The following is a 54995-nucleotide window of genomic DNA, read 5'->3' on the forward strand; positions in this document are numbered from 1 at the left end:
GCTGCGGATACCCGTAGGGCGAGGACGGCGGCTGCCCGTACGGCCCCGGCTGCCCCGGCTGCTGCGGATACCCGTAGGGGGGAGACGGCGGCTGCCCGTACGGCCCCGGCGCGGGCGGCGTCTGCGGCGGAACCGGCGGCACGGGAGGCGTGCCGGGGCCTTGGCCCGGTTCCTGTGGGGCTCCGAAGCCCCCCGGCGGTTGGTTGCTGGGCGGCTGGGTCATCAGCGGTTCCCCCTAGACGTGAACGGGTTTTCTTTCTACCACCCGCTCAGTGGCGCAAAAGCGACCGGTCCGCCCCTTGTTCCCAAGGGAGGACCGGCCCGTGATGGCGTCGTTATGCGTCCCCCGCCGAAGCGTCGGACTAGGCGTCCTCGGCCAACTCCAGCCAGCGCATCTCCAGTTCCTCGCGCTCCTCCACGAGCGCCCGGAGCTCTGCGTCGAGCTTGGCCACCTTCTCGAAGTCGGTGGCGTTGTCGGCGATCTGCGCGTGCAGCTTCGCCTCCTTGTCGGAGACCTTGTCGAGCTGGCGCTCGACCTTCTGCAGCTCCTTCTTCGCGGCTCGGGCGTCGGCGGCGGAGACGCCCGGCTTCTGCTGCGCGGGCGCGGCGGCGGGCGCCGGGGCGGACGCCTCGATCATCGTCCGGCGGCGCTCCAGGTACTCCTCGATGCCGCGCGGCAGCATCCGCAGGGTCTTGTCCCCGAGCAGCGCGAACGTCCGGTCCGTGGTGCGCTCGATGAAGAACCGGTCGTGGGAGATCACGATCATGGAGCCCGGCCAGCCGTCGAGGAGGTCCTCCAGCTGGGTCAGGGTCTCGATGTCGAGGTCGTTGGTGGGCTCGTCGAGGAAGAGGACGTTCGGCTCGTCCATCAGCAGGCGCAGCAGTTGGAGGCGGCGGCGCTCACCGCCGGAGAGGTCACCGACCGGAGTCCACTGCTTCTCCTTGCCGAAGCCGAACTGCTCGCAGAGCTGCCCGGCGGTCATCTCGCGCCCCTTGCCGAGGTCGACCCGGTCGCGGATCTGCTGCACGGCCTCCAGGACGCGCAGCGAGGCGGGCAGTTCGGTGACGTCCTGCGAGAGGTAGGCGAGCCGGACGGTCTTGCCGACGACGACCTTGCCGGCGGCGGGCTGCTGCTCGCCCTGGCTGACGGCCGCGTCGGCGAGCACCCGCAGGAGCGAGGTCTTGCCCGCGCCGTTGACGCCGACCAGGCCGATGCGGTCGCCGGGCCCGAGCTGCCAGGTGAGGTGCTTGAGGAGTTCCTTGGGGCCGGCGGTGACGGTCACGTCCTCCAGGTCGAAGACCGTCTTGCCGAGCCGGGCGTTGGCGAACTTCATCAGCTCGCTGGTGTCGCGCGGCGGCGGGACGTCGGCGATCAGCTCGTTCGCGGCCTCGATGCGGTAGCGCGGCTTGGAGGTGCGGGCGGGCGCTCCGCGCCGCAGCCAGGCCAGCTCCTTGCGCATCAGGTTCTGCCGCTTGGCCTCCTCGGTGGCCGCGATCCGCTCGCGCTCGGCGCGGGCGAAGACGTAGTCGGAGTAGCCGCCCTCGTACTCGTGCACGGCACCGCGCTGGACGTCCCACATCCGGGTGCAGACCTGGTCGAGGAACCACCGGTCGTGGGTGACGCAGACGAGTGCCGAGCGGCGGTTCTGGAGGTGGCCGGCGAGCCAGGCGATGCCCTCGACGTCGAGGTGGTTGGTGGGCTCGTCCAGGACGATCAGGTCCTGGTCGTCGATGAGGAGCTTGGCGAGCGCGATGCGCCGCCGCTCACCGCCGGAGAGCGGGCCGATGACGGTGTCGAGGCCCTTCTCGAAGCCGGGCAGGTCCAGGCCGCCGAAGAGGCCGGTGAGGACGTCGCGGATCTTGGCGCTGCCCGCCCACTCGTGGTCGGCCATCACGCCGATGACCTCGTGCCGGATGGTGGCTTCCGGGTCGAGCGAGTCGTGCTGGGTGAGCACGCCGAGGCGCAGCCCGCCGCTGTGGGTGACGCGACCGCTGTCGGCCTCCTCCAGCTTGGCGAGCATCCGGATGAGGGTGGTCTTGCCGTCGCCGTTGCGGCCGACGACCCCGATCCGGTCCCCTTCGGAGACCCCGAGCGAGACCCCGTCGAGCAGGGCACGGGTGCCGTACACCTTGCTGACGGCCTCGACATTGACCAGGTTGACGGCCACGTTGACTCCTGTACCGGGGATCGATCGACGTACCAGGGTACGTCGCCGTCGGGCGTGGGCCCCCGGGGCACCGGCGGGACCCCGGGTCCGCCGGAGGGGCGCCGCCTGCCGGGACGCACCCGCCGGCCGGCGGCGACGGTCAGCGGTCCGGGCGGCCCCGGCCCGCCCGCTCCACCAGGAGCCAGCCCGCCAGGGCCAGGGCGACGGCCGCGGGGGCGGTGACGGGGACGACGATCAGGGTGGCCGCGTGTCCGTCGAGGAGGCCCGCGAAGCCCGTCAGGGACAGGCCGAGCACGCCCAGCAGGGCCAGGGTGATGCCGAGGGCCGCGAGGGGCCCGCCCCGGCCGGTCGCCGGGACGGCCGGGACCGGGGCTTCGAAACGGCGGAAGGCGGCGACGAGCAGGGCCGTCAGGGCCGCCGCCGCGGCGAACCGGAGCGGGACCCGGGCCCACCAGGCGCCCGAGGCCGGGTCCGGGAGCTCCGTACCGAGCCCGAGCAGCACCCCGTACACCCCGAGCATGGCCGTGAGGTGCCAGAGGAAGGCCGTCATCGCGATCCCGTTGGCGGCGACCACCGCCCGCCACGCCCGGGGGCGGCCCGCGAGCCGGGCGCCCGGGCCCTTCAGCAGCTCGACCGCACCGACCAGCCACAGGCCGTGGCAGAGCAGTGCGAGGGTCGGCGGCGCCATGTTCGACACCCGTTCGCCGGGCATCCCGACCATGGACAGCGGGTACGGGCCGAGGGCGACGAGCGCACCGGCCCCGACCAGCCCCGCTCCGGCGAGCAGGGCCGGGCGGCGGATCATGCCGTCGGCGCGCAGGAAGCCGAGCTGGTGGACCGCCAGCCACACGAACCCGAAGTTCAGGAACTCGACGTGGGGCAGGCCCACCGCGAACCGCAGCAGGTCCACGGCGACCGCTCCGGCCGCCAGTGCGGCGAACGCGCCCCACCCCCAGCGCTCGTGGAGCCGCAGCAGCGGCGGGGTGAAGGCGACCATCGCCAGGTAGATCCCGATGAACCAGAGCGGCTGCGCGACCAGGCGCAGCGCGACGCCGGTGAGCCCCCCGTCCGCGCCGGCCGACCGGAGCAGCAGCGCGGCGGCGCCCCACACCCCGACGAACACCATCGTCGGCCGGAGCAGGCGTTGGAGCCGGGCCCGCAGGAAGGCCGCGTACTGCGGACGCGAGCGGTGGGCGAGGGCGTGCGAGAAGCCGCCGACGAAGAAGAACACCGGCATGACCTGGAAGACCCAGGTCGCCGCCTGGAGCTCCGGCACGACGGCCAGCAGGTTCCCGACCTGCCCGTCGGCGGTGACGGCCGCCATCAGCCAGTGGCCGAGGACGACGACCGCGAGGGAGGCGACCCGGAGCAGGTCGACGTACCGGTCCCGCGTCGCCGGTGTGGCGGCGGCGATGTCACGCGCGCTGGTTCCCATGGGGACAGCGTCCCGACCGCGGTGGGGCGGGCGTCAGCGCTCATGTACTCAGAGGGCGCGTGAGTACGTACGGAGGGCTGCCGTCGGCCGCGCGGGCGACCTCTCGGCCCTGGCTGCCGGACTCCTGGGCTCCCGGGCCGACGATCCGTCATGTTCGTGTTCCGTCATCCCCTTCCGAGGAGACGTCCATGTCCCGCGTCCCACGCCTGTCCGCGGTCGCCCTCGCCGCGGCCCTCGTCCTGCTCGTCGGCGGTCCCGCCTCGGCCGGCGAGCCGACCGTGTCCGACCCCCGGGTCGTCGCCCCCTTCGACTTCGCCGCCGGTCAGACCCCGGAGAACATCGCCCTGGAGCCGGACGGCTCCGCCGACCTGACCTTCGCCTTCGCCCGGCAGGTGGCCCGCGTCACGCGGGAGGGCGCCACCACGGTCCTCGCCACCCTGCCCGAGGTGGCCGACCCGCAGACCCCGGGACTCGGCGCGGCGATCGTCACCGGCATCGCCCGCGCCCATGACGGCACCCTGTACGTCAACTACGCCACCGGCACCGCCGAGAACGGCATCTGGCGCCTCGCGCCCGGCGGCGGAGCGCCCGAGCAGATCGTCGCCCTGCCCTCCGATGCCCTCCCCAACGGTCTCGCCCTCGACGAGGAGTGCGAGACCCTCTACGTCGCCGACTCGGCGCGCGGCCTCGTGTGGAGCGTGCCGCTGGACACCCGCACGCCCGCCGTCTGGGCCTCCGGGGCCGCGCTCGAACCGACTGCCGCGATCGCCTTCGGCGCCAATGGCCTCAAGGTCCACCACGGTGCCGTCTGGGTCTCCAACACCGCCCGCTCGACCCTGCTCCGCATCCCGATCGGAGAGGACCGGGCCGCCGGCCCGATCGAGACCAGGGCCACCGGGCTCACCACGATCGACGACTTCGGCTTCACCGGGCACGGCGACACCGTCCTCGCCGCGCTGGTCATGGAGGGCCGGCTGGAGCTCGTCCGCCCGGACGGCACCCACCGGACCGTGCTCACCGCCGCGGACGGCCTCGACAACCCGACCTCGGTGGCGGTCCGCGCCAAGACCGTGTACGTGCCCAGTGCGGCCTACTTCACCCCGGTGAAGGACCCGAACCTGCTCCTGGCCCGGATCTCGAAGAACAAGCTCTAGCGGGGTCCGTCGAAGGCGGGTCCGTCCGCCCGGAGGGCGGGGCCGCGGTCCGCCCTCCGGGTCAGCCCGCCGTGTGGCGGCGGTCCCGGAGCCAGTGGGCGCACTTGACGGCGTAGCAGACGGCCAGGAGCAGCACACCGGCCGGGACGAGCCAGAACAGGGGCTCCGCCACCGCGAGGCTCAGCATCACGCCGCTGATGAACAGCAGGCTGCCGACGGCGTCCAGCAGGTCGAGGCGGCCCCGGGTGCGGGTGGTGGGGTCGGATCCGCGCATCCGGCGGATGACGGGCACCAGGCCGAGGATCTGGAGGAAGAGCAGGCCGAACGTGAGGGGGAGGAACCAGCCGGGTGTCTCCATGGGCCGGATCGTACCGGCGGTCCGTGGCCGTGGGGAGGCACGGGCCTTGCCGCACGGAAAACGGAGAGCGGCGGAGGGTGCTGCTCCGTGGCGGTGGGGAACGGCCGTTGCCGGTCGCCCGCCGCGCTGCCGGGCGGTGCTGGCCGTGCGGACGGTGCCGGGCGGGGTGCGGAAGTCCCTTCCGCCCCCGCGCGCCCGGCGCCGCCCTTGACCGAGCGGCGTTGACGACGGGTCCTAGAGGACCCTCGCCCCCTGCGCCGGCGAGGTCGCCGGCCGGGCCGTCCGGCAGGTGCCGGACGCGAGGAGCGCGGCGGCGACCGCCTCCGCCGCCTCCGCGTCCTTCACCAGGAACGCCGTCGTCGGGCCCGAGCCCGACACCAGGGCGGCGAGGGCGCCCGCCCGGGTGCCGGCGGCCAGGGTCTCGGCGAGCGAGGGGCGCAGGGAGAGCGCCGGCGCCTGGAGGTCGTTGACGAGGGCGCCCGCGAGGGCGACGGCGTCGCCGGTGCGCAGGGCGTCGAGCAGGGCCGGGGAGGCGGCCGGCTCGGGAACCTCGACGCCTTCGGTGAGGCGGTCGAACTCGCCGTACACCGCCGGGGTGGAGAGCCCGCCGTCGGCGACGGCGAACACCCAGTGGAAGGCGCCCCCGACCGGCAGCCCGGTGAGCTTCTCGCCCCGCCCGGTGCCGAGCGCCGCTCCGCCGACCAGGCTGAAGGGCACGTCGGAGCCGAGTTCGGCGCAGATCTCCAGCAGCACCTCGCGGGGCGTGTCCAGGCCCCACAGGGCGTCGCAGGCCAGCAGCGCGCCCGCACCGTCGGCGCTGCCGCCCGCCATGCCGCCGGCGACCGGGATGTCCTTCCGGATGTGCAGGTGCACGTCCGGGGAGATGCCGTGGCGGGCGGCCAGCAGTTCGGCGGCGCGGGCGGCCAGGTTGCTGCGGTCCAGCGGCACCTTGTCGGCGTCCGGTCCCTCACAGGTGATCGTCAGCCGGTCGGCGGGGGTCGCGGTCACCTCGTCGTGGAGGGAGACGGCGAGGAAGACGTTGGCCAGGTCGTGGAAGCCGTCGGGCCGGGCCGCACCGACCGCGAGCTGGACGTTGACCTTGGCCGGCACCCGTACGGTCACGCTCACCGCTGCTTCGCCTCCGCGATCCGTGCGAACTCCTCCACCGTCAGCGACTCGCCGCGCGCCTGCGGCGAGACGCCCGCCTTGACCAGGGCCTCCTCGGCGGCGGCGGGCGAGCCCGCCCAGCCCGCGAGGGCCGCCCGCAGCGTCTTGCGGCGCTGGGCGAACGCCGCGTCGACGACCGCGAAGACCTCCTGCCGGGTGGCGGTGGTCGGCAGCGGTGCGGTGCGGCGGACCAGGGAGACGAGGCCGGAGTCGACGTTCGGCGCGGGCCAGAAGACGTTGCGGCCGATGGCGCCGGCCCGCTTCACCTCGGCGTACCAGTTGGCCTTCACCGACGGGACGCCGTAGACCTTGTTCCCGGGGCGTGCGGCGAGCCGGTCGGCGACCTCGGCCTGGACCATGACGAGGGTCCGCTCGATGGTCGGGAAGCGTTCCAGCATGTGCAGCAGGACCGGCACGGCCACGTTGTACGGCAGGTTGGCGACGAGCGCGGTCGGCGGCGGGCCCGGGAGTTCCCGCACCAGCATCGCGTCGGAGTGGACGAGCGCGAAGCGGTCGGCGCGGGCCGGCATGCGGGCGGCGATCGTGGCGGGCAGCGCCGCGGCGAGCACGTCGTCGATCTCGACGGCCGTCACGCGGTCGGCGGCCTCCAACAGGGCCAGGGTGAGGGAGCCGAGTCCCGGCCCCACCTCCACGACCACGTCCTCGGGCTGGACCTCCGCCGTGCGGACGATCCGCCGGACGGTGTTGGCGTCGATGACGAAGTTCTGGCCCTTCTGCTTCGTGGGGCGCACGCCGAGGGCGGCGGCCAGCTCACGGATGTCGGCGGGGCCGAGGAGGGCGTCGGGGCTTTCGGGGCCGGTGGTGGTGCTCACCGGTACAGCCTACGGGGCACGGCTGCGGCCCACCTACGGCTCATCGCCGCGGCACGGCCCGGACGCTCACCGGTACAGGCGACGGCCGCAGTGCGGCCACGGGCTCGCCCCGCGCTGCACGTAGAGCTTCTTCGCCCGGAAGGTCTGCTCGGCCGCGGGGGCGTCCTGGGCGACTCCGCGACCGCCCAGGGAGCGCCAGGTGCCGGGGTCGAACTGGTAGAGCCCGCCGTACGTCCCCGAGGGGTCGACCGCGTTCGGCCGGCCGCCGGACTCACAGGCGGCGAGCGCGCCCCAGTCGAGTCCGTCGGCCCCGGCGACGGAGGTGGGCAGCGGCTTGGCGCCGACCCGCACCTTGCGGTTGACGGGTGCGCGGACGATCTCCTCGCCGGTCCGGCGGGGCCGCTCCCGGACGCCGTTGACGGTCCGCAGGCTGTAGGTGACGCGGCGGACGCCCGGAACGCCCTGCCGTTCGACGACCTCGGTGCCCGCGAACAGTTCGGGGTCACGGGTCCGCTCGACGGCGTACGGCACGGACTCCTCGCGCACCTGCCGGGAGCCGGTGATCCGCAGCACGTTCACCGTCTGGCCGTCGCGGGGGAAGGAATCGGGGGCGACGGAGGTGGCGTCCTGTCCGGAGAGCGTGATCCCGGCCTCGGCGAGGGCTTCCCGCACGGTGGCGGCGTTCGTGCGGACGGTCCGCTCGCGCCCGTCGGCGAGGAAGGTCACGGCCCGCTCGGTGCGGACGTCGAGCGCCAGGCCCCGCCGGGAGATCGGGGCGGAACGGGACACCGACAGGTAGGCGCCCTCCGCACGGACTCCGAGCTGGCGCAGCGCCCCCTCGACGTCCTGGGCGGTCGTCCACACCTGTCGGCGCCGTCCGTCGAGGGTGAGGAAGACCGGCCGCCCGTAGCGGACGGCGATCTCGTCCCCGTCGGCCAGGGCCTCGGTGGGGCCGGGGGCGACGATGTCGTGCGGGCCGACGGTCAGGCCCTCGTCGGCGAGGAGCTCCTCGACGTCGTCGGCGAAGGTGTGGAAGGTGCGCGGGACGCCGTCGACGGAGAGCCGGACGGCCTTGTCGTCGGCGACGAAGGCCGTGGTGCCGCCGGCCAGGAAGGCGACGACGAGGGCTTGCGGAACGAGCCTGCGCAGCCCGTCCGCGGCGGCGCCGGCCCTCCCCGGGGCCCGGCGCCGCCGGGCGGTGCGGCGGACGCCGGCACGCGCGTCCTGCCCGGGGACGCCGACGGCGGGGGCGGGCGGCGCGGTGGGCGCCGTCCGGGTCGGCTGCTCGTCCACGGGCAGGGTGGTGCCCGCCCCTCGCCGTCCGGCTCGGCGACTGCCCTGGGAAGTGCTCACGAGGCCGGGACCCTAGGCGCAGCCCACCGTCACCCCTCGTAGCGAACCCGGGACTTTAAGTGATCGTTATGGATCAGTAATCGAAGGCCCGGGCGGTGTTCACGGCGATCGCCTCCGCCAGTTCGTCCTCCCCGATGCCGCGGACCGCGGCCATGGCCCGGACGGTGACCGGGATCAGGTACGGGGCGTTCGGCCGGCCCCGGAAGGGCGCCGGGGTGAGGAAGGGGGCGTCGGTCTCGACGAGGACCAGTTCCAGCGGGGCGACCGCGAGCGCGTCCCGCAGCGGCTGGGCGTTCTTGAAGGTGACGTTGCCGGCGAAGGACATGTAGTAGCCCTTGGCGGCACAGATCTCGGCCATGGCGGCGTCGCCGGAGTAGCAGTGGAAGACGGTCCGCTCGGGGGCGCCCTCCTCCTCCAGGACGCGCAGCACGTCGGCGTGGGCCTCCCGGTCGTGGATGACCAGGGCCTTGCCGTGCCGCTTGGCGATCTCGATGTGGGCGCGGAAGGAACGCTCCTGCGCGGCGATGCCCTCCGGCCCCGTGCGGAAGAAGTCGAGGCCGGTCTCGCCGACCCCGCGCACCTGCGGCAGGGCGGCGAGCCGGTCGATCTCGCCGAGGGCGTCGTCGAGGGCGGCTTCGCCGCCGCCGTCGCGGGCCCCCTGTCGGGACCGGCCGTCGGGGTCGCCCAGGACGATCCTCGGGGCCTCGTTGGGGTGCAGCGCGACGACGGCGTGCACCTTCTCGTGCGCGGCTGCCGTCTCGGCGGCCCACTGCGAGCTCTTCACGTCACAGCCGACCTGGACGACCGTGGTCACGCCGACGGCGGCGGCCTTGACCAGGGCCTCCTCGACGGTCCCGGACTGCAGGTCCAGGTGGGTGTGCGAGTCCGCGACCTCCACGAGGAGGGGTTCGGGCAGCGGCGGCGGGGCGTCCTTGGCAGTCATGCCCCGATCGTACGAGGGCCGCGCGCGCCCGCGCGCAGGGTTGCCGGCGCCTCCGTCCCCCGGAGGCACCGGTGAGGGGGGCGGGCCCCCGGCCCGACTACTGGCGGCGCCGGAAGGGGTGCAGGAGGTCCGACAGGTGCCAGTGGTGCGGCACCGGCGGCTTCTCGGGGGCGTCCGCAGTGAGCTCCTGCCCGATGGGCCCCGCGGGCGAGACGGGCTTCGTCGCCCGCGCTCCGTGGTGGTGCTTCTCGGTCGCGGCGATCAGGTCGAGCACCGACGACACCTGCCCCGCGCGCATGATCCGGACGACGTGACCGCCGCAGTTCATGCAGGTGGGACTGGACAGCGGGGACGGGACCCGCTCCCCGTCGGCCTTGTAGACGACGAATTCGTGGCCGGCGGCGTCGACGTGGTGCTCGATGTCGTACGCCTGCTCCCAGCCGTATCCACACCGCATGCAGGCGAAGGCGTATGCCTCATGGGCGACGGATATGCCGGTGCCGGTGATCTCGCTCATGCCATGCTCCTCTCCACTGATCAGTGGACGCCTTTTCGGGCCGGAGCGCATCAGCGCGGGACGAACCATGGAAGGCTTTTGGCTCTTCCCTTGCCAAGCGCCCTGCGGAGAGTCCCGGCGCCGGGTTCGGCTTTGCCTTTCAGGTTAGTCCTTTACCCTTCGCGGGGCCCGATGCGTCCGCATTCTTTGCCGCCACCACGGCATCGAACACCTCCCGCTTGGGAAGGCCCGCTGCGGCCGCGACCGCGGCGATCGCCTCCTTGCGCCGCTCCCCCGCCTCCTCGCGCACCCGCACCCTGCGCACCAGCTCCTCCGCGTCGAGCTCGGCGGGCCCGGTCTCCGGGGCGCCCTCGACGACCACGGTGATCTCGCCCCTGACCCCCTCGGCCGCCCAGGCGGCGAGCTCGGCCAGCGGCCCCCGCTTGACCTCCTCGTACGTCTTGGTCAGCTCGCGGCAGACCGCGGCCCGACGCTCGCCGCCGAAGACCTCGGCCATCGCGGCGAGGGTGTCGTCCAGCCGGTGCGGGGCCTCGAAGTAGACGAGGGTCCGCCGCTCGTCCGCGACCTCGCGGAGCCGACCGAGGCGCTCGCCGGCCTTGCGCGGCAGGAAGCCCTCGAAGCAGAAGCGGTCCACCGGCAGACCGGAGAGCGCGAGGGCGGTGAGCACGGCCGACGGGCCGGGAACCGCGGTGACCTTGACGTCCTGCTCGACGGCGGCGGCGACGAGCCGGTAGCCGGGGTCCGACACGGACGGCATGCCCGCGTCGGTCACCAGCAGCACCCGGGCGCCGCCGACGAGGGCCTCGACCAGCTCCGGCGTGCGGGCGGACTCGTTGCCCTCGAAGTACGAGACGACCCGTCCCGTGGTGTGGATGCCGAGCGCCCGGGTGAGGCCGCGCAGCCTCCGGGTGTCCTCGGCGGCCACGATGTCCGCGCGCTCCAGCTCCGCGGCCAATCGGGGCGGAGCGTCCGCGATGTCACCGATGGGGGTCCCTGCGAGTACCAACGTTCCAGTCACACGAGACATCCTCCCAGCCCGGACAGGCGACGCGCACAGGCACAGTCCCTACGATGGCGCGGTGACCAGTACCGCACCCGAGGCCCTGGAAGGCCAGCACCCCATGGCGGAGACCGTGGCAGAGCCCTCTTCGTGGCAGCGGAGGCTGCGGCGCTTCGGCTATCCGCCGCCCGGCCCGGACGCCGCACCGCCCATCGGGCTGCGCGAACGGCTCGTCCCCCCGTACACCCGGCCCTCCGCCCGGACGTGGTCGCTCCTGGGCATCGGCCCCGGCCCCGCCGAGCGGCTGTGGCGGCTGATGGCCTGGGGCGGACCGCTGCTGGTCACGGCCGTCGCCGGCCTGCTGCGCTTCTGGAACCTGGGCAAGCCGCGCGCGGTGATATTCGACGAGACGTACTACGCCAAGGACTCCTGGGCCCTGATCAACCAGGGGTACGAGGGCGCCTGGCCGAAGGACATCGACAAGACGATCCTGCAGGACCCCGACTCGGTCCTGGTGCCCACCGACCCCGGCTACGTCGTCCACCCGCCGATGGGCAAGTGGATGATCGGCCTCGGCGAGAAGCTCTTCGGCTTCGAGCCCTTCGGCTGGCGGTTCATGGTGGCGCTGCTCGGCACCCTGTCGGTGCTGATGCTGTGCCGGATCGGCCGCCGCCTCTTCCGCTCGACCTTCCTCGGCTGCCTGGCCGGCCTCCTGCTCGCCGTCGACGGCCTGCACTTCGTGATGAGCCGCACCGCGCTCCTCGACCAGGTGCTGATGTTCTTCGTGCTCGCCGCCTTCGGTTGTCTCGTCCTCGACCGGGACCGGACCAGGAAACGGCTCGCCGCCGCGCTGCCCGAGGACGAAGAGGGGGTGCTGCGGCCCGACGCCGAGGTCGCGGAGTCCCTGCGCCTGGGCTGGCGCCCGTGGCGGATCGCGGCCGGGGTGTCCCTCGGCCTCGCGGCGGCGACCAAGTGGAACGGCCTGTACGTGATGGTCGCCTTCGGCCTGCTCACGGTCCTGTGGGACGTCGGCGGCCGACGCACGGCCGGCGCCGTCCGCCCGTACCTCGCGGTCGTCAAGAAGGACCTGCTGCCGGCGTTCGTCTCGGTCGTGCCGGTGGCCCTGGCCACCTACCTGGCGACCTGGACCGGCTGGCTGGTCAGCGACAAGGGCTACTTCCGCAACTGGGCCGCCGAACAGGACAAGCTGACCGGCGGCGGCACCTGGAGCTGGCTCCCGGACTGGCTGCGCAGCCTCTGGCACTACGAGACCGAGGTGTACACCTTCCACGTGGGCCTCACCTCGCCCCACACGTACCAGTCGAACCCCTGGTCCTGGATCGTCCTCGGTCGCCCCGTCTCGTACTTCTACGAGTCCCCCGCCCCCGGCACCAAGGGCTGCCCGGCCGACGCGGCCGAGAAGTGCGCCCAGGAGGTCCTCGCCCTCGGCACCCCCCTCCTGTGGTGGGCCGCCTGCTTCGCCGTCCTGTACGTCCTGTGGCGCTGGGCCTTCCGCCGCGACTGGCGCGCGGGCGCGATCGCCTGCGGCATCGCGGCCGGCTGGCTCCCCTGGTTCCTCTACCAGGAACGCACCATCTTCCTCTTCTACGCGGTCGTCTTCGTGCCCTTCCTGTGCCTGGCGGTGGCCATGATGCTGGGCGCGATCATCGGCCCCCGCGGCTCCTCGGAAAGGCGCCGGACCTTCGGCACGGTGGCGGCGGGCTGTCTCGTCCTGCTCATCGTCTGGAACTTCATCTACTTCTGGCCCATCTACACCGGGACCCCCATTCCACTGGACCAGTGGAGGAACCGGATGTGGCTCGACACCTGGGTGTAGCAGGGGAAATGCGGCGAGGGGGCGCGACCGGCGGTCGCGCCCCCTCGGCGGCCCGGGCCTCGGCCGAGGGACGGGGACCGGATGTCCGGACGCCCCGCACGGGTACGGCCCGGACCCCGTCTGTCAGAGGGCGTGCCTAGGCTGTTGCCGAAATCGATCAAGCAGCGGGGCCGTGCGAAGAGGGCGCCACCAGGTGGGTGGGGCGGCCGTACCGGCAGCGCGCGAGGACTGCACGAACCGCATCGGGGGCCAGGTGCACTCCGGGGAAAGAGGGCAGGGGACCATGAGTGTGGCCGAGAGTTGGTCGCGCGTGATGCGTCTGCTTCGGGAGCACGCGCCGGCCGATCACGCGGATCTGCCCGGGCCCGCCACGGAGCAGATGCTCGCGGCAGCCGAGGAACGGATGGGGATCTCCCTGCATGGGGACCTGCGGACGTGGCTGTTGCAGAACAACCTGGATCTGTCGGAGGAAGACTTCGACGACAAAGTGCAATGTTGCGGTTTCGATGGGTTCCCCGACGAGGGGAGCTTCTTTCTGGGCATCCGGGCGATGGAGGGGCTCTACGCGAACCATTCCACGCCCTGTGGATTCGACCCTCCGGACCAGCCGGACAACCCGTTCTGGCGCAATGAGTGGATCCCGTTCCTGTCGGACCACGACGGCTGGACGGGCAAGTTCGTCGATGTGCGGGACGGGCGTGTCGGCAGCTGGTTCGTGGGTGACATCACGGTCACCGGCGAATACGAATCGATGGCCCGGTATTTCGACTCCGTCGCGGAGATGCTGACGAAGATCGCCGATGGCAGCTACCCCGTCTGCGGGATCACCGAAGGTCGACTCGTCTGGTCGTGAGACGGTTCCCGACCGCAAGGCGGCCACCGCCGGTCCTTCCCCACGCCCAACGGGCGGAGGAAGTGCGGCGAGGAGGGCGTGCGGAGGAGGGTCAGAACATGGTGTTGTCGTTCTCGGAGGTGGACGGGATCACCTGGAGGACGTCCCAGTGCTCGACGATCCTGCCGCCGGCGTCGAAGCGGAAGATGTCGATGCCCGCGTACTCCTCCTCCGGCCAGGTCTGGTGGCAGTGGAGGACCACGTGGTCGCCTTCGGCCAAGGCCCGCTTGAACGCGACCCGCTTGCCCGGGTACTCGGCGGCCATGCGCGCGAAGTAGTCGATGAACGCCTGCTTGCCGTCACCGACGTGCGGATTGTGCTGGACGTAGGCATCGCCGGCGTACCGGTCGATGGCCTCGGCGGGGCGGCACTGGTTGAACATCAGGTCGTAGAACGCCTGAGCCGTGGCCTTGTTCTTCTCCGGGTCGCTCATGCTGCCACCGTAGGGTCGGGGTCCGGGTGGGGCACGGCGGGTGCGTCGAGCAGGTGGTCGGGCCCGACGGGGGCGAGCGGATCTCGGCCGGCGGAGAAACGACCGGCCCCGGGGTCGGCACGGACCTCGGCTTCCCCCGGTCGCCGCGGTCCGGTGGGGAAGCGGACGCGCCGAAGGCCAGTTGACATATGTGGCGAAAGTTTCTCGACATGCACGAGGGACGCTGCTTCACTGGACGGCCGCCTGGGGGAGGGGAACCACAGTCATGCGCAGTGGCACGAAGGTCGCGATCGTCGGAGGGGTGTTCGCCGTCGTGGCGAGCGGCGTCGGGTACGGGGGCTACAACCTCTGGAACGGCATCACGGGCGGTGACTCGAGCATCGGGACCCGCGCCGGGGACGCGCCGCGGACCGGCCCGGTCACCGCCGACGAGATCACGGCCACCGCGAAGGACTTCCTGGCCGCCTGGGCCGCCGGGGAGCCGGAGCGGGCGGCCCAGCTGACGAACGACCCGGTCACGGCAGGGCCCGCGGTGGCCGCCTACCGGGAGGGCGCGAGCATCTCGAAGGCCGTGATCACCCCGGGCACCCCGGTCGGGGCGAAGGTGCCGTTCACGGTGAAGGCCACCGTCTCGTACGAGGGCGCGTCCAAGGACTGGTCGTACGCCTCGGAGCTGACCGTGGTCCGCGGGCAGACCACCGGCCGGCCGCTCGTGGAGTGGCGGTCGACCGTGCTCCACCCGAAGCTGACGGCCTCCGCGACCCTGCGCACGGGACGTGCCGAGACCGCCGCGGTGAAGGCCGTCGACCGCAACGAGGTGGAACTGACCGCGGAGCAGTACCCCTCCCTGGGGCCGGTCCTGAACGAGCTGCGCAGGCGGTACGGGGCGAAGGTCGACGGCACCGCGGGCATCGAGACCTGGATCGACTCGGGCACCACGGACGTCGCCGACACCCCCCTGCTCGTCCTGCGCGAAGGGAAGCCGGGCGTGCTGAAGACCACCATCGACGCGGACGTCCAGGCGGCGGCGGAGAAGGCGGTCAAGGGGTTCCAGAAGGCCTCGGTGGCCGCGATCGAGCCGTCGACGGGGGCGATACGGGCGGTCGCCAACAACCCGGTCGCCGAGTTCAACGTCGCGCTCCAGGGCCAGCAGGCCCCCGGCTCCACGATGAAGATCGTCACGGCGGCGATGATGATGGAACACGGACTGGCGACTCCCCGCAGTCGGGTCGAGTGTCCGCCCGACGTCCTGTCGAGGGGGAGGACCTTCCAGAACCTCGACAGGTTCTCCATCCCCGACGCCACCCTCACCGACGCCTTCAGCCGCTCCTGCAACACCGCCTTCATCAAGGCGATCACCACGCTCAGCGGCAAGGGCGTCGCGGACACCGCCCTCGGGACGACCGCCCGCCGCTGGTTCGGCATCGGCGAGGAGTGGAACATCGGCGTCGGCGCGTGGGACGGCAGCGTCCCCGAGTCGGTCGGGAACGAGACGTCCGCTTCCTACATCGGCCAGGGCAAGATCACGATGAGTGCCCTGAACGTCGCCTCGCTCTCCGCCACCGCCAAGAACGGCGGCTTCCGCCAGCCGTACCTGGTCGCGAGGGAACTCGACGACCGCCCGTTCGCCCAGGCCGAACGGCTGCCCAGCACCATCGCCTCCGGGCTGCGCGGAATGATGAAGGCGGCGGCCACCGACGCACACGGCACCGCCACCCGGACGATGATCGGGGTGCCCCGGCCCAAGGGCGCCAAGACCGGCTCCGCCGAGGTCGACGGCCAGGTCTCCAACAGCTGGTTCACCGGCTACTCCGGGGACCTCGCCGCGGCGGCCGTCGTCCAGGAGGGCGGCCACGGCGGCGACGCGGCGGGCCCCGTCGTCGCACAGGTCCTCAAGGCGGGGTGGTGACCGCGCGGCGAAACCCCGTCGCATGCCCCGTACACCGACCGCTAGCGTGCGGCCATGACCGCTGAGAACGACGCCCCCTCCCCCGCCCATCCCCGGTTCGCCTCCGCCCTCCGGGAGTTGGGGGTCGACGTCGACGTCCGGCGCTTTCCGGACGAGACCCGCACCGCCCGGCAGGCCGCCGAGGCCATCGGCTGCGAGGTCGCCGAGATCGTGAAGTCCCTGGTCTTCGCGGCGGACGGGGTGCCCGTCCTCGTCCTGGTGGACGGCGCCGCACGGGTGGACGTCAAGCGGGTGCGGCAGGAGTTGGGCGCGGCGGAGGTGACCCGGGCGGACGCGAAGACCGTCCGGGAGACCACCGGGTACGCGATCGGGGGCGTGCCCCCGTTCGGGCACCGCACCCGGACGCGGGTCCTCGCCGACCGGGGGATCCTCGACCACGACGTGGTGTGGGCGGCGGCGGGCACCCCGCACACGGTCTTCGCGATGCCCCCGAAGGAACTGGTCGGGCACTCCGGCGCCACCCTGGTGGACGTCCGCGAGCCCGCCGCGTGACCCCGCTCGTCGCGTTCGCGGTCCTCGTCGCCGCGGTCACCCACGCCGGCTGGAACGCGATCGCCCACGGCATCAAGGACCAGCTGCTCTCCTTCACGCTGATCTCCGGCGGCGGGGCGCTGATCGGTCTGGTCACGGCCTGCTTCGTGCCGCTCCCGGCCGCGGGGGCCTGGCCGTACCTGATCGCCTCGGCGCTCCTCCACATCGGCTACTACGCCCTGCTGATGCGCTCGTTCACGCTCGGCGACTTCGGCCAGATGTATCCGATCGCCCGCGGTACGGCACCACTGGCCGTCACGGCCCTCGCGGCGGCCTTCGTCCACGAGGTGCCGGGCGGCTGGCAGTTGCTGGGCGTGGCGGTGGCCTGCGCGGGCCTGACCGGACTGGCGCTGTGGGGCATCCGGGGCAAGGGGACCCGTCCGCACTGGCCGGCGCTCCTCGCCGCGGGCGCGACGGGCCTGGCGATCGCCCTCTACACCGTCGTCGACGGCGTCGGCGTCCGCGCCTCCGGCACCCCGCTCGGCTACATCGCCTGGCTGATGGTCCTGGAGGGCCTCGTGATCCCGGCGTACGCCCTGTGGACCCGCCGCGCGGCGCTGCTGCCCCAACTCCGCCCGTACGCCGCGCGGGGGCTCCTCGGGGCGGCGCTCTCGGTCGCCGCGTACGCCCTCGTCCTGTGGGCCCAGACGAAGGCTCCCCTCGCCCCGATCGCCGCGCTCCGGGAATCCTCCATCATCGTGGGCGCGGCCATCGGCGCCGTCTTCTTCAAGGAGCGCTTCGGCGCCCCGAGGGTCGCGGCGGCGGGCCTGATGGTGGTGGGCATCGGACTGATGCTGCGGGCGGGATGAGCCCCGTCCCGCCGGAGCGGGGTCGGGGTGCGGAGCGCCTCGCCGTGCTCGAGGCGGAGTGCGCACGGCTGGTCGCGCTCGGCGCGGTGCACCCGAAGATCCTGGTCGCCGACGAGGAAAACGAGTCCTGCGTCCTGATGCAGGACATCGAGGGCAACGAGTTCTGTCTTGACTGACCGCCCGGCCCTCCGGTGCCGCCCGGCGGTTGCCGCCCGGCGGTTGCCGTCCGTTCGGGCCCGAGGGGCGGGCCGCCACGCGGGTTCAGTCGCCCAGCACTTCCGCGAAATGCGTGTTCACCGCCAGGAGGCCGCCGTCCACGCGGAGGGTGGTGCCCGTGATCCAGGACGCGTCCCGGGAGGCGAGGAAGGCGACGGCGGCGGCCACGTCCTCCGGGGTGCCGACGCGGCCCAGGGGGTAGACCCGGGCGGCCAGGGCCGCGAGGTCGGTCTCCCGGCCCGCCCAGGCCGTGGTGGCGATCGTGCCCGGGTTGACCTGGTTGACCCGGACCCCGCGCGGCGCCGCGTCGCCGGCCAGCGTGCGGGTGAGGGAGGCGAGGGCCGCCTTCGCCGCGCTGTACGCGTGGCCGCCGAAGTCCGCCTCCGCGTTGACCGACCCGATGGTGACGATCGCCCCGCGCCCGTCGGCCGCCGCGAGGTGCGGGAGTGCCGCCCGGGAGCAGCGGACGGCGCCCATCAGCGTGACGCCCCACTGGCCGGTCCAGCCCTCGTCGGGCTCGTCCTCGAAGCGGTCCCGGTCGGCGGCGACGGGCGCGAGGGCGTTGTTGACCAGGACGTCGAGGCCGCCGAAGGCCGTGACCGCGTGGGCGACGGCCGCGTCCACCGACTCCTGGTCGCCGACGTCGCAGCGCAGCGCCGCCGCCCCGGGGAGCGGCTCGGCCGTCCTGCGGGCCGCCTCCTCGTCGATGTCCGTGACGAGGACCCGTGCGCCCTCCGCCGCGAGCCGCCGGGCGGTGGCCGCGCCGATGCCGCGGGCCGCGCCCGTCACCAGTGCCGCGTGTCCTTCGAAGCGCCGTCTGAGATCCATGGGGCGATCCCAGCACCGGACACGGTCACCGCGACACCCCTTTCGCCGTACCGGTCCCCCCCGATCCCCCGATCCCCCGGTCCCCCGGTCCTGCCGGCCCCCGGCGGCCCCGCCGTTCGCGCCCGGGGTGCCGGGGGCCGGGGTGCCGGGGTGCCGGGGCAGGATGCCGGGGCAGGATGCCGGGCCCGGACGGCCCCCGACCGCAAGGGCGTGGAAACGTGCTCGCGGATGGCGCCGCGTGGGGGGATGCTCCACGGGGGCTCCGTCGAAGGGGAGAAGGAAAGAATGGGTCAGCTCGTCGCCGTAGCGGTCATCACCGTCCTGGCGGTCATCAGCCCGGGTGCCGATTTCGCCATGACCGTCCGGAACAGCTATCTGTACGGGCGGACCGCCGGCGTTCTCGCGGCCGTCGGCATCTCCCTCGGCGTTCTCGTCCACGTCACCTACACCATGCTGGGCGTGGGGCTCCTGGTGACCCGGACCCCCGCGCTCTTCACGGCGATGAAGCTGGTGGGCGCCGCGTATCTGGTGTACGTCGGCTACAAGACCTTCGTCGCCAGGGCCCGGGTCGACATCGACCTGTCGGAGAGCGGCGGCCCTTCGAAGGCGGGGGCGTTGCGCACCGGGTTCCTGACGAACGCCCTCAACCCGAAGACCATGCTCTTCGTGCTGAGCACGTACACCCAGGTGGTCAGCGTCGACACCCCCGTCTTCCAGCAGGTCGGTTACGGGCTGTTCATGTCGGTGGCGCACCTGGGCTGGTTCGCGCTGGCCGCCGTGCTCTTCTCCAACCCGGCCCTGCGCAACCGGCTGTTGCAGCGGCAGACCGTGCTCAACAAGGTCATCGGGGCCGTGCTCGTCGCGCTCGGCATGGTGCTCGCCCTGACGCCGGCCGTCGCCTGAGTCCCCTCCGTCAGGGCGTGACCGCGCGCACCGCGCGCACCAGGGCCTGTGCGCGCGGGTCGGCCGTGACCGTCTTGCGCATGCCGTTGGTGACGTAGCCGAAGGCGATGCCCGCGTCCGGGTCGGCGAAGCCGAGGGAGCCGCCGCGGCCGGGGTGGCCGAAGGACGCGGGGCCGAGGAGGGGGCAGGCCGGGCCGTGCAGCATGTGGCCGAGGCCGAAGCGCGTGCCGACGAGCAGGACCCGGTCCGGGCCCGCGGACTCCTCGGTGCGGGCGAGGGCGAGGGTGGCGGGGTCGAGGAGCCGCGGGGCGCCGTCGACGGGGCCGAGGGTGGCGGCGTAGAAGCGGGCGAGTGCGCGGGCGGTGGCGACGCCCGCGGAGCCGGGGAGTTCGGCGGCCCGGTAGACCGGGTCGTTCTCGTCGGGCTTGGGGTCGATGACCCCGAAGGCGCGCCGGGTGAGGGACTCCGGGTCCTGGTAGGCCTGGGTGACGGAGCGCTTGGGGCGGAGCTTGAGGGCGCCGCTGCCGGGAGGTTCGACCTCTTCGACGGGGCCGAGCCGGCCGACCCGGTGGGCCTCGGCGTCCGGCAGGCCGATCCACAGGTCGAGGCCGAGGGGGTCGGCCATCTCGTCGGCGACCCAGCGGCCGAGGGTGCGACCGGTGACGCGGTGGACGAGGCCGGAGAGCAGCCAGCTGAAGGTGTGGGCGTGGTAGCCGTGGGCGGTGCCGGGCTCCCAGACGGGTTCCTGGGCGGCCACCGCGGCCGTCGCCGTCGGCAGGTCGACCGCTTCGGCGAGGGTGAGCGGCCGGTCGAGGACGGGGACTCCGGCGCGGTGCGCGAGGAGCTGCCGCACGGTCACCCGGTCCTTGCCGTGGGCCTTGAAGTCGGGCCAGTACAAGGCGACGGGGGCGTCCAGGTCGAGCAGCCCGCGCTGGTGCAGGAGGAGCGGGACGACCGCGGCCACGCCCTTGGTGGCCGAGCGGACGACCTGGGCGGTGTCGGCCGTCCAGGGCTCGGTGCCGTCGACGTCACGGCTGCCGGCCCACAGGTCCACGACCGCGACCCCGTCGTGGTGGACGGCGAGGGCCGCGCCCCGCTCGCCCCGCTGGACGAAGTTGTTCAGGAACGCGTCCCTGACCGGCTCCCAGCCCGCCGCCACCGTGCCCCGGACGTCCACCTGACCCACACATCCTTTCGTACGAACGGCTCCCATCGTCTCAGGTGACGGAACCCGGAACGAAGCCGAAGGGCAGCTCCAGGCGGTGCCGGGCCATCAGCTCCTCGTCGGTGAGGATCGAGGCCGTGGGGCCGTCGGCGGCGATGACGCCCTCGCTGAGGATCACCGAGCGCGGGCAGAGCTCCAGGGCGTACGGCAGGTCGTGGGTGACCATCAGGACGGTGACGTCGAGCGAGCGGAGGATGTCGGCGAGCTCGCGCCGGGAGGCGGGGTCGAGGTTGGAGGAGGGCTCGTCGAGGACGAGGATCTCCGGCTCCATGACGAGGACGGTCGCGACGGCGACCCGACGGCGCTGCCCGAAGGAGAGGTGGTGCGGCGGCCGGTCGGCGAACTCCGCCATCCCGACCCGGGTGAGGGCCTCGTGCACGACGGCGTCGAGTGCGGCGCCCCGGAGGCCGGCCGCTGCCGGGCCGAAGGCCACGTCCTCCCGGACGGTCGGCATGAACAGCTGGTCGTCGGGATCCTGGAAGACGATGCCGACCTTCCGCCGGATCTCCGCCATGTGCTGCGTGCCGACCGGCAGTCCGGCGACGGTGACGGTGCCCACGCCGCCGGTGAGGATGCCGTTGAGGTGGAGGACGAGGGTGGTCTTGCCGGCACCGTTGGGGCCGAGGAGGGCGACCCGCTCGCCGCGCCCGACGGTCAGGTCCACGCCGAAGAGGGCCTGGTGGCCGTCGGGGTAGGCGTACGCGAGGCCGCGGACGTCCAGGGAGGGGTGGGTGGTCATGTGGTCGTCCATCCGAGGAGGCAGATCAGCAGTGCGGTGAGGGGGAGGGCGGCGGCCCTGAGCCATTGGGCCCGGGTGGCGGTCACCTCGTCGATGACCGGCATGGTGCCGGTGTAGCCGCGGCTGACCATGGCGAGGTGGACGCGTTCGCCCCGCTCGTAGGAGCGGATGAAGAGCGCGCCGGCGGACTTGGCGAGGACGCCCCAGTGGCGCACGCCCTTCGCCTCGAAGCCGCGCGAGCGGCGGGCGACGGACATCCGGCGCATCTCGTCGGTGATGACGTCGCCGTACCGGATCATGAAGGCCGCGATCTGGACGAGCATCGGCGGCAGCTTCAGCCGCTGGAGGCCGAGGACCAGGGCGCGCAGTTCGGTGGTGGAGGCGAGGAGCACGGAGGCGGCGACGCCGAGGGTGCCCTTGGCGAGGACGTTCCAGGCGCCCCACAGTCCGGGGACGCTCAGCGAGACCCCGAGGACGGTGGTCGTCTCGCCGGGGACGACGAAGGGCATGAGCAGCGCGAAGGCGACGAAGGGGACCTCGATGAGCAGCCGCTTGAGCAGGAAGCCGGCCGGGACCCGGGCCTTCGCGGCGACGCCCGCGAGGAGCGCGGCGTAGAGGGCGAAGGCCCAGACGGCCTCGCGGGGCGTCGAGACGACGACCACGACGAAGCCGAGGACGGCGGCGAGCTTGGTGTGCGGGGGCAGCTCGTGGACCGGCGACCGCGCGTGCCGGTAGAGCTTGTGGGCGTGCCCCGCTCCCATGTCAGGCCTCCGGGGCGACGGTGGTGCGGCGGCGCACGAGCCAGAAGAGGCCGGAGCCGACCGCGAGGGTCGCGCCGACGCCGATCGCGCCCGCGAGGCCGACGGCGACCCGGGGGAGCTCGATGCCCTTGACGCCGTAGTCGGCGAGCGGGGAGTCCGCGGCGGCGTGCTCCTGGACGTTCTTGTCGATGCCCTGGTCGGCGGCGACCTTCTCCAGCCCGTCGGGGCTGGCAGAGGCGTAGAAGGAGACGAAGCCGGCGAGGACGAGGGCGGTGACCAGCCCGCCGATCCACAGCTTCCTCGGCTTCCCCGGGGAGGCGGCGGGCGCCGGGGCTGCGGGGTGGGCGTCGACGAGTTCGCCGCCGATGCGGAGCTTGAGCGGGGCGGTCAGGCCGCGGGCGGCGTACACCAGGTCGGGGCGGACGGCGAGGACGGCGCCGACGGTCAGCATGGTGATGGCGGCCTCGCCGATGCCGATGAGGACGTGGACGCCGACCATGGCGGTGAGCACCTGGGTGACGGGGACGTCGGTGGTGCCGCCGATCGCGTAGATGAGGGTGAAGGCGGCTGCCGCGGCGGGCACCGAGACGAGTGCGGCGGCGAACGAGGCGACGGCCACCGAGCGGCGGGTCCGCGGCAGCAGGAGGACCAGCCCGCGGAAGAGGGCGTAGGCCGTGACCACGGTGACGACGCCCATCACGGTGATGTTCACGCCGAGGGCGGTGAGGCCGCCGTCGGCGAAGAGGACGCCCTGCATCAGGAGGACGACGGCGATGCACAGGACGCCGGTCCAGGGGCCGACGAGGATGGCGGCGAGCGCACCGCCGAGGAGGTGGCCGCTGGTCCCGGCGGCGACCGGGAAGTTCAGCATCTGGACGGCGAAGATGAAGGCCGCGACCAGGCCGGCCAGTGGTGCGGTCCGGTCTCCTCCGGGGCCTTGCCCGAGCTCGCGGCGGGCTCCGCGCAGGCTGACGGCGACGGCGCCGGCTGCGAGGACTCCGGCGGCGGCCGATACGGGGGCGTTGATGAATCCGTCAGGTACATGCACGTCCGGAATGATAGAGCGCTCCTGCAAAGAGCTTGCAAGAGCGCATGGGTCACATCATGGCCACCCCTCCCCCTCGACGCCGCGCCCCGGCACCCCGGCGCCCCGCCCCCCGCGCCCCCCGCGCCCCCCGACCGCCCCCGATCGAGGCGCTCCTCGCGGCTCCGTCGCCCCTCCCACCGGCCCGTCGTGACCGCGCGCCACCACCCACCGTTCGCCCTCACGGAAAGTAAGGGGGCATGAGCCGGGCGCTTCCCGGGAAGGAGTGGAACGATTAGTCGATAAGAGGACAAATGTGAGGAGTCTCCGATGCCCGCCGTAGACGACCGCGCGGACGACCGCGCCGTCGATGACCGTGCGAAGGGGCGGATCATCAGTGACGCCCCGCTGTCCCGACCCGTGCCCGTGGCACTGCGCTACGCACCGGACTCCTCTCCCCCGACCGTCCACTTCGTCTTCCCCGACGCCGCCGAGTGGTCCTTCCCCCGCAGCCTGCTCGAAACGGGCCTGCGCACTCCGATACGCCGCGGGGACATCGGGGTCTGGCCCTGCGGCCGGGTGCAGACGGTCGTCGAGCTCCACCGGGACGACGGGGTCACGGTCGTCCAGTTCGACACGACCGCCCTGCTCCGCTTCCTCAAGCACACGTACGCCGCCGGCAGGTCGACGACGACCCACTGACGGCGTACGCGGGACATGCGCGGGAAAGCGGTCCCGGGGATGCGCGGGAAAGCGGTCCCGGGGATCAGACCTTCACGAGGTCCGGCTCCGCCGCATCGGCACCGGCGGCGGCCGTGGCGAGGCCCTCGCCCTCCACGTCCACGTTCGGCAGGATCCGGTCCAGCCACTTCGGCAGCCACCAGGCCTTGTGGCCGAGGAGCGCCAGGACGGCCGGGACGATCGCCATGCGGACCACGAAGGCGTCGAAGAGGACCGCCACGGCCAGGCCGAAGCCGATCATCTTGATCATCTGGTCGTCCATGCCGATGAAGCCGGAGAAGACCGCGATCATGATCACTGCGGCGGCGGTGACCACCCGGGCGCTGTGCCGGAAGCCGGTCACGATCGCCTCGCCGGGCCGCTGGCCGTGCACGTACCCCTCGCGCATCCGGGTGACGAGGAAGACCTCGTAGTCCATCGCGAGGCCGAAGACGACGCCCACCATGAAGATCGGCATCATCGACATGATCGGGCCGGTCTGCTCCACCCCGAAGAGGCTGCCGAGCCAGCCCCACTGGAAGACCGCGACGACCGCGCCGAGGGCCGCGACCACCGAGAGCAGGAAGCCGAGGGCCGCCTTCAGCGGGACGAGGACCGAGCGGAAGACCAGGGTCAGGAGCACGAAGGCGAGGCCGACGACGAGGGCCAGGTAGGGCACCAGGGCGTCGTTCATCTTCTGCGAGAAGTCGATGTTCATCGCGGTGGCGCCGGTGACGAGGACCTCGTCCCCGGTGGCGTCCCGGATGTCGTGGACCAGGTCCTCGGTCGCCACCGAGGACGGCCGGTCCTTCGGGACCACGGTGATCATCGCGGCGTCACCGGCCTCGTTCGGGGTGGCCGGGGTGACCGCAGCCCAACCGTCGAGGCGCTTGATCGTGGAGACGGTCCGGTCGGCGGTGGCCTTGTCGCCGTCCACGACGACGAGCAGCGGGCCGTTGAAGCCGGGACCGAAGCCGTCGGACAGGATGTCGTACGCCCGGCGCTCGGAGGTGGAGGTCGGCTTGGCGCCGTCGTCCGGGAGGCCCATCTCCAGGGAGGCCGCGGGCAGGGCGACCGCGCCGAGGCCGAGGACGCCGAGGAGCAGCACCAGGACCGGTCGCCGGATGACGAAGCGGGCCCAGCGGGTGCCGCCGTTGGGCTTGTCGTCCGCCTTGCCCCCGGCGCCCCCGTCCGCGTTCCTGCGCTGCTTGCGGCCGAAGACCTTCTCCCCGGCGAAGCCGAGCAGGGCCGGGATCAGGGTGAGCGCGATCAGTACGGCGATCACGACCGTGGCCGCGGCGGCGAAGCCCATCTTCGTGAGCATCGGGATGTTGACGACGGCCAGGCCGACGAGGGCGATGACCACGGTGAGCCCGGCGAAGACGACGGCGGAGCCGGCCGTGCCGACCGCGCGGCCCGCGGCCTCCTCGTGCGCGCGGCCCTCGGCGAGCTCCGCGCGGTAGCGGGAGACGATGAAGAGGGCGTAGTCGATGCCGACCGCGAGGCCGATCATCATCGCGAGGGTGGACGTGGTGGTGCCCAGGTCGAGGACCTTGGCGAGCGCGGTGATCGAGGAGACCCCGATGCCGACGCCGATGACCGCGGTGAGCAGCGGGAGTCCGGCGGCGACGAGCGAACCGAAGGTGAGGGCGAGCACGATGCCGGCGATGACGACGCCGACGACCTCGCCGGCGCCGGTCTCGGGCATGCTCTGCAGGGCGTCACCACCGACCTCGACGGTGAGTCCCTTGCCCTGTGCGTCCTGCCCGGCCCGGGTCAGGGCCTCGCGGGTCTCGTCGGTCAGCTCCATGGCGTTGACCTCGTAGGAGACCGAGACGTAGGCGGTGGAGCCGTTCTGCGAGACGGCCTGCGCGGTGTAGGGGTCGGTGACCGAGACGATCTGGTCCGAGCCGGACTTGAGCGCCGCGACGGTCTCTTCGACGACGGCCTTGTGCGCCGGGTCGGTCATCTTCTCGCCCTCGGGGGCCTGGAAGACGACGCGGGCGGTGGCCCCGTCGGCTCCGGCGCCCGGGAAGCGCTCTTCGAGCAGGTCGAAGGCGCGCTGTGCCTCGGTGCCGGGGATCGAGAAGGAGCTGGAGGTGGGGGCGGGCGCGGTGGCGGCACCGATTCCGGCGACCGCGAGCAGCGCCACCCAGAGGAGGGCGACGAGCCGTCGGCGCCGGAAGGCGGCGCGGCCCAACTTGTAGAGGAACGTGGCCACGGGGGCGTACTCCCGGTGTTGGGGTGGGACAGGGCATGGGGAGCCGGCCCGACGGCGTGAGCGGTTCGTCGTCAGGTGGAGAGGGGGTGGAGCAGGACCGCCGAAGCGGTCAGACGCCGAGTGAGGGGAGCACCACGGCGTCGACGTACGAGGTGAGGAAGGCGCGGTCGACCGGCTGGTCCTCGATCAGGGGGCGGGCGATGAACGCGCCGATCAGCATGTGCAGGACGAGCTTCAGCGCCGGGTTGTCGGCGTCGACCTCGCCCCTCCGGACCGCGCGTCCGAGCACCTCTTCGAGACCCCTCATTTCGGGTTCGATGAGCAGCTCGCGCAGGGCCTGGAGCAGTTCGGGGTTGTTGTGGACGGCATGGGCCAGGCCCCGCATCAGCGCGGAGTCCTTCTCCATCTGGCAGTCGTCGGTCCGCTCCATCAGGGCGTGGAAGTCTCCGCGCAGCGAGCCGGTGTCGATCTCGGTGATGCTGACCGGCTTGTTGTGGCGGAGCGCCCTGGCGACGAGTTCCGGCTTGCTCCCCCACTGGCGGTAGAGGGTGGCCTTGCTGGAGTGGGTGCGGGCGGCGACGGCGTCCATGGTGAGGGCGTCGTAGCCGACCTCGCGGAGGAGGTCGAGCACGGCCGTGTACAGCTCGGACTCCCGCTCGGGAGTGAGTCTGCTGCGTGCCACGGTCGGCCTCCGATCCGAACGAAACGGTTTCGTACAGTACGAAGGTACCCCCGGGTAGAGCGAAACGAAACCGTTTCGCACGTGTCCTGGGCCACACGGGAGGGACCGCCCGCAAGCACGTACGAGTTGCCGCACCCCCTCCGCGCGGAAAGCATGAACGGGTGAGTGACGACGTCGCGTATCTCCGTTTTCCGCACCTCCACGACGACCTGCTGTGCTTCGCCGCCGAGGACGACCTGTGGGTCGCGCCCCTCGTCCCCGAGGGCTACCGCCCCGGCCGCGCCTGGCGCCTGACCATCGACCGGACGCGGGTCGGCCACCCGCGCTTCTCACCGGACGGCCGGCACATCGCGTACACGAACTGGCGCAGCCTCGACCCCGAGATCCACCTCGTCCCCATCGACGGCGGCTCACCCCGACGGCTCACCTACTGGGGCTCCACCGACACCCGGGTCTGCGGTTGGACGCCCCCCGGCAAGGACGGCCGCTCCGACATCCTGGCGGTCTCCTCGCACGGGCAGCCCTTCTCGTACTACTCCTGGGCCTACACCGTCCCCACCGACGGCTCCCCCGGCGGCCGGCTGCCCTGGGGCCCCGTCTCCGACATCGCCGTCACCGACGACGCCGTCATCAGCGGGGCGACCGCCCCGGCCGAAGGCAGCGGCCCGACCGAGGGCAACGGGCACGGCGGGGAACGCCGCACCCTCCTGCTCACCGGAAAGCCGCCGCACGAACCGGCCGCCTGGAAGCGGTACCTGGGCGGCGCCACCGGCCGCCTCTGGCTCCACGGCAAGCGACTGCTGCCCGACATCGGCGGCCACCTCGCCGCCCCCATGGCCGTCGCCGGGCGGATCGCCTTCCTCTCCGACCACGAGGGCATCGGCAACCTCTACTCCTGTCTGCCCGACGGCACCGACCTGCGCCGCCACACCGACCACGACGACTTCTACGCCCGGCACGCCTCCACCGACGGCCGCCGCGTCGTCTACCAGTGCGCGGGCGAACTGTGGATCGTCGACACCCTCACCGCCGACTCCCGCCCCCGCCGACTGGAGGTGCGGCTCGGCGGCCAGCGCGTCGGCCGGCGCCCCTACCAAGTGCCCGCCGCCCACCACGTCGACGCGCTCTCGGTCGACGAAACCGGCCGGGCCAGCGCCGTCTCGGTGCGCGGCAGCCTGTACTGGCTCACCCACCGCGACGGACCCGCCCGCACGATCATCGACTCCCCCGGCGTCCGGGTCAGACTCCCCGAGATGCTCGGCAGCGGCGGCCAGGTCGCCTACGTCACCGACGCCGAGGGCGAGGACGCCGTCGAGATCGCCTACCTGCCGCGGGCCAGCGGCGACCGGCCGCCCCGCAGGCTCGCCTCCGGCGACCTCGGCCGGGTGGAGGAACTGGTCGCCGACCCGGACGGAGAGCGGCTCGCCCTCGCCTCCCACGACGGACGGCTGCTCCTCCTCGACGTCACCGAGGACTCCAACGGCGAGGTGACGGAGCTGATCAGCTCCGTCAACGGCCCCGTCCGCGACCTCGCCTTCTCCCCCGACGGCGCCTGGCTCACCTGGTCCCACCCCGGCATCGGCCGCTCCCTGCGGTCCATCAAGATGGCCCGGATCTCCGGCCCCGGCGCCCGCACCGTCATCGACGTCACCAACGGGCGCTTCGAGGACGAGAACCCCGTCTTCACCCGGGACGGCCGCTACCTCGCCTTCCTCTCCTGGCGGGGCTTCGACCCGGTGTACGACGTGCACACCGGCGACCTGTCCTTCCCGCTCGGCTGCCGCCCCTACCTCGTGCCGCTCTCCTCCGCCACGCCCTCCCCCTTCGCCCTGCTCCCCGACGGGCGGCCGGCCGCCGGCGGCCTCGACCCCACCGACGACGCCGAGTCCGCCGACGGCACCGTCACCGTCGAGATCGAGGGCCTCGCCGAACGGGTCACCCCCTTCCCCGTCACCGCCTCCAAGTACTCGGCGCTGCACCCGGTCAACGGCGGCGGCCTGGTCTGGCTGCGCTGGCCCATCTCGGGAGCGCTCGGCGAGACCTTCGCCAACCCGGCCGACACCTCGGGCCGCCCCACCCTGGAACACTTCTCCATCGTCAAGGCGCGCAAGGGCGAACTCGCCAAGGACCTGGACTGGTTCGCGGTCAGCGGCGACGGCACCCGACTCGTGGTCGCCGACGAGGGCGACCTGCGGGCCGTGCCCGCCACCGAGCCCGGGGACGGCGACTCCACCGTCTACCTGGACCTGCGACGCATCCTGCACGAGATCGACCCGGGCGCCGAATGGCGCCAGGCCTTCGACGAGGCCGGCCGGATCGTGCGCGACTACTTCTGGGAGCCCGACATGGGCGGGGTCGACTGGACGGCCGTCCTCGACCAGTACCGTCCGCTGGTCGAACGGGTCTCCTCCCCCGACGAGTTCGCCGACCTGCTGCGCGAGGTGCTGGGCGAACTCGGCACCTCGCACGCGTACGTCACCCCCGGACGCCGCAACGAGGGCCCGCCGCACTACCAACGACCGATGGGCCTGCTCGGGGCCAACCTGGTGCCCCGGGAGTCCGGGTGGACGGTGAAGCGGATCCTGCCCGGCGAGTCCTCCGACTCCAAGGCCCGCTCCCCGCTCGCCGGCACCGGCATCCGCGAGGGCGCCGTCCTCACCCACGTCGACGGCCGGCCCGTGGACCCCGTCACCGGCCCCTACCCGCTGCTCTCCGGCACCGGCGGCACCACCGTCGAACTCACCTTCACCCCCGCCGAAGGCGAGGGGCGGGCCCGACGCGTCGCCGTCGTCCCGCTGGTCGACGAACGCCCACTGCGCTACCAGGACTGGGTCGCCAAACGGCGGGCCGTGGTCCGCGAACTCAGCGGCGGGCGCTGCGGCTACCTCCACATCCCCGACATGGGCGGCTCCGGCTGGGCCCAGTTCAACCGCGACCTGCGCATGGAGGTCTCCCGCCCCGCCCTCATCGTCGACGTGCGCGGCAACGCCGGCGGCAACATCAGCGAACTCGTCATCGAGAAGTTGACCCGCCGGATCCTCGGCTGGGACCTCACCCGGAACGCCCAACCCGTCTCGTACGCCTCCAACGCCCCGCGCGGCCCCGTCGTCGCCCTCGCCGACGAGGCCACCTCCTCCGACGGCGACATGATCACCGCCGCCTTCAAACTCCTCGGACTCGGCCCGATCGTGGGACAGCGCACCTGGGGCGGGGTCGTCGGGATGACCGGCCGACACCGGCTCGGCGACGGGACCCAGATCACCGTGCCGATGAACGCGGCCTGGTTCCCCGAGTACGGCTGGTCCCTGGAGAACCACGGCGTGGAACCCGACATCGCAGCGCTGCGCACCCCCCTCGACTGGGCCGAGGGCCGGTACGCCCAACTCGACGACGCGGTCCACCTCGCCCTCTCGCTCCTCGCCGAGACCCCGGCGGCGAGCCCCCCGGGCTACGAGTCCCTCCCGGACCGCTCCCGCCCGAAGCTGCCCCCGCGCCCCGCGACCTGAGCGGACCGTCCCGGTCCCGCGCCCCGGGACGGGGACCGGGACGGTCGGGCCCCGTCACCAAGCCGGCACCCTCACCAAGCCGGCGTCCACGGCGCCGGGCCCAGTTCCAGCTCGTAGGCGGTGCCCGGTGCTCCGTCGTCGAGCGTCACGGCCCCCACGGCCCCGAACCCGGCCCGGGCGAGCACGGCGCTGGACGCGCCGTTGCCCAGGGCCACCAGGGCGGTCAGCCGAGCGAGCCCGTACTGCTCGACGGCCAGCCGGCACACCTCCCGCACCCCCCAGGTGGCCAAGCCGCGTCCGGTCGCCTTCTCGGCGAGCCGGAAACCGAGCTCGGCACTGCCCGCGGTGGCGTCCACGTCCACCAGGTTCACCCGCCCCAGGATCTCCCCGCCCCCGCCGACCAGCACGTGGAAGTGGATCTCGCCCGCCTCCTGCGCCTCGATCAACTCCCGGTGCCGGTCGTCGAACCCTTCGAAATAGGCGTCCCCCCGGTCGGGCACCCGCGCGGCGAAGAAGGCCCGGTTCTCCCGCTCGAACGCGAGCAGGGCCGGGGCGTGGTCGAATCGCAGTCGCTCAAGTAGGTCCATGGCGGCCACCGTACGAAGATCCGCCGCCCCGCGTGTACAACCTTTCGAATCGCCGGCGGTCAATTCCCGCGCGGCGCACGGCGTGCCGGCGCACCGGGAGAACCGAGCGGCTCCCGCGACCGGCCACCCGCCCGCCCCGACGGCTCCTCGTCACCCGCCGGCAGCGATCCGACCGGCGACGGCCGGCCCGGGCGGAACCGCCCCACGCACGACGGCGCACCCGGGGTTCCGGGTGCGCCGTCGTCACGGACGGGTCGACGTCAGGCGTCGTAGTCCTGGTTCAGGCGGTCCTGGGCCTCCTGCTCGGCCCGCCGGTTCTCCTCGGGGCGCCCCCGCCCCTGGGAGGCGCGCTCGGAAGCCTCGTCCTTCGCCCTGCCCGCGGCCTGCTTGGCCTGCTGCTTGAGCTGCTCCGCCTTGTCCTTGAACTGGTCTGCCATGCCCATGAAGGTTCCCTCCTAGAAGGGTGTCGAGGGGGGCCGGGGCGATGTGCCCCGCCGGCCTCGACCAGCCTTGCACGAGCGAACATTCCACGCATTTCGATCAGTTCCGGTCGGTGTGCCCCCGCCGTCAGACGTGCCCCTTCCGCGCCTGCTCGTCCGCCGCCCCGCCCGCACCCACCAGGCCCTTGGAGACCGACCCCAGGCGCGGCTCGAAGCGCTCCACCTCCCGACGGCCGACCGTGGCGATCAGGCCGGGCAGGTAGCCGCGGATCGACTGCATCCCGCGCAGCCACCACTGGGCGTACACGTGCGCCGAGCGCCGCTCGATGCCCGCCACAATCCGGTCGACGGCCGGACCCAGCGGGTACGTGCGGTTCGAGGGCCACGGCAGCCGCTGCCGCAGCTCCTTCATCACGTCGTCCTGGTCCGCCCCCCGCACCATGTCCGTGTCGGTCCAGGAGAGGTAACCGACGCCGACCTTCACGCCCTTGTACGCCACCTCGGCGCGCAGGCTGTGGGCGAAGGCCTCGACGCCCGACTTGGAGGCGCAGTAGGCCGTCATCATCGGGGCCGGGGTGATGGCCGCGAGCGAGGCGATCTGGAGGAAGTAGCCCCGGGACTCCATGAGGACGGGCAGGAACGCCCGCCCCGTCACCGCGCCGCCGATCAGGTTGACCTCGATGACCCGCCGCCAGGCGACCGGATCGGATTCGACGAAGGGCCCGCCCGCCGCGACCCCCGCATTGGCGACGACGACGTCGACCTTCCCGAACCGCTCCTTCACCTCGGCCGCGACCCGGGCCATCGCCTCGTGGTCGGTGACGTCGGCGTGCCACCAGTCGGCCTCCGTGTGCAACTGCCCGGCGACCTCCTTGAGCAGCTCCGGCTCCAGGCCGACCAGCGCGATCTTCGCACCGCGCGCGGAGAGCTTGCGGGCGAGGAGCTCCCCGACGCCGCGCGCGCCTCCGGTGATGACCGCGACCTGCCCTTCCAGGCTCGTCCTGCTCATGCCTCTGCCTCCTCGTTCTCCTTCACGCCCAGGTACGTGAGGGTCAGTTCGCGGATCTGCGCGGTGACGGCCTCCGGGGCCTCCACCGGGGTCATGTGGCCCATGCCGGCCAGCTGGACGAGCCCCGTGCAGTGGGGCAGGGCGTCCGCCATCGCCCGGGAGTGGACGGGCGGGGTGAGCCGGTCGGCGCTGCCGACGAGCACGGCCACCGGGAGCCGCAGCGCCCGCAGCCCCCGCTCCAGGTCGAGTCCGGCCAGGACCTGCGACCAGCCGTACCGGGCCCGGCGCGGACAGGCGTGCACGATCCGGGCGCAGGCCTCGACCTTCTCCGGCGCCGAACCCGGTCCCATCGTCGCGTACTTGAGGACCTTCTTCGAGACGGCGTTGACCGGGCCGAGCGGCGCCTTCGCCCCGAGGACGGCGCCGGTCAGCCGGGTCCGCAGACCGCCCGGCCGCAGCGGAACGACGGTGGCCTCGGCGGTCAGCCGCGAGGGTCCGGTGGAACAGAGCAGGACCGCGGCGGCGTGCTGCTTCAGGGCGGGCCGCTCGGCAGCCGCCATGATCGTCATGCCGCCCATCGAGTGACCGGCCAGGACGGCCCGCTCCCCGGGGCCGAGGGTCGCCGCGAGCACCGCCTCCAGGTCGTCGGCGAGCGCCGTGGTCGAGTACCCGCCGGAGCCGGGCTCGGGGGACCGTCCGTGACCGCGCTGGTCGTAGGCGATGACCCGGTGATCGGCGGCGAGGGCGCGTATCTGTGCGGACCAGAAGGCGATCGAGCAGGTCCAGCCGTGGGCGAGGACCACGGCGGGCGCGCCCTCGGGGCCGTACACCTCGACGTGGATCGGCGAGCCGTCGGCGGAGAGGGCCGTCAGGGAGCGGGACGCGGGGAGCGGGGTCAGGTGCCGGTTCACTGGGCCGCCTCCGTCTTCTGCGGGGTCTCGTGCGAGGTCTTCCGGGGGTTCTTCGGCGGGGCCTTCGGGGTGCCGGCGGCCTCCTGGGGCGCCTTCCGGGCCTTCTCCCCGGTGCCGTTCCGGGTGGCGAGGGCCGGGGCGGGGCGGGGGGCGCGGATCACCTCGTACTCGGAGAGGTCGACCCGTCGGGTCTCGCGCCGGAACTCCCCGGTCGTCCCCGGCCAGAGCGTGGTGTTGCGGCCGTTGGCGTCGAGGTACCAGCTCTCGCAGCCGCCGGACTTCCAGACGGTCCGCTCCATCCGGTTCTGCACCTTGCGGTTCCAGGCGCCGACGGCGGAGGGCCGGACGGCCAGGGCGGCGCGCCCCCCGAGCATGGTGAGCTGGCGCAGGTAGTCGGCCATGTAGCTGAGCTGGGACTCGATCATGAGGATCATCGAGGAGTTCCCGAGGCCCGTGTTGGGGCCGATGATCGTCATGAAGTTGGGGAAGCCGGCCGCGGTGGCACCGCGCAGTGCGGCCATGCCGTCCTTCCAGACCTCGGCGAGCGAGCGGCCGTCGGCACCGATGACGCGGGAGGCGATCGGCATGTCGGTGACGTGGAAGCCGGTGCCGAAGACGATCGCGTCGACCTCGGTCTCGGTCCCGTCCGCGCCGACGAGGGTCGAGCCGCGGACCTCGCGGAGCCCGGAGGCGACGACGTCGACGTTGGGTTGGGCCACCGCCGGGTAGTAGGTGTTGGACAGCAGGATGCGCTTGCAGCCGATGCGGTACGAGGGGGTCAGCTTCTCCCTCAGCACCGGGTCCTTGACGGACTTGGCGATGTTGGCCTTGGCGAGCCGCTCGACCAGGCCCAGCTCGCCCGGGTGCTTGGTGAAGGCGCCGACCTGGAGCTCGCGGATGCCCCAGAGCAGGCCGCGGCGGAGGGTGCCGGTGGCGGGCAGGGCGCGGTGGAGCCAGCGTTCGGGTCCGGTGATGGCCCGGTCCATGCGGCGCATCACCCACGGGGGCGTGCGCTGGAAGAGGGTCAGCCGGCCCACCTTCGGCTGGATCGCGGGCACGATCTGAATGGCGGAGGCGCCGGTGCCGATCATGGCGACGCGCTTGCCGGTGAGGTCGTAGTCGTGGTCCCAGCGGGCCGAGTGGAAGACCTTGCCGGGGAAGTCAGCGAGGCCCGGGACGTCGGGGATCTTGGGGTCGGAGAGCGGGCCGGTCGCGGAGACGACGACCTCGGCGCTGAAGGATCCGGAGCTCGTCTCGATCTCCCAGCACAGCGCCTCGGCGTCCCACTCCATGCGCAGCACCTCGTGGTTCAGGCGCAGGTGGGGACGGATCCCGAAGGTGTCGGTGACGTGTTCCAGATAGGCGCGGATGTGCCGCTGGCCGGAGAAGGTCCGGGGCCAGTCGGGGTTGGGCGCGAAGGAGAAGGAGTACAGGTGGGAGGGGACGTCGCAGGCGCAGCCGGGGTAGCTGTTGTCGCGCCAGGTGCCGCCCACGGAGTCGGCCCGTTCCAGGACCACGAAGTCGGTGATCCCCTCGCGGCGGAGCCGGACGGCGGCGCCGAGGCCACCGAATCCCGATCCGATCACCGCCACCCGTACGTGCTCGTGCTTCGCCATGCCGCCTCCCGCACACCAACCAATTACGCCAGCAATCACTGGCACAGTCGGGACTGTAGAGCAGCTCCATACCGAGCGGTAGGGGTCCGGCGAGGGAAAGTTACCGGCGGTACAACATAGGCTGGCGACCGTGGCAGAAGGATCACGTCCCGAGACGGGCGCACAGGACGGCCCGCGCGACACGGCGGACGGGGGCGCGGGCGACGCCCCGACGGTCGGCCCCGCGCGCGAGTACCGCATGGAAGAGCTGGCCTCCGCCGCCGGCATCACCGTGCGCACCCTTCGCTTCTACCGCGAACGCGGCCTGATCCCGCCACCCCGCCGCGAAGGCAGGATCGCCTGGTACGACGACAACCACCTCGCCCGACTCCGCACCATCGCCGCCCTCCTGGAACGCGGCCACACCCTCAACGGCATCGCCGACCTCACCGCCGCCTTCGAGAGCGGGCGCAACGTCCGCGAGGTCCTCGCCCTGCCCGCCCCCTCGGAGGAGGAGCCGGTCCGCCTGACCCCCGAGGAACTCGCCGACCACTTCGCCGGAGAGGTCACCGCCGAGAACCTCGCCACCGCACTCGACCTCGGCTACCTGGTCACCGACGGCGAGGAGATCGTCCACATCAGCCGACGCCTCCTCGACGTCTCCGCCGCCCTCGTCCGGGAGGGCGTCCCGCTCGCCGAGGTCCTCAAGGCGGGCGCCCGCGTCCGCGAACACGCCGAGGCGCTCGCCGAGCTCTTCACCGAACTCCTCCGCACCCACGCCGCCGAGAACGACCCGTGGCGCATGCGCCCGCTCGCCAAGAGCGTGGTGGAGGCGGAACTGTCACTGGCCCTGGACAGGCGCCTGCGCGAAGCCCCCTGACGGGACGGGGACGGGCCGGTCTCCCGCCCCCGGCACGCACGGCGACCGACGGCGGGAGACCGCCCCGTCCCGCCCCGCCCCGCCGCTACAGGTCGTACACGGCCGTCACGGGAGAGTGGTCGCTCCACCGCTCCCCGTGCGTGGCGGCCCGCTCCACGTGCGCCTTGACGGCCTTCGCGGCGAGCCCGGGCGTGGCGATCTGGTAGTCGATCCGCCACCGGTGCGGGTAAGCGGCTGGGTTGCTGACGCCCCCGCGACCTGTATCCCCTATCCCAGGTACGGGAAGGCGCGGTGTTCCAGGAAGTGCCGGATGCGCAGTCGTTGCGTGTGGTGCATGGAGAGCGAGTCGATTTCTTCGGGTGCCACGAAGCGGAGTTCCGTGCTCTCGTCGGAGATGGCCAGGGTGCCGCCGACAACCCGGGCGGTGAAGCAGACGTTGAACTGTCGGCGCACTTCTCCGTCGCTGTACGCGATGACATGGCGGGGGTCGGTGTACGTGCCGACGAGGCCCGTGATCTCGACGTCCAGACCGGTCTCTTCCTTGACCTCTCGCACGGCCGCACCGGGCAGGGAGTCGTCCATGTCCACGGCTCCGCCCGGTAGCGCCCACAAGTTGTTGTCCCGGCGCCGCTGGAGGAGTACGCGGCCCTCCCCGTCGGTGACGACGGCAGAGGCTGCCACGACCAGGCTGTTCGGCCGGGGGGCGTTCGGATCGTCGTAGTACTCGGTTCGTGCCACGACGCTCAGCCTTCCACGGGGTGGGCCGTTTCCCATACGGCGTCGAAGCTCCCCGCGTAGGTGTCGAACATGCCCCCGTCGCCGTGGCGCCGGAGGTGCCACACGGGCGCGCCGTAGGCGTTGACGCCCCACACGTGTGCGTTGACCAGCACCTGATCGTCGGCGAGGTACAGGCTGTTGTAGAGGGTCGTTCCGTGGGTGCGCAGCTCGATTCCCGGTACGTCCGCCAGGGGCCGGTAATGCAGGAGCGCGAGTCGGCAGCGGGATTCGATGCCGTGGCCGAACTTCTCTTCCCGTCCGCGCTGCTGGACGTTGGGGTCGTCGGCGTCACCCACTGCGATGCGGATCGTGCATCCGTCGTCGGCCCGTTCGCGCAGGAGGTCGTTGAGGCGGGGGTACGCCTCGTGCAGGAAGACGGCCGCGTACACCAGCACGTCGATTCGCTGCCGCGCCTGGGAGAGGAGATCAACGAAGACCGACACGGGAAGATCCGCCCGCTGCCCGTACAAGGCGACGAGTTCGGGGCTGACAGCGCGTGCGGCACGCGCCTGCCGGAGTGCCGGCCACAGGACATGCACGTCTTCCCCGAGCGCTGCCGCTGCCGCCAGTGCAGTTGCCCGGCGCGGAGTGCGCCCGAGGTTGACCCACCGTTCCACGGACTTGGGGTCGACGCCCGTGACGTCGGCCAGAGCGGCGTACGTCCAACCGCCGGCCTCCATGACGGCTCGAAGTCGCTCGTTCTGCATACGTGCGCCCCCTCGACTCCCGGACATCCCAAGGGACGTTCTACACGCGACGGGACGTCCCGAACTGGGAAACGTACGAGGTTCCCCCGTCCTGATGACCGGCGCGACGATCGGGCCATGAGTGAGCCCACGCGCTACAGCACCCCGCCGATCGAACTGCCGCTGGACCTGGAGCGGGAACCGGACCCCGCCGAGGGGTGTGCGGGTTGCGCTGAGCTCGCCGCAGTACGGGGCCGTGCTCGCGTCGTGGGCGACTGGGCGACCGTGAGTGACTGCAACATCTTCATGCGGCGCCACCCCGAGGGGCACTGATGGTCACCTCGGCGGACATCGGGCAGCGCGCGGAAGACCGAACGGGACGGGTCGGCATCCTGCGGGACGTGATCCTGGACTACGAAGACCCCGCCCAGTTCCCGAGCGAGCGACAGAAGCGCCCTACGGCGTTCTTACGCCCCGAGGGCGGGGGCCGTGAGTGGCTGGCCCCGCCAGAAAGCGTGAACCGCGCTTAGGTGCCCCCACGCGGCCCCGTCCGACGGCGGCGAGCAAGCCAGCCGGGCGGGGCTTTCCGCTGCCGGTCCCTACACACGGGAGCGTGGTCGCTCCACCGCTCCCCGTGCGTGGCGGCCCGCTCCACGTGCGCCTTGACGGCCTTCGCGGCGAGCCCGGGCGTGGCCATTTGGTAGTCGATCCGCCATCCCATTGAAATGAAGATACAGTTTGCTCCGGGAGGGGGACTCACATGACCCTTACGGATAACGATCACCCACGCCTGCGGGCACTCGTCGCGGTACGGCTGAGCGTCAGGACCGACGAATCGACATCGCCCAAGCGCCAGCGGGAAGCCGGCGAGGCGGAGGCCAGACGTCTTGGCGCCGAGGTCGTCGGCTACGCGGAGGATCTGGACGTCTCCGCCACCAGGACGACTCCATTCGAACGACCGGAACTGGGCGACTGGTTGGCCAGGCCCGACGACTTCGACGTGATCATCTGGTGGCGGCTGGACCGCGCCGTCCGCTCCATGGGGGACATGGCCGAGCTGACGCGCTGGGCGAAGCGCCATGGCAAGCGGCTGGTCTTCGCGGAGGGCCCGGGAGGCAGCTCACTGGAGCTGGACATGACCTCGATCATGTCCGAATTGATCATCATGTTGCTGGCCTTTGCCGCACAGATGGAGAGCCAGGCCATCAAGGAGCGCGTCACGAGCGCCAATGCGGCGCTTCGGGCCATGGGGCGGTACTCCGGAGGGCTCCCTCCGTATGGATACATGCCCGTGCAGCGTCCAGCCGGCGAGGGGTGGACCTTGGCCCAGGACCCGCAGCGCGTCGAAGCCATCGAGACGGTGATCCGGATGCTGCTGGACGGCAGCGCCCCGAACGCCATCGCGTTCCATCTGAACAGCGAAGGCATCCTGACGCCTCGCGACTGGAACGACGTCCGGCAGGGGCGGACCCCGAAGGGACGCAAGTGGGTCGGCCAGACCGTCAAGCGTGTACTTCTTTCCCCGTCGCTCCTCGGCCACCAGACCTACGCGGGCTCCATCGTCCGGGACCGCAACGGCCTGCCGGTGAGCATCACCGCCGACCCGATTCTGACGCGAGACCGGTTCGAGGAGATCAAAACCGCTCTCGGTGAGCGCCCCAAGGGGGCAGCCGGGACCCGAAAGGACACCGGCGCGCTCCTGCTCGGTGTTCTGCACTGCGCCTCCTGCAAGGGCCGCATGTACCGGGTCCCCGCACACGGCTACTCGGTGTACGTATGCCGGGCCCGAACCAAGGGACTCCCCTGCGAGGCTCCGGCAGCCATCAAGACCGACTGGGTGGAGGAGTACGCGGAACGGGAGTTCCTGCAGGAGTGGGGAGGCTTCCCCGTACTGGAGCAGGTGACGTACCCCGGCTACGACCCCCGCCCCGAACTGGAGGAGATCACCACCGAACTCCGTGAGCTGTACGCCGTTCGCGATTCCAGGCGATCACGTGTCGGCCTCGCCATCTGGCAGGAGCAGGTGGACGCACTGGAGGGCCGCGCCGAGGTCCTGGAAGCGACTCCCGTACAGAAGGAACGCACGGAGTTGGTCCCCACAGGGAAGACCTACGCTGATTACTGGAGGATCAGCGACGCCCGGGATCGACGGTTCATGCTGCTCGACACCGGAACCCGTCTGGAGTGTGCGAAGGGTCAGCGAGGGGGACGCCCGGCGGACATGAAGCGCCGCGCAATGGAACGCCTGTCGATCGGCTTGCGGGGCGCGAGGGTCCAGCAGCAGGGAGATACGGCCCCCTGAGTCGGCCTGAGCGCGGTTCACGGCCCGTTGCCGGGAAGAACCTGGCAGCGGGTCGCGATCGCCCCCTGGGGGCGCCGCCGGCTTGGCGCTCTCTCGGCGGCAGAGCAATGGCGAAGTGACGGTTCTCCCTACTTTTTTGATTGCACGTAGAAAAATAAGAGAAAAACAGAACAAGGGCCTCATCCGTCATCACGTCATCGTGGGCGCCAGCTTTCGCTGCCGCGCTGCCGGACGTGGGCCCACGGAGGTGCCCCCTCCTCGCTTCCCGTCAGAGCGGCAGGGAGGGAAAACTCCCACATGACTGATTGGTCTGTTTGCGCGGGGAGTTGCTGTGCGTGACGGTTAACGAGGCGTCTATCAAACGATGGTTATCGAGACGGTCCCGCCGCCATCTCCCGACCTCCGGAAGCGTGTAGCAAAACCCGTCTCACAACTTGCCCAAACCCATTGAGGTTCTGAGACTAGTTATGAGACGGTCTCGCCATGGACACGAACACGGGACACCTCATCGGCTACGCCCGAGTCTCGACCGACGACCAGGAAGCGCACTTGCAGCATGACGCGCTGACTGACGCGGGGTGCGCCCGGATCTTCACGGACAAGGCGAGCGGGAAGAACACGGACCGCCCCGAACTCGCCGCCGTGCTCGACTACGTCCGTCCCGGAGACACCCTCTGTGTGTGGAAGCTGGACCGGTTCGCCCGCTCGCTGATCGACCTGGTGAACATGGTGGACGCGCTTGCCGCGCGGGGAGTCGGGTTCCGGGTGCTGACGGGAGCGCTGGCGAGCATCGACCCGAACACCCCAGACGGGCGGCTCATGCTGCAAGTGGTCGGCGCAATGGCGGAGTTCGAGCGCAGCCTGATCAAGGACCGGACCCGCGCCGGTCTGGACGCTGCCCGCGCTCAAGGGCGTACGGGTGGACGGCCGGCCGTGATGAACGCTGACAAGCTCGCTGCGGCCAAGGCGCGCCGCGCCAAGGGGGAGAGCGTCACGGTCGTCGCCAAGGCGCTTGGAGTGTCCCGCGCGACGCTGTACCGGGCGCTCGCCGACGCCGAGTAGCGCGCGGGCGTTCTGTCTGTCCCGCAGCTTGTCAGTGCGTGGCGGACAGGCAGGCGGGCGGGAGCCGTCTTCGCTGGGGTGTGAGGATGCCTTCGTGGATTGTGATGTGTGTGGCGGTGCGATGTGGCGATGGCCGGTGCCGCCGACCCGATGGGTGGAAGAGATCTGGTCCTGCCCGTGGTGCTACGCCAGCACGCATGTGGGTGGCGAGTGGTCTGGGATAGCCCGGCCGTCGTACCTGCCGATGGGGACACGCTGGGAGGGGGCCGTTGCGGACGGCCTCGACGCTGACCTCTCCCATGCCTTCGGCATCTTTGACAAGACTCTGTGCGGCGTCCAGGTAGCCGGCATGTCGCCGTCCGACTTTCTATGGCTGCCGGAGCGGGAGGGCGCCTGTGGTGCCTGCCGCGCAGCGGCGGTGGTCATTGATGAGCGCTGGCCGCAAGCCATGAGGGGTGAGGGCGCCCGGGTGAGCGTGGCGCGTCAGCCTGCCGCCGGACAAGACGCTTCTTGAAGCGCCGTCCGCTTGGGGCGCGCGCTCAGGCGCGAGCAGAGAGGCCCTGGGGCACGGCCCGCTCCCATAGCTCCTCAACGTGCTCCGCGAATCGGTCGAACATGCCCCCACCGCTATGGCGACGCAGGTGCAGGAGCGGCGAGTCATGGCCTACGAGTCGGGCGAGGTGCGGTGTCACCAGGGCTTCGTCATCAAAGCGGAACACGGATAGGCTCACGTGGTTGATGGCGTCCAGCGGGGCGGAGACGCGCGCCTCGACCCCTTCGAGCGGGCCGAGTCGATCCAGGTGCTCCAGGGTGATCCTGATGCGTGTGGACACCGACAGGGCCACATCCTCGATCGTCTCCCGCTGGCGGGTCACCTCTCCGTCCGGGTCTCCCACCAGGAACCGGACCCGGCAGCCTGCCTCAGCCTTGCGCCGGATCGTGTCCGCGAAGTGGGGTACCTGGGTCCAGAAAAAGTAGTTCGTGTAGCCGGCGAGAAAGAGTTCCGTGCGTGCTGACTCGACAAGTTCCGTCCAGACCGTTGACGGGCACGCGGACCGGTACGGGTAGCTGTGGACCAGCTCTCGATCGGTGCCGGTCTTCACTCGTTCCTGCACAGCCTTCGGCCACAACATCTCTTCGTCCACTCCCAGCGCCCGACAGGCGTCCGCTCGGTTCCTTGCGTGTGGTGTCAGATCAGCATTGCCCAGCCATCGTTCCACCTGCTTCGCAGATACCCCCACCCGGTACGCTAACTGCCGCGTGGACATGCCTGCGCCTTCCATGGCGGACTGAAGAGCGGCGTTCAAGTCAACCCCCTCGCCGTTGCCTTTTGGGCTTTCTTCGACCCTAGCGCCAGACATCTCAACTGTCCGCCGTGCAGGGGAGATACATCCGCAGGGGTGGGCCACGCTCCCGCCATGACCGAACCCACGCGATACAGCACTCCACCGATCGAACTGCCGCTGAACCTGGACAGGGAGCCGGACCCCATCGACGGGTGCGCGGGTTGCGTCGAACTCTCCGCCGTACGGGACCACGCTCGCATCGTGGGCGACTGGACGACCGTGAGCGACTGCAACGTCTACTTGCGGCGCCACCCCGAGGGGCACTGATGGTCACCCGCGCGGACATCGGCAGGCCGGTCAGGGACCACGCCGGAAGGGTCGGCATCCTGCGTGACGTGATCCCTGACCACGAAGACCCCGCCGAGTCGCCCGGAGAGCGCCGCAAGCGCCCCACGGCGTTCTTGTGGCCCGAGGGTGGGGGTCGGGAGTGGCTGGTCCCGCCCAGCGGCGTACGGCGCGCGTGACGCCCACCAGGCGGCCCCGTCCGGCGACGGCGAGCAACACAGCCGGGCGGGGCTTTCCGCTGCCTCTCCCTACAGGTCGAAGACGGCCGTGACGGGCGCGTGGTCGCTCCACCGCTCCGCGTGGCTCGCCGCCCGCTCCACGTACGCCTTCACGCAGCGCTCGGCCAAGCAAGGCGAACTGACGATCAGGTCAATCCGCCAACCGCTGTCGTTGTCGAAGGCCCGCCCCCGGTAGGACCACCAGGAGTAGGGCCCCTCCTGCTCGGGGTGGAGGGCGCGCAGGACGTCGACGTACCCCCCGTCGCCCTCGTCGAGGACCCGGGAGAGCCACTCCCGCTCCTCGGGGAGGAAGCCGGCGTTCTTCCTGTTGGCCTTCCAGTTCTTGAGGTCGGCCTCCTGGTGGGCGATGTTCCAGTCACCGCAGACGACGACCTCGCGCCCCTCGGCGGCGGCGCGGGCCCTGAGCTCCTTGAGGTACGGCAGGAACTCGTCCATGAACCGGTACTTCTCGTCCTGCCGCTCGGTGCCGACCTCGCCGGACGGCAGGTAGAGGCTGGCGACGGTCACCCCGGGCAGGTCCGCCTCGACGTACCGGCCGCTGACGTCGAACTCGGTGGACCCGAAGCCGACCCGCACGGCATCGGGCTCGCGGCGCGTGTAGAGGGAGACGCCGGCGCGCCCCTTGGCGGCGGCGGGCGCGTGGACGGCGGACCAGCCCTCGGGCGCGCGCACCTCGGCCGGCAGTTGCGCCTCCTCGGCGCGGACCTCCTGGAGGCAGACGGCATCGGCGGAGGTGCCGGCCAGCCACTCGACGAAGCCCTTCTTGGCGGCGGCACGGAGGCCATTGACATTCGCAGTCGTGACAGTGAGCATCCCGGGAGAATACCGACACACCGATACTGCACACATATACAATGGTCCGCATGAACATCCAGCCCACGCCCTACGACCACCCCGACGCCGTCACGCTCGACGACGCCGTCCAGGCGGAGTACGCCGTCCGCTACGGCGACGAGGGCGACGCCACACCGCTGGACGCCGACATGTTCGTCCCGCCCCGCGGCCTCTACCTCCTCGCGTACGACCCCGAGGGCCGCCCCGTCGCCACGGGCGGCTGGCGCAGCCAGGAGGAGAACGAGCAGGGCTACGCGAACGGCGACGCCGAACTGAAGCGGATGTACGTGGTCCCCGAGGCCCGCGGGCTGGGCCTGGCCCGCCGCATCCTCGCCGCCCTCGAAGTCGACGCCCGTGCCGCCGGCCGCACCCGCATGGTCCTGGAGACGGGCACCGCCCAGCCGGAGGCCATCGCCCTCTACGCCTCCAGCGGCTACGCCCCCTGCTCCCGGTTCGGCTACTACCGCGACCACCCCCAGAGCCGCTACTTCGCCAAGTCGCTGGCCTGAGGCCCGACACGGCCGAAGGCCGGCGGGACGGCTCCGACCGCCCCTCCGGCACGCCCGGGCGTGTGTAGCCTGCCGGGAAGGGGGTGTGGCCGGTGGAGGAGGTGCTGCGCGGAATCGACGGCGAGTTCCGGTTCGACGGCGAACTCGTCACCGTGATCCGTCCCGGCGAAACGGTGACCCTACCGCTGGCGGACCTCCTGCGCGTCTCGCTGCTGTCCGCCGCCGACCGGACGGCCGTCCGCCTGGACGCCGAGGAACGGACGCACGGCTTCGTGGACACCGTCTCGTACACGGTGACCAGCCAGGACGACGCCGCCGCGCGCTCCTTCCACGACGCCCTGGACGGGGTGGTGCCGCCGCGCCCGAGCACGACCGCCCCCACCACCGCCCCTCGGGTCTCCGTGCCCCTCGTCCCCGTCCTCCCCTCGCGCATCGGCCGGCCCCGGCCGGGGGTCGCCCTGGCCGGGGGCCTGGTCGGGTACGCGGCCCTCCTGCTGCTGGGCTTCCTCCTGGCCGATCCGAGGCCGACGGCGAGCCGCATCGGCTTCCTCCACCTGGCACTCCTCGTCGGCACCCTCCTCACCGCCGCGGGCTGGCACCTCGCGTCCGTGCCGATCGTCCTGTTCCGGCGCGGCGTCCGCACACCGGCCACCGTGGTGGGGGAGCGGGTCAACCCCCGCAGCGTGACCCCCCGGTACCGGTTCACGACCGCCGGGGGCGTCGTCCACGTCGAGGACTCCTCCCTCCTCCGGGCGAGCAGCCACCGCACCGACACGGTCACGGTCCGGTACGACCCGAAGAAGCCGAGCCGGGTCCTCCACGGATGGGGGCTGCTCGAACTGATCGCCGGCCTGTTCTTCTTGGCGCTGGGCTTCGGGATCGCGCTCGGCACGCTCGGTGAACTCGCCGCGGTCCTCTTGGCCCGGGGCAGGCCGTGAAGGTCCCGCCCCCGTGACGCGTCCCGGGGGCGGGCAGCTCCCGCGCCGACGCCACGGCGCTCGCGGCGGCGCCGCTCCACGACGGACCGGCTGACCCGGCGTCACGGATCCGGACCGGCCGCTCCGCTCCTCCGCGGAGCGCTCTCGACGAACACCCGGGCGGAGTCGATCCGGGGCATGCGCACGACCGACCGGAGCCGGTGTCCATACCCGCCGCACCGTCGTTGTGCAGCGCAGGAGACAGCGGTCCGGGTCGCGCTCCCCGGACGCCCCGGTGCGGGTGACGAAGGTGCGCCGATGGCCGCGTCCTCCCCTCGGGGTGCCGTCGAGCGCCTTGCTGACGGTGCGTCGGAAGGCCGACCCGGCGGCCCCGTCGCCCCCGGCCCGATGGAAACGGAGCCCATCGCCGTGCCCCTCGCGAAGGAGCACCCCGCACGCATGCCGACCCGGGGTCGACGGCCGCGAAGTGCCACCACGGGGCGAAGACGGGCTCGACGAGGCTCGGTGAACAATATTGAAAAGCTATGTGACATGTGCCATTTTACTGCGCAGCCCGTCACGGACGGGTCCCCCTCCTCCCCTTCCCCAGGAGCGAACCTTGCGCGTCTTGGCCCTCGCCACCGCCCTGTTCATCGCTGCCGCCGCAGCCGCCCCCGCCCACGCCGCCCCCGTCGAATCCGTCGCGGACCACGTCTTCACCGACCCGGCCCAACGCCCGGCCCACGGCAAGGCGGCCAAGGGCACTCCCGGCGGACCCGGCGGTGGCGGACTGGAATCACGGATCCTGTCGATCGTCCACGACTGCAGCCCGTCGCTGCGGATCCGGGCACAGGAGATGACCACCGCCCAACTCGAAGCCACCTGCGCGAGCCTGGCCAACCAGGACGCCTACTTCCACGGCGTGGTGAAGGACTCGGGTCCGGTCGCGGACGACCACAACACCACCCTGGAGGTCGACGTCTTCAACTCGAGCGCCGACTACAAGAACTACGCGCGGAAGATCTACGGCATCGACACCGACAACGGCGGCATGTACCTGGAGGGAGACCCCTCCAGGGCCGGCAACCAGCCGCGGTTCATATGCTACGAGCGCACCGACGTGAGCCCCGGTTGGCAGATCTGGAACCTCAACCACGAGTACACCCACTACCTCGACGGCCGCTTCGACCTGTACGGCGACTTCAACGCCAGCCAGACCACGCCGACCGTGTGGTGGGGCGAGGGCATCGCGGAGTACGTCTCCTACTCGTACCGCGGCGTCACCTACGCCAACGCGGTGGCCGAGGCGGGCAAGCACACCTACTCCCTGCGCACCCTGTTCGACACCACCTACGCCAACAGCGACGTCAACCGCACCTACAACTGGGGCTACCTCGCCGCCCGTTACATGGTCGAGGAGCACCCCGCCGACGTGGCCACCGTACTCGGCCACTACCGCACCGGAGACTGGGCCGCCGCGCGCTCCTTCCTCACCTCGCTGGACTACGAGAGCGACTGGAACGCCTGGCTGACGGCGGTGGCCGCGGGCGCCTGACCCGCATCCGAGGGGACGCAGACCTCCGGGCCGCAGACGTCCGGACCCGCACCGGGTCGGTGGGGTCGCACCTGCCGGCCGGGAACACGCCCCGTGGACGACCGCCACCACAGCAATCTGGAGGTTGTTCCACCACCCCCGGGCTGAGGACGATGAGCCCGTCCCACCCTCCGCCCCGTCGCACCAGCAGACACCGGTGCCCCACATGGCGATCCCCCGTGGGGCACCGGCCGCGACCCGGGCACCGGCCGCGCCCGCGTGCCGGAAGGCCGTGAACACGCCCCTCGGGGCCCTCACGGAGCACCGAACCCGGCGTGACCCACCTCCTTGGCGTCCCCCTTCGGGAAAGGCGGCACGACATGGCTCAGACGGTACGGCGGTCGCCCAGCAACCGCTCCCGGCCCGCACCGGCGACGGAACCGACCCTCCCCGCCCCCTCCTTCTTCTTCAACGGCCACGTGCCGCGCCGGCGCGCGCTGGTCATCGCGGTCAGCGCCCTGTTCGGGTTCGCCCTCACGGTGGTGTGGTCGGCGAGCTTCGTCGACCGGACCATCGGCGACACCGTCGCGGACTCCCTCCTCGGCCACGCCGCCAAGGAGACCCCGATCACGGGTGTCCTGGCCGGCATCGTCTTCGCCCTGGCCACCGGTGTCGCGGGCACGTTCACCGCCTGCAACGTCGCCGTCTTCAGCGCGCTGGCACCCCTGAGCGGCGCCGGATCCACCACCCGTCGGGGCCGCATGGCCGCCGCCCTCCGCCCGCTGGGCCGGATCGCGCTCGGCGCGGTCGTGGTGTCGGCCTCCTACGGCGTGGTGGTCGCCCTGTTCGGCACCGGCATGCCGCAGTTCGAGCAGAGCCAGGGCGGCGGAGGAGCCTTCTCCGGGCGGCTGATCCAGGCGATGGTGGTCTACGGGCTGATCGGCCTGATCATGACGTACCTCGGGCTGGCCGCGCTGGGGCTGCTGCGCGACCCGCTGGCGAAGCTGACGCACCGGTTCCCGAACGCCCCGCTCTACTTCATGGGCGGCCTCATCGGGGCCTTCCTCATCGGGCGGCCGTTCGCACTGTTCCGCCAGTTGTTCCGGGACACCGCCGAGAGCGGCAACGCCCTGTACGCGGCACTCGGGTTCTCCCTGCAGAGCATCGGCAACATCCTGGTGATGTCCCTGCTGTTCCTGCTCGTCACCGGCCTCCTCGGGAACCGGCTGCACCGCTGGATGACCGCCCGCCCGAGCCGCGCCTCGGCCCTGATGGCGGCGGCCTTCATCGCGGCCGGCGTGTTCCTGGTCCTCTACTGGGACGTACGGATCCTCGCCCGGCGCGACCTGATCTGGTACCCGATGGCCCCCTGGGCCTGAGCACCCCCGCCCCGCTCCCCCGCACGCCCCGCACGCCCCGCACGCCCCGGCCGGGAACCACTCCGGCGGTCAGTCGTCCCAGTGGTGGACCCAGGTGCGCCGCCCGAGGAGTTCACGGGCGGCGTACTCCTCCAACGTGCGGTGCGGACTGCGGTCGAGGTCGTCCGGGCAGAAGGCGGCGTGCTCGGCCGCCACGGCCACCGCCTGGTCCAGCGTGGTGGGCGGTGCGGCGACCGAGAGGACGAGCCGGTTCGCGGTGAGCGCCACGACCCGGGTGCCGAAGCGCTCGTCCCAACTGCGCAGGACGGCGCTGAGGACACCGGCGTCGTCCTCGTGTTGCAGCGCGCCGGCCCAGCCGATGGCCGCGGGTACGTCGGCGTTGCACTCGGCGGACACCAGGGCGAGACGGGGCTCCTCCAACCAGGAGTCGTCACCCGAGAGGGCATCGGCCAGTTGGGCGGCCCGTACATCGGGATCCACCTCGGACGGCACCGCCGCCGCGAGTCCCGGCCACGGCGCGTCGAAGGGGGCCACCACTCCCCCGGCCCGCTTCTCCCGGAGTTCGTTCCAGTGGTAGGACAACATCTCGTCGGCGCCCAAGTCCTCCGGATAGGACAGGTTTCCGCACAGCAGGTCCCACCCCTCCGGGTCGCCCGACGGGCCGCCGACGTCCACCAGCACCGGCGCGAGCTCCGCCGCCCGGCGCGCGGCCCCCTCCGCCGACCACTGCCCGGGCACGGCGCGCGCATCGGCCAGCCACAACAGCGGATACGACCAGGGCCCCTGGTACGTCTCGTTCAGCAGCCTCCCCGGGGGGAGGTCGAGTCCGAGCGTCCGTCCGCTCGGATCGTCCGCGAGCCGGGGCAGGTTGTTCGTCTCCGTCAGCATGCGACGACCTTAGGGGAAGGCTCGGACAACAGCACTCGCGGTGGGGCCCGTTGGCACGGCAGGAGGTCGCCCCGCCGTCCGCCACCCCGAACAGGCCCCGCGCCAGCCCCGGAACCACGGAGGTCCCGCCCGGTCTTGCCACCGGACGGGACCTCCTGACGTCCACGAGGGCTACCCGCGAACCGTCGCCTGCGGGGTGTTCACGAGCTCGCCCGAGCAAGCACCCCGGCGGCACACGGAGATCGCTCCCCGAACCGGTGGAGATCCTTTCCCGCTCCGCCCGACGGGCCTGGCTCCTTTCGACCAGTACGGCGAGACAGGCGCCGGGGGCACTCGGTCAACGGGGGCTCACGTCGACCAGTGCGGCCAACTGCTCGGCGGCTTCCCTACGGGCCGCCGCAGCGGCCTCCGACAGCCATTCGCCGGCATCGAGCACCTCCTGCACCAGGCGGGTCCGGGTCTCCTCCGCCTCGGTCAGGCCACCGGACACGGCATGCACGGCGTCGACCGACATGGAACCCGTCGCCTGCGCGATCAGGTCGACGAAGGCTTCGTTGTGCGAGGTGATCTCCTGGACCTCCCTCCGTTCGCGCTCCACGGCGACCACCCGATCCAGCCTGGCCTGGTACTCGACGAGGGCATCGGCCTGGCGTCGCACCACGTCGAAGACCGCGGCAAGGGCTTCCCGCTGGGGCTCAAGAGCGGCCAAAGCGCTCGGGGACCCGGCTGAGGCAGCACGGCTCTCCAGGCCCTCCCGCAACCGCTGGCGCATCAAGAGGGTCCGCACGATGTGCCACTGATGCTCGGCAACGAGTTGCCGGGCCGTGGAGACGTCCGCGTCGGCGCCGAGCGATTCGGCGGCTACCGCCACGGAACGCAGCACCCGCACCGTCGGCATGGCGATGCCCCGCCCCTCCTCGTCAAGATCGTCGGACCGAATGTACTGGTCGCGGTAGTGCCGCTTCAGACTGCTGCCGGCTCGGCCTCGGTAGAAGGCCAGCAGTGCCCCGAGCCAGGCGAGGTAGGCGGCGGCAACAGCCCCCATGGCCCGCGCCGGGAAGAACGGAAGGGCGATCAGTACGCCCGTGCCGAGGACGCACGCCCATGCTGCTGCGGTCTCCCACCGCTCGGCCCTGAGCGTGACGAAGACCAGCCCGAAGACCAGGACGAATCCGGCGATCGTCCACTTCCCCCCGCTCGCCCCGGCCCAGGTCACGGACGCGAGCACGCTGAGGGTGCACAGGCTCCACAGGACCGGCGCCCACCGGGTGTCGCCCCTCTTCTTCCCCTCCTCTCGCGCGAGATCGCTCTTCTGGGCCTCCGTGAGGAGCAGTCGACGGTCGGAGACCAGTCTGTTCCGCACCGCCTCGGGCACCAGCGGATCCACGAAAACCAGATCCACATCGTCTGTCGCATCGTTCTTCCGCGCGTCATCCATGCTGAACCCCCGCCTCGTGATGTCGCCCGCACCCGTGCTCATGATTCAAAAGGCCTCGGCGACGGTCAAGGCTCGAACCCCGGCGGTAGGCCGGTCTCCTCGCGGCCGGGACATCCACCGCCTCGTGCTGCCCTGTCGGTGCCCCCTCGCCCTCGTCGTCCCGCTTTTCGCTCCGACGCGGAGATCCCACCCGGTCTTTCAATCGGACGGGAGCTCCTGACGCTGACGAGGGCTACCCGCGAACCGTCCCCTGTGGGGTGCTCGCAAGTACCGCTGGCCAGGCGTTCCAGAGGCACGCGAAGACCGCTTCCCCCACCGACGGAGGTCGTTTCCCGCCCCATGACGGCCGGGTCCGCCGCTGTCAGACGCAGGGACAAGGATGGACGGCATGACGAAGACCGGAGCGGACTACGCGTGGTTCGAGGACGACTTTCCGGACATCGCCGAGGCGTACTGCTTCACCCTGGTGCGGGGGCTGTCGCCCGCCGAGCTGACGTCCCGGCTCGAAGGCCGACCGGAGGCGCCCCTGCAGGGCATCGACGCGGTCGTCGACGCTGCCTTCGCCCCGTACGACCTGGCGGAGAGCGACCGTCAACTGGTCGCCCTGACGGCCCTGGGCGCCTGGACCCTCCTGATCGAGCCCAACGGCTACCTCGGTGTCACCGAAGATCGGGTCCTGTCGGCCTCCGCCGGGGCGAGCTGGGTCTCACACTTCGTCAACATCAACGGTGTCGGCACCTTCCTCTGGGCAGAGGACCGTGTGCTGCGGCTGTGCTTCGATCCCATGTTTCCGGAGGACCGCTGGGGCACGGCGCCCGACGAACTCCTCGACGTCATGCAGCGGATCGGCTTCCACTTCGACGATGACGCCCCGGAGACGGATCTGTCCTCACCCGCGGCGTTCGCTCTGGCCGAGCACCTGACCGGCGTCGCCATCACCCCCGCGCTGCTCCAGGACACGACGTTCGCCTGCGCCACCCTCCAGATCCGGTGACGTCCGCGTGAAGGTCCGTTTCCGGATGGACGGGAACACGGCGGGGGCCCTCGTTCTCGCCGGGGGCCGGAAGGGCTGGGCGGGCGCCCGTGTTCTCTACGTGACGGCCGAAGCGGAGGTGGCGGAGCGTGGGGTGCCTGCCGGACTCAAGCCGTCGGGCCCAGGAACGACGAAGATCCCGCCCGATCTTTCGATCGGACGGGATCTCCTGACGTCCACGAGGGCTACTCGCGAACTGTCGTCTGTGGACCTGTGGGGATTTGAACCCCAGACCCCCTCGATGCGAACGAGGTGCGCTACCAGACTGCGCCACAGGCCCTTGCGACGTGTGAAACATTAGCATCCCGATCGGGGAGAACAAAAATCGCTCCCGCCGCAGGTCAGCCGGGGGGCCATCGGGAACCCTGCGCAGGGGGTGCCGCGCGCATGCGCGGGGGGCGGCCCGGGGCCCGGTGCCCGACCGGCCGGGGTCATTCGTTGGCCGCTCGGGGGCGGTCGTCGTCCGCGTACTGGTCGAAGAGCGGGGTGCGTCCGTGGTCGCGGCCGGGGTGGGGCCGGGCGGTGCGCTGACGGGGGGCCGGGCCGGGGGTCGGGTCGGCCGCCGTAGAGGAGCGGGCCGAGCTCCAGGTCTCCGGGTCGGTGATGTCGACGCCGCTCGTGGCGCGCGGGGCGACCGGGGCGGTGACATAGGTGGGCAGCGGCACCGGTACGGGCTCCCAGCTGTCGCCGCGGGCCGGGCCCCGCTCGCGCTGTTGGTCCACCCACTCCGCGTGGTCGGTCTGCTCGACCAGGGCGCGCCGGTCGGCCTCCTGCGGGGAGACGGAGGGGACCGCGGGCGTCTGTTCGGCCTCCGGTTCGGGGATGGGGGCCGGGCGGCGGCTCTCGCGCAGTCGGGCTGCTGCCGCTTCGGCACGGCGCCGGTCCATCACGTACACGAACCGACGGCGTTCCTGGGCCCGCAGGTGGACGATGTACCCGCTGAGCAGCAGTGCGGGGACGGCCGGGGCCCACAGGAAGGCGACGCCGCCGATGGCCGCGACGACCGCCCCGAGGGTGAAGACGACGAAGAGGAGCGTCGTGGTCCGTCGGCGTCGGGCGAGGACCTTGCCGCGTCGGGCCCGCTCGGCGGCCCCCGGGGCGGGGCGGGGCGCCGGGTGCGGCTCCGGTTCCGACGGGGGGACGGGGGGGCTGATGCGGGCTTCCGTCCTGGCCGCGGGCGCGGAGAAGGCCCGGACGTCGACCGAGCTCAGGTGCTCGGTCTCCGCGTCCGGGTCCACGTCGGGCGTCGGTCCCTCGGCCGCAAGGTCCCGTTCCTTGAGCTCCTTGGCGTATCGGCGCTCCATGCCCGCCCGTCCGGAAAGCAGCCGGATGGCGGTGCTGAAGCGTTCCGTCGGACGGGCTTCGTTCAGCTCGTCCTGCCTGCGGAGCCACATCGGCACCAAGTAGGCGGCCCAGGCCCCGACGATGACTGCGTAGATGAGGCCGCTGCTGCTCACGCTCACACGGTAGAGGGGTTCCGTAACACGCATCGGCCAATTGGCTCGGTGTGTCGCACGATCTGGCTGATATCACTGAACTTTTTTGTGATTGTTCAGATCGATTGACCGCCAACTGGCGATTAAATTCGAACACTTATTGCATTCTTGCGTGGTGCCAGCGTCGGAGGAGCCCTTCCGGCACCTCCTCCGCCGTCAACGCGAACACCAGGTGGTCCCGCCAGGCACCGTCGATGTGGAGGTAGCGGGGTCGCACCCCCTCCTCGCGGAAGCCGAGCTTCTCCACCACGCGGCGGGACGGCCCGTTCTCCGGGCGGATGCACACCTCCATGCGGTGGAGCCCGAGCACCCGGAAGCAGTGGTCGACGGCGAGCGCGACCGCCGTCGGCATCACCCCGCGCCCGGCCACCTCCCGGTCCACCCAGTACCCCACGTGCCCCGAGCACATCGAGCCCCAGGTGATCCCCGCGACGGTCAACTGGCCGACGAGCCGGCCCTGGTACTCGATGACGAACGGCAGCATCCGACCGGCGTTCGCCTCCGACCTCAGGTGCCGCACCATCTGGCGGTACGTCGGCCGCTGGGCGAGCGGGCCGCCGGGAGCCGGCGGCGGAACCGTCGCCTCCCAGGGGCGCAACCACTCGCGGTTGCGACGGTTCACCTCGCGCCAGGCGGCCTGGTCACGCATCTTTATCGGGCGGAGCAGCACGTCGCCGTCGACGAGGACCACCGGCCAGGACGGAATCACGACGCTCTCGGATGGTCGCCGCCGCGGATCTGGTCGACCGCGTGGCGCAGCAGCGGCTCCAGGACGGCGAGCCCGTCGCGCACCCCGCCCGGAGAGCCCGGCAGGTTCACGATGAGCGTGCTGCCGGCGACCCCGGCCAGACCGCGCGAGAGCGCCGCCGTCGGCACCTTCTCCCGGCCGTGGGCGCGGATCGCCTCGGGGATGCCCGGGATCTCCCGCTCCAGGACCCGTCGGGTCGCCTCGGGGGTCTCGTCGGTGGGCGAGATGCCCGTGCCGCCGGTGGTGACGATCACGTCGTACCCGGCGGCGACCCCGGCGCGCAGGGCCGCCTCGACGGGCGCACCGTCGGGGACGACCTGGGGGCCCTCCACGGCGAAGCGCATCCGGCTGAGGCCCTCGGCGATCAGCGGACCGCCCCTGTCCTCGTACACCCCGGCGGACGCCCGGTTGGAAGCAGTGACGACGAGCGCGCGATAGGCCTCCGCCGGGACCTCCGCGGGACGGTCGGGGGCCGCCTCGTGCTCGTGTGCTCCCGCGACCCGGCCGGCGCGCGTCACGCCTCGGCCCTCGTCCAGCGGCCCGACTTGCCGCCCGTCTTCTCCTCCACCCGCACGTCGGAGATGACCGCGCCCTTGTCGACCGCCTTGACCATGTCGACGACGGTCAGGGCGGCCACCGAGACCGCCGTCAGGGCCTCCATCTCGACGCCGGTGCGGTCGGTGGTCTTCACCGTCGCCAGGATCTCGACCGCGTCGTCCGCGACCGCCAGGTCCAGGGTGACGCCCGAAACGGCCAGCGGGTGGCAGAGGGGGATGAGGTCGGGGGTCTTCTTGGCCCCCATGATCCCGGCGATGCGGGCGGTCGCGAGGGCGTCTCCCTTCGGGACGCCCTCGCCGCGGAGCAGCTCGATCACGCGCGGCGAGACGAGGACCCGCCCGCTGGCGCGGGCGGTGCGGGACGTGACGTCCTTCGCCGATACGTCGACCATGCGGGCCGCGCCCGCCTCGTCGATGTGGGTGAGACCTTGCTGCGTGCTCATGGCCGTGACACTCCCGGTCGCTGTGTGGGACGACACCGTACCCCCACCCTCGCTCCCTCAGCCGAGGAGGACCACTTCCAGCTCGGTGCCGGGCTCCGCGCTCTCCGTCTCCTCCGGGACCACCAGCAGGCAGTCTGCGTGCGCGAGGGCCGCGATCAGATGGGAACCGGCACCGCCCACCGGAGTGACGGTGCCCGCCTCCCGGTCGTACCGGCCGCGCAGGAACTGGCGGCGGCCGGCCGGGGACGACAGGGCCCCGTCGGCGGCGAGGGTCGCCCGCACCCGGGGCCGGTGGAGGTCCTCGACGCCCATCAGCGCGCGGATCGCGGGGCGCACGAACAGCTCGAAGGAGACGTACGAGGAGACCGGGTTGCCCGGGAGGGCGAGCAGGGGGATCTGCTCGGCGCCGATCGCGCCGAAGCCCTGCGGCTTGCCCGGCTGCATCGCCAGCTTGCGGAAGTCGACCTGCCCGTCGGCGGTCAGCGCCTCCTTCACCACGTCGTACGCGCCGACGCTCACCCCGCCGGTGGTCACGATCAGGTCGGCCCGGATGAGCTGGTCCTCGATGGTGGCGCGCAGCGACTCGGCGTCGTCGGCGACGGCGCCCACCCGGTAGGCGAGGGCACCGGCGTCCCGGGCGGCCGCGGCGAGCGCGAAGCTGTTGGAGTCGTGGATCTGGCCCTTGCCCAGCGGTTCGCCGGGCTGGACGAGTTCGCTGCCGGTCGAGAGGACCACCACCCGGGGCCTCGGGCGGACCCGGACCGTGCCGCGGCCGATCGCGGCGAGCAGACCGATCTGCGGCGGCCCCAGGACCGTGCCCTCCGCGAGGGCGAGTTCGCCGGCCCGCACGTCGCTGCCCGCGGTCCGGACGTGTGC

At 72.2% G+C, this 54995-nt stretch carries 52 protein-coding genes, 1 tRNA gene and 4 pseudogenes (1 of these 57 running past the window's edge); 21 read left to right on the plus strand and 36 right to left on the minus strand.

Translation table 11 applies throughout. The features are described from left to right. Positions 1-362: 362 nt before the first annotated feature. Both ACFW22_RS24345 and ACFW22_RS24350 read right to left on the minus strand, forming a co-directional pair. Complete coding sequence (locus ACFW22_RS24345; protein ID WP_386408285.1) at positions 363-2168, minus strand: ABC-F family ATP-binding cassette domain-containing protein; 1806 nt, start codon at positions 2166-2168, stop codon at positions 363-365. Positions 2169-2307: 139 nt separating this feature from the next. Then, entirely contained in the window at positions 2308-3603 is a 1296-nt protein-coding gene (locus tag ACFW22_RS24350) for an acyltransferase (RefSeq protein WP_386408287.1), read from the minus strand. A gap of 188 nt (positions 3604-3791) precedes the next feature. Here ACFW22_RS24350 and ACFW22_RS24355 point away from each other — a divergent pair, with 188 nt between their 5' ends. Next, a complete protein-coding gene (locus tag ACFW22_RS24355) occupies positions 3792-4757 on the plus strand; it encodes a hypothetical protein (protein ID WP_386408289.1) in 966 nt (321 codons plus the stop codon). A gap of 61 nt (positions 4758-4818) precedes the next feature. On the opposite strand, the gene ACFW22_RS24360 is transcribed toward ACFW22_RS24355, so the two are convergent. The 7 genes from ACFW22_RS24360 to rsmI all read right to left on the minus strand — a co-directional run bounded on the left by ACFW22_RS24360 (position 4819) and on the right by rsmI (position 10955). Then, on the minus strand, positions 4819-5115 hold the full coding sequence (locus ACFW22_RS24360; RefSeq protein ID WP_386408291.1) for a hypothetical protein: 297 nt from the start codon (positions 5113-5115) through the stop codon (positions 4819-4821). 234 nt (positions 5116-5349) lie between these two features. Then, positions 5350-6243 carry a 4-(cytidine 5'-diphospho)-2-C-methyl-D-erythritol kinase gene (locus ACFW22_RS24365; protein WP_386408293.1) on the minus strand — a complete coding sequence of 298 codons (894 nt, stop codon included), beginning with the start codon at positions 6241-6243 and terminating at the stop codon, positions 5350-5352. After that, positions 6240-7115, minus strand: coding sequence for a 16S rRNA (adenine(1518)-N(6)/adenine(1519)-N(6))-dimethyltransferase RsmA (gene rsmA, locus ACFW22_RS24370; RefSeq protein WP_386408295.1), 876 nt, complete (start codon positions 7113-7115; stop codon positions 6240-6242). Before rsmA ends, ACFW22_RS24365 begins: the two co-directional genes overlap by 4 nt. Positions 7116-7181: 66 nt before the next feature. After that, on the minus strand, positions 7182-8468 hold the full coding sequence (locus tag ACFW22_RS24375) for a ubiquitin-like domain-containing protein (RefSeq protein WP_386408297.1): 1287 nt from the start codon (positions 8466-8468) through the stop codon (positions 7182-7184). A gap of 73 nt (positions 8469-8541) precedes the next feature. After that, positions 8542-9411 carry a TatD family hydrolase gene (locus tag ACFW22_RS24380; protein ID WP_386408299.1) on the minus strand — a complete coding sequence of 290 codons (870 nt, stop codon included), beginning with the start codon at positions 9409-9411 and terminating at the stop codon, positions 8542-8544. 97 nt (positions 9412-9508) lie between these two features. Then, on the minus strand, positions 9509-9928 hold the full coding sequence (locus ACFW22_RS24385; protein ID WP_384885869.1) for a hypothetical protein: 420 nt from the start codon (positions 9926-9928) through the stop codon (positions 9509-9511). A gap of 139 nt (positions 9929-10067) precedes the next feature. Continuing rightward, the gene (rsmI, locus tag ACFW22_RS24390; RefSeq protein WP_386408302.1) at positions 10068-10955 is read right to left on the minus strand and encodes a 16S rRNA (cytidine(1402)-2'-O)-methyltransferase; all 888 of its coding nucleotides are present in this window, start codon (positions 10953-10955) and stop codon (positions 10068-10070) included. 52 nt (positions 10956-11007) lie between these two features. Between rsmI and ACFW22_RS24395 the strand changes: the two genes are divergently transcribed. Together ACFW22_RS24395 and ACFW22_RS24400 are read left to right on the plus strand one after the other, a co-directional pair. Next, positions 11008-12765 (plus strand): dolichyl-phosphate-mannose--protein mannosyltransferase, encoded by a 1758-nt coding sequence (locus tag ACFW22_RS24395; RefSeq protein WP_386408304.1) that lies wholly within the window; start codon positions 11008-11010, stop codon positions 12763-12765. Positions 12766-13048: 283 nt separating this feature from the next. Continuing rightward, positions 13049-13618 (plus strand): SMI1/KNR4 family protein, encoded by a 570-nt coding sequence (locus tag ACFW22_RS24400; RefSeq protein WP_386408306.1) that lies wholly within the window; start codon positions 13049-13051, stop codon positions 13616-13618. Between the two features lie 91 nt (positions 13619-13709). Here the strand turns inward: ACFW22_RS24400 and ACFW22_RS24405 are convergent, their stop codons facing one another. Further along, positions 13710-14090 carry a nuclear transport factor 2 family protein gene (locus tag ACFW22_RS24405; RefSeq protein WP_386408308.1) on the minus strand — a complete coding sequence of 127 codons (381 nt, stop codon included), beginning with the start codon at positions 14088-14090 and terminating at the stop codon, positions 13710-13712. A 265-nt stretch (positions 14091-14355) separates the two neighbouring features. Here ACFW22_RS24405 and ACFW22_RS24410 point away from each other — a divergent pair, with 265 nt between their 5' ends. The 4 genes and pseudogenes from ACFW22_RS24410 to ACFW22_RS24425 all read left to right on the plus strand — a co-directional run. Further along, on the plus strand, positions 14356-15999 hold the full coding sequence (locus tag ACFW22_RS24410) for a penicillin-binding transpeptidase domain-containing protein (protein WP_386408310.1): 1644 nt from the start codon (positions 14356-14358) through the stop codon (positions 15997-15999). 54 nt (positions 16000-16053) lie between these two features. After that, complete coding sequence (locus ACFW22_RS24415) at positions 16054-16551, plus strand: YbaK/EbsC family protein (protein WP_386408312.1); 498 nt, start codon at positions 16054-16056, stop codon at positions 16549-16551. Beyond that, positions 16548-17399, plus strand: coding sequence for an EamA family transporter (locus ACFW22_RS24420; RefSeq protein ID WP_386408314.1), 852 nt, complete (start codon positions 16548-16550; stop codon positions 17397-17399). The genes ACFW22_RS24415 and ACFW22_RS24420 overlap by 4 nt, the downstream gene beginning before the upstream one ends. A gap of 26 nt (positions 17400-17425) precedes the next feature. Continuing rightward, a pseudogene (locus tag ACFW22_RS24425) lies at positions 17426-17575 on the plus strand (VOC family protein); the annotation flags it as partial. Between the two features lie 85 nt (positions 17576-17660). On the opposite strand, the gene ACFW22_RS24430 reads toward ACFW22_RS24425, so the two are convergent. Continuing rightward, positions 17661-18443, minus strand: coding sequence for an SDR family NAD(P)-dependent oxidoreductase (locus ACFW22_RS24430; RefSeq protein ID WP_386408316.1), 783 nt, complete (start codon positions 18441-18443; stop codon positions 17661-17663). Between the two features lie 285 nt (positions 18444-18728). Between ACFW22_RS24430 and ACFW22_RS24435 the strand changes: the two genes are divergently transcribed. Continuing rightward, positions 18729-19346 carry a LysE family translocator gene (locus ACFW22_RS24435; RefSeq protein WP_386408318.1) on the plus strand — a complete coding sequence of 206 codons (618 nt, stop codon included), beginning with the start codon at positions 18729-18731 and terminating at the stop codon, positions 19344-19346. A 10-nt stretch (positions 19347-19356) separates the two neighbouring features. Here ACFW22_RS24435 and ACFW22_RS24440 read toward each other — a convergent pair whose 3' ends face one another. From ACFW22_RS24440 to ACFW22_RS24455, 4 genes are read right to left on the minus strand one after another with little or no spacing between them, the layout of a single operon-like run. After that, complete coding sequence (locus ACFW22_RS24440; RefSeq protein ID WP_386408320.1) at positions 19357-20559, minus strand: serine hydrolase domain-containing protein; 1203 nt, start codon at positions 20557-20559, stop codon at positions 19357-19359. 4 nt (positions 20560-20563) lie between these two features. Then, the gene (locus ACFW22_RS24445; RefSeq protein ID WP_386408322.1) at positions 20564-21310 is read right to left on the minus strand and encodes an energy-coupling factor ABC transporter ATP-binding protein; all 747 of its coding nucleotides are present in this window, start codon (positions 21308-21310) and stop codon (positions 20564-20566) included. Beyond that, positions 21307-22071: a cobalt ECF transporter T component CbiQ gene (gene cbiQ / locus ACFW22_RS24450; protein WP_386408324.1), complete on the minus strand. Its 765-nt coding sequence runs from the start codon at positions 22069-22071 to the stop codon at positions 21307-21309. Before cbiQ ends, ACFW22_RS24445 begins: the two co-directional genes overlap by 4 nt. A 1-nt stretch (position 22072) precedes the next feature. Beyond that, entirely contained in the window at positions 22073-23119 is a 1047-nt protein-coding gene (locus ACFW22_RS24455; protein ID WP_386408326.1) for an energy-coupling factor ABC transporter permease, read from the minus strand. 306 nt (positions 23120-23425) lie between these two features. Between ACFW22_RS24455 and ACFW22_RS24460 the strand changes: the two genes are divergently transcribed. Next, positions 23426-23797, plus strand: coding sequence for an SsgA family sporulation/cell division regulator (locus tag ACFW22_RS24460; RefSeq protein WP_386408328.1), 372 nt, complete (start codon positions 23426-23428; stop codon positions 23795-23797). A 64-nt stretch (positions 23798-23861) separates the two neighbouring features. Here the strand turns inward: ACFW22_RS24460 and ACFW22_RS24465 are convergent, their stop codons facing one another. Both ACFW22_RS24465 and ACFW22_RS24470 read right to left on the minus strand, forming a co-directional pair. Beyond that, positions 23862-26036, minus strand: coding sequence for an MMPL family transporter (locus tag ACFW22_RS24465; protein ID WP_386408329.1), 2175 nt, complete (start codon positions 26034-26036; stop codon positions 23862-23864). Positions 26037-26145: 109 nt separating this feature from the next. Continuing rightward, on the minus strand, positions 26146-26718 hold the full coding sequence (locus ACFW22_RS24470) for a TetR/AcrR family transcriptional regulator (RefSeq protein ID WP_386408330.1): 573 nt from the start codon (positions 26716-26718) through the stop codon (positions 26146-26148). A 161-nt stretch (positions 26719-26879) separates the two neighbouring features. Here ACFW22_RS24470 and ACFW22_RS24475 point away from each other — a divergent pair, with 161 nt between their 5' ends. Further along, positions 26880-30224, plus strand: a complete 3345-nt coding sequence (locus ACFW22_RS24475) for a S41 family peptidase (RefSeq protein ID WP_386408331.1) — start codon at positions 26880-26882, stop codon at positions 30222-30224. Positions 30225-30295: 71 nt separating this feature from the next. Here ACFW22_RS24475 and ACFW22_RS24480 read toward each other — a convergent pair whose 3' ends face one another. The 5 genes from ACFW22_RS24480 to ACFW22_RS24500 all read right to left on the minus strand — a co-directional run bounded on the left by ACFW22_RS24480 (position 30296) and on the right by ACFW22_RS24500 (position 34787). Next, positions 30296-30811, minus strand: a complete 516-nt coding sequence (locus ACFW22_RS24480; RefSeq protein WP_386408333.1) for a GNAT family N-acetyltransferase — start codon at positions 30809-30811, stop codon at positions 30296-30298. Positions 30812-31071: 260 nt separating this feature from the next. Continuing rightward, on the minus strand, positions 31072-31254 hold the full coding sequence (locus ACFW22_RS24485) for a hypothetical protein (protein ID WP_386408335.1): 183 nt from the start codon (positions 31252-31254) through the stop codon (positions 31072-31074). Between the two features lie 124 nt (positions 31255-31378). Beyond that, on the minus strand, positions 31379-32260 hold the full coding sequence (locus ACFW22_RS24490; RefSeq protein ID WP_386408337.1) for an SDR family oxidoreductase: 882 nt from the start codon (positions 32258-32260) through the stop codon (positions 31379-31381). Continuing rightward, positions 32257-33171: an alpha/beta fold hydrolase gene (locus tag ACFW22_RS24495; RefSeq protein ID WP_386408339.1), complete on the minus strand. Its 915-nt coding sequence runs from the start codon at positions 33169-33171 to the stop codon at positions 32257-32259. Before ACFW22_RS24495 ends, ACFW22_RS24490 begins: the two co-directional genes overlap by 4 nt. Beyond that, a complete protein-coding gene (locus ACFW22_RS24500) occupies positions 33168-34787 on the minus strand; it encodes a flavin-containing monooxygenase (protein ID WP_386408341.1) in 1620 nt (539 codons plus the stop codon). The genes ACFW22_RS24495 and ACFW22_RS24500 overlap by 4 nt, the downstream gene beginning before the upstream one ends. 238 nt (positions 34788-35025) lie before the next feature. On the opposite strand from ACFW22_RS24500, the gene ACFW22_RS24505 reads away from it, so the two are divergent. Next, a complete protein-coding gene (locus ACFW22_RS24505) occupies positions 35026-35646 on the plus strand; it encodes a MerR family transcriptional regulator (protein ID WP_386408394.1) in 621 nt (206 codons plus the stop codon). Positions 35647-35731: 85 nt separating this feature from the next. On the opposite strand, the pseudogene ACFW22_RS24510 reads toward ACFW22_RS24505, so the two are convergent. From ACFW22_RS24510 to ACFW22_RS24520, 3 genes and pseudogenes are all read right to left on the minus strand, one after another. Further along, a pseudogene (locus tag ACFW22_RS24510) lies at positions 35732-35863 on the minus strand (exodeoxyribonuclease III); the annotation flags it as partial. A 50-nt stretch (positions 35864-35913) separates the two neighbouring features. Beyond that, positions 35914-36384 (minus strand): NUDIX hydrolase, encoded by a 471-nt coding sequence (locus tag ACFW22_RS24515; protein WP_386408343.1) that lies wholly within the window; start codon positions 36382-36384, stop codon positions 35914-35916. A 5-nt stretch (positions 36385-36389) separates the two neighbouring features. Continuing rightward, entirely contained in the window at positions 36390-37130 is a 741-nt protein-coding gene (locus ACFW22_RS24520) for a helix-turn-helix domain-containing protein (RefSeq protein ID WP_386408345.1), read from the minus strand. A gap of 117 nt (positions 37131-37247) precedes the next feature. Here ACFW22_RS24520 and ACFW22_RS24525 point away from each other — a divergent pair, with 117 nt between their 5' ends. Continuing rightward, the gene (locus ACFW22_RS24525) at positions 37248-37442 is read left to right on the plus strand and encodes a hypothetical protein (protein WP_364292619.1); all 195 of its coding nucleotides are present in this window, start codon (positions 37248-37250) and stop codon (positions 37440-37442) included. A 193-nt stretch (positions 37443-37635) separates the two neighbouring features. On the opposite strand, the pseudogene ACFW22_RS24530 reads toward ACFW22_RS24525, so the two are convergent. After that, a pseudogene (locus tag ACFW22_RS24530) lies at positions 37636-37827 on the minus strand (hypothetical protein); the annotation flags it as partial. Between the two features lie 42 nt (positions 37828-37869). Between ACFW22_RS24530 and ACFW22_RS24535 the strand changes: the two are divergent. Together ACFW22_RS24535 and ACFW22_RS24540 are read left to right on the plus strand one after the other, a co-directional pair. Then, positions 37870-39411, plus strand: a complete 1542-nt coding sequence (locus ACFW22_RS24535) for a recombinase family protein (protein ID WP_386408347.1) — start codon at positions 37870-37872, stop codon at positions 39409-39411. Positions 39412-39894: 483 nt separating this feature from the next. After that, on the plus strand, positions 39895-40473 hold the full coding sequence (locus tag ACFW22_RS24540) for a recombinase family protein (RefSeq protein WP_386408349.1): 579 nt from the start codon (positions 39895-39897) through the stop codon (positions 40471-40473). A gap of 539 nt (positions 40474-41012) precedes the next feature. On the opposite strand, the gene ACFW22_RS24545 is transcribed toward ACFW22_RS24540, so the two are convergent. Then, the gene (locus ACFW22_RS24545; protein WP_386408396.1) at positions 41013-41606 is read right to left on the minus strand and encodes an XRE family transcriptional regulator; all 594 of its coding nucleotides are present in this window, start codon (positions 41604-41606) and stop codon (positions 41013-41015) included. Positions 41607-41891: 285 nt separating this feature from the next. Between ACFW22_RS24545 and ACFW22_RS24550 the strand changes: the two genes are divergently transcribed. Then, positions 41892-42086 (plus strand): hypothetical protein, encoded by a 195-nt coding sequence (locus ACFW22_RS24550; RefSeq protein ID WP_386408351.1) that lies wholly within the window; start codon positions 41892-41894, stop codon positions 42084-42086. Then, a complete protein-coding gene (locus tag ACFW22_RS24555; protein ID WP_386408353.1) occupies positions 42086-42283 on the plus strand; it encodes a hypothetical protein in 198 nt (65 codons plus the stop codon). Before ACFW22_RS24550 ends, ACFW22_RS24555 begins: the two co-directional genes overlap by 1 nt. A 69-nt stretch (positions 42284-42352) precedes the next feature. Here ACFW22_RS24555 and ACFW22_RS24560 read toward each other — a convergent pair whose 3' ends face one another. Beyond that, on the minus strand, positions 42353-43156 hold the full coding sequence (locus ACFW22_RS24560; protein WP_386408355.1) for an exodeoxyribonuclease III: 804 nt from the start codon (positions 43154-43156) through the stop codon (positions 42353-42355). Positions 43157-43206: 50 nt separating this feature from the next. Here ACFW22_RS24560 and ACFW22_RS24565 point away from each other — a divergent pair, with 50 nt between their 5' ends. From ACFW22_RS24565 to ACFW22_RS24580, 4 genes and pseudogenes are all read left to right on the plus strand, one after another. Then, on the plus strand, positions 43207-43686 hold the full coding sequence (locus tag ACFW22_RS24565; protein ID WP_386408357.1) for a GNAT family N-acetyltransferase: 480 nt from the start codon (positions 43207-43209) through the stop codon (positions 43684-43686). Positions 43687-43778: 92 nt separating this feature from the next. After that, entirely contained in the window at positions 43779-44624 is an 846-nt protein-coding gene (locus ACFW22_RS24570; protein WP_386408359.1) for a DUF3592 domain-containing protein, read from the plus strand. 769 nt (positions 44625-45393) lie between these two features. Next, positions 45394-46152, plus strand: a pseudogene (locus ACFW22_RS24575) (collagenase); the annotation flags it as partial. Positions 46153-46517: 365 nt separating this feature from the next. Continuing rightward, the gene (locus ACFW22_RS24580) at positions 46518-47516 is read left to right on the plus strand and encodes a hypothetical protein (protein WP_386408361.1); all 999 of its coding nucleotides are present in this window, start codon (positions 46518-46520) and stop codon (positions 47514-47516) included. Between the two features lie 69 nt (positions 47517-47585). On the opposite strand, the gene ACFW22_RS24585 is transcribed toward ACFW22_RS24580, so the two are convergent. Continuing rightward, positions 47586-48404 carry a DUF4253 domain-containing protein gene (locus ACFW22_RS24585; protein ID WP_386408363.1) on the minus strand — a complete coding sequence of 273 codons (819 nt, stop codon included), beginning with the start codon at positions 48402-48404 and terminating at the stop codon, positions 47586-47588. Positions 48405-48741: 337 nt separating this feature from the next. After that, positions 48742-49842 (minus strand): hypothetical protein, encoded by a 1101-nt coding sequence (locus ACFW22_RS24590; protein ID WP_386408365.1) that lies wholly within the window; start codon positions 49840-49842, stop codon positions 48742-48744. Positions 49843-50230: 388 nt separating this feature from the next. Here ACFW22_RS24590 and ACFW22_RS24595 point away from each other — a divergent pair, with 388 nt between their 5' ends. Continuing rightward, complete coding sequence (locus ACFW22_RS24595; RefSeq protein WP_386408367.1) at positions 50231-50836, plus strand: DUF6461 domain-containing protein; 606 nt, start codon at positions 50231-50233, stop codon at positions 50834-50836. A 245-nt stretch (positions 50837-51081) separates the two neighbouring features. On the opposite strand, the gene ACFW22_RS24600 is transcribed toward ACFW22_RS24595, so the two are convergent. The 6 genes from ACFW22_RS24600 to glp form a co-directional block, all read right to left on the minus strand. Then, positions 51082-51155 (minus strand) — tRNA-Ala (locus ACFW22_RS24600). A gap of 151 nt (positions 51156-51306) precedes the next feature. Further along, a complete protein-coding gene (gene glpR, locus ACFW22_RS24605; protein WP_386408369.1) occupies positions 51307-52332 on the minus strand; it encodes a gephyrin-like molybdotransferase receptor GlpR in 1026 nt (341 codons plus the stop codon). 136 nt (positions 52333-52468) lie between these two features. Next, positions 52469-53062, minus strand: a complete 594-nt coding sequence (locus tag ACFW22_RS24610) for a GNAT family N-acetyltransferase (protein WP_386408398.1) — start codon at positions 53060-53062, stop codon at positions 52469-52471. A gap of 14 nt (positions 53063-53076) precedes the next feature. Continuing rightward, positions 53077-53511 (minus strand): molybdenum cofactor biosynthesis protein B, encoded by a 435-nt coding sequence (locus ACFW22_RS24615; RefSeq protein ID WP_386408400.1) that lies wholly within the window; start codon positions 53509-53511, stop codon positions 53077-53079. Positions 53512-53633: 122 nt separating this feature from the next. Next, entirely contained in the window at positions 53634-54119 is a 486-nt protein-coding gene (moaC, locus tag ACFW22_RS24620) for a cyclic pyranopterin monophosphate synthase MoaC (protein WP_386408371.1), read from the minus strand. Between the two features lie 57 nt (positions 54120-54176). Continuing rightward, on the minus strand, positions 54177-54995 hold the 3' portion of the coding sequence (gene glp / locus ACFW22_RS24625) for a gephyrin-like molybdotransferase Glp (RefSeq protein ID WP_386408373.1). 549 nt of this gene lie beyond the right edge of the window; the window shows 819 of its 1368 coding nt (coding positions 550-1368); its start codon lies off the right edge, out of view; it ends in the stop codon at positions 54177-54179.

Source organism: Streptomyces sp. NPDC058872 (assembly GCF_042743065.1).
GTDB lineage: Bacteria > Actinomycetota > Actinomycetes > Streptomycetales > Streptomycetaceae > Streptomyces.

Bases quoted from the DNA above. Each gene is read 5' to 3' on its own strand.
- ACFW22_RS24355 (WP_386408289.1), top strand. From the start codon at position 3,792: ATGTCCCGCGTCCCACGCCTGTCCGCGGTCGCCCTCGCCGCGGCCCTC.
- ACFW22_RS24405 (WP_386408308.1), bottom strand. From the start codon at position 14,090: ATGAGCGACCCGGAGAAGAACAAGGCCACGGCTCAGGCGTTCTACGAC.
- ACFW22_RS24385 (WP_384885869.1), bottom strand. From the start codon at position 9,928: ATGAGCGAGATCACCGGCACCGGCATATCCGTCGCCCATGAGGCATAC.
- ACFW22_RS24485 (WP_386408335.1), bottom strand. From the start codon at position 31,254: ATGGGCATGGCAGACCAGTTCAAGGACAAGGCGGAGCAGCTCAAGCAG.
- ACFW22_RS24555 (WP_386408353.1), top strand. From the start codon at position 42,086: ATGGTCACCCGCGCGGACATCGGCAGGCCGGTCAGGGACCACGCCGGA.
- ACFW22_RS24430 (WP_386408316.1), bottom strand. From the start codon at position 18,443: ATGGATCTCAGACGGCGCTTCGAAGGACACGCGGCACTGGTGACGGGC.
- ACFW22_RS24440 (WP_386408320.1), bottom strand. From the start codon at position 20,559: ATGGGAGCCGTTCGTACGAAAGGATGTGTGGGTCAGGTGGACGTCCGG.
- ACFW22_RS24490 (WP_386408337.1), bottom strand. From the start codon at position 32,260: ATGAGCAGGACGAGCCTGGAAGGGCAGGTCGCGGTCATCACCGGAGGC.
- ACFW22_RS24415 (WP_386408312.1), top strand. From the start codon at position 16,054: ATGACCGCTGAGAACGACGCCCCCTCCCCCGCCCATCCCCGGTTCGCC.
- ACFW22_RS24435 (WP_386408318.1), top strand. From the start codon at position 18,729: ATGGGTCAGCTCGTCGCCGTAGCGGTCATCACCGTCCTGGCGGTCATC.
- ACFW22_RS24550 (WP_386408351.1), top strand. From the start codon at position 41,892: ATGACCGAACCCACGCGATACAGCACTCCACCGATCGAACTGCCGCTG.
- cbiQ (WP_386408324.1), bottom strand. From the start codon at position 22,071: ATGGGAGCGGGGCACGCCCACAAGCTCTACCGGCACGCGCGGTCGCCG.
- ACFW22_RS24460 (WP_386408328.1), top strand. From the start codon at position 23,426: ATGCCCGCCGTAGACGACCGCGCGGACGACCGCGCCGTCGATGACCGT.
- ACFW22_RS24565 (WP_386408357.1), top strand. From the start codon at position 43,207: ATGAACATCCAGCCCACGCCCTACGACCACCCCGACGCCGTCACGCTC.
- ACFW22_RS24380 (WP_386408299.1), bottom strand. From the start codon at position 9,411: ATGACTGCCAAGGACGCCCCGCCGCCGCTGCCCGAACCCCTCCTCGTG.
- ACFW22_RS24480 (WP_386408333.1), bottom strand. From the start codon at position 30,811: ATGGACCTACTTGAGCGACTGCGATTCGACCACGCCCCGGCCCTGCTC.
- ACFW22_RS24410 (WP_386408310.1), top strand. From the start codon at position 14,356: ATGCGCAGTGGCACGAAGGTCGCGATCGTCGGAGGGGTGTTCGCCGTC.
- ACFW22_RS24580 (WP_386408361.1), top strand. From the start codon at position 46,518: ATGGCTCAGACGGTACGGCGGTCGCCCAGCAACCGCTCCCGGCCCGCA.
- ACFW22_RS24505 (WP_386408394.1), top strand. From the start codon at position 35,026: ATGGAAGAGCTGGCCTCCGCCGCCGGCATCACCGTGCGCACCCTTCGC.
- ACFW22_RS24545 (WP_386408396.1), bottom strand. From the start codon at position 41,606: ATGTTGTGGCCGAAGGCTGTGCAGGAACGAGTGAAGACCGGCACCGAT.
- ACFW22_RS24500 (WP_386408341.1), bottom strand. From the start codon at position 34,787: ATGGCGAAGCACGAGCACGTACGGGTGGCGGTGATCGGATCGGGATTC.
- ACFW22_RS24360 (WP_386408291.1), bottom strand. From the start codon at position 5,115: ATGGAGACACCCGGCTGGTTCCTCCCCCTCACGTTCGGCCTGCTCTTC.
- ACFW22_RS24560 (WP_386408355.1), bottom strand. From the start codon at position 43,156: ATGCTCACTGTCACGACTGCGAATGTCAATGGCCTCCGTGCCGCCGCC.
- ACFW22_RS24540 (WP_386408349.1), top strand. From the start codon at position 39,895: ATGGACACGAACACGGGACACCTCATCGGCTACGCCCGAGTCTCGACC.
- ACFW22_RS24400 (WP_386408306.1), top strand. From the start codon at position 13,049: ATGAGTGTGGCCGAGAGTTGGTCGCGCGTGATGCGTCTGCTTCGGGAG.
- ACFW22_RS24525 (WP_364292619.1), top strand. From the start codon at position 37,248: ATGAGTGAGCCCACGCGCTACAGCACCCCGCCGATCGAACTGCCGCTG.
- ACFW22_RS24585 (WP_386408363.1), bottom strand. From the start codon at position 48,404: ATGCTGACGGAGACGAACAACCTGCCCCGGCTCGCGGACGATCCGAGC.
- ACFW22_RS24595 (WP_386408367.1), top strand. From the start codon at position 50,231: ATGACGAAGACCGGAGCGGACTACGCGTGGTTCGAGGACGACTTTCCG.
- ACFW22_RS24350 (WP_386408287.1), bottom strand. From the start codon at position 3,603: ATGGGAACCAGCGCGCGTGACATCGCCGCCGCCACACCGGCGACGCGG.
- ACFW22_RS24590 (WP_386408365.1), bottom strand. From the start codon at position 49,842: ATGGATGACGCGCGGAAGAACGATGCGACAGACGATGTGGATCTGGTT.
- ACFW22_RS24535 (WP_386408347.1), top strand. From the start codon at position 37,870: ATGACCCTTACGGATAACGATCACCCACGCCTGCGGGCACTCGTCGCG.
- ACFW22_RS24520 (WP_386408345.1), bottom strand. From the start codon at position 37,130: ATGCAGAACGAGCGACTTCGAGCCGTCATGGAGGCCGGCGGTTGGACG.
- ACFW22_RS24445 (WP_386408322.1), bottom strand. From the start codon at position 21,310: ATGACCACCCACCCCTCCCTGGACGTCCGCGGCCTCGCGTACGCCTAC.
- rsmI (WP_386408302.1), bottom strand. From the start codon at position 10,955: ATGTCTCGTGTGACTGGAACGTTGGTACTCGCAGGGACCCCCATCGGT.
- moaC (WP_386408371.1), bottom strand. From the start codon at position 54,119: ATGAGCACGCAGCAAGGTCTCACCCACATCGACGAGGCGGGCGCGGCC.